Source organism: Zhongshania marina (genome assembly GCF_002915595.1).
Classification (GTDB): Bacteria; Pseudomonadota; Gammaproteobacteria; order Pseudomonadales; family Spongiibacteraceae; genus Spongiibacter; species Spongiibacter marinus_B.
This window is the reverse complement of sequence record NZ_PQGG01000044.1, coordinates 66,639-124,309: the sequence shown is the minus strand read 5'-3', so window position 1 is coordinate 124,309 and position 57,671 is coordinate 66,639. Positions and strand designations below refer to the sequence as shown.

Sequence of the window (57,671 nt, the reverse complement as noted above, 5' to 3'; positions counted from 1 at the left end):
GAGTTTTTAGAGGGCGAGCTCTCCGACCTGCGCAAAATTATTCTGCCAGGATTGGGCGCTATTGGTGGTATGGTCGTACCGGCACTGATATACGTGCTTTTAAACCCGAATGATCCTGTGGCTATGCAGGGCTGGGCAATTCCAACCGCAACAGATATCGCCTTTGCTCTTGGTGTTTTGAGTTTGTTGGGTTCGCGGGTGCCGCTAAGTCTAAAGGTATTTTTAACCTCACTGGCAATTTTTGACGATATTGGCGCGATTCTGATCATCGCGTTTTTTTACACCAGCAAAATTTCTCTGACCGCCTTGCTGATAGCAGCCGCTTGTATTGTGGTGTTGTGGTGTTTGAATCGTCGCGGCATCGATGAAAAAAGTCCCTATATGATTGTAGGCTTGGTGATGTGGATCGCACTGGTTAAGTCCGGTGTGCACGCTACCTTGGCGGGGGTAATTCTTGCACTGTTTATTCCTATGCGGGCAAAAGATCCTTCGCAAAGTTCACCGGCTAAATCGCTAGAGCACGATCTACATAGTGCGGTGGCCTTCTTCATTCTACCGATTTTTGCCTTTTGCAATTCTGGTATTAGCTTCAGTGGGCTTGGTTTGGATAGCGTTATGCACGGCGTGCCCTTGGGTATTACGCTGGGTTTGTTTGTGGGTAAGCAGCTTGGTGTATTTGCGTTTTGTTGGTTGGGGGTGAAATTAAACTTAACGCGTTTACCTGATGATATGTCTTGGGCCTCTTTGTATGGCACTGCATTGTTGTGCGGCATTGGTTTTACCATGAGCTTATTTGTAGGGTCTTTGGCCTTCGAAGAAACGGGGGTGAACCGAATGTTTGACGAGCGCTTAGGAATTATATTGGGCTCTTTATTGTCGGGTGGTTTGGGCTATGCGGTGTTGCGTTTAAGCTTGCCGGCCAAGGAGTCAGTTAGCCGTTAATGAGTGAGAAATTAGCAAACGACGTTAAAACATCACATACAAAAGTTGCGCTAATTAGCATGGCGGTGCTGTTCGTTATGCTGGCAATTAGTGTAGTTGTTGCCTTGCTGTCTTCTCGAGGTATGCCAACGCAGCTTGGGCTCACCGTGCCGATGTGGGCGTTGATTATTGCCCTTGCAAGCCAGTGGTTTGGTTTTGTGCACGCCTATTTTTATCAGACAGAGCGTTACTACGATTTAGTTGGCGCCATAGCGAATATCACTGTCATCTCGTTTACATTGAGTTTTGCAGAGCACCGAGATCTCCGTGCTCTGCTCTTAGCCGTGCTAATTATTTTGTGGGCGCTGCGGCTTGGTAGTTTTCTATTTGTACGTATATTGAATGACGGCGGTGACGGTCGTTTCGATGATATTAAAACGAATTTCTTTCGTTTTTTATTAACATGGACATTGCAGGGTGTTTGGGTATTTTTTATTCAGCTCTGTGCCATCTTGGCGATTAGTGTTCAAAACACTCAGCCCTTGGATGGATTTGCTATTGCGGGCGGTATTCTCTGGCTGCTTGGTATGACTATTGAAACCGTAGCGGATTGGCAAAAGCGCAGGTTTAGATCGCAGCCCCAAAATAAAGACCAATTTATTAACACAGGTTTGTGGGCCAGATCGCGACATCCTAATTATTTTGGCGAGATTGTGCTTTGGCTTGGTGTTGCGGTAGTGGCGTGGCCGGTCTTAAACGCTTGGATGTATCTCGGTTTATTGTCACCTTGTTTTGTTATTTTTTTGTTAAGCCGTGTGAGCGGAGTTCCGCTACTAGAGGCTCGGGCGGATCGGCGCTGGGAGGGTAATGCTGATTATCTTCATTATAAAAATACGACGCCGGTATTGATTCCTAAGCTGCGTTGATGATTTGCCGAATTTAAATTGGAATAAATATTAGGACGGATTAGTAGTTATGATTGAACCCATTTTAGTGGGGCTCGCCTTTGTTGCGGGATTGGCTTTTCGGCGTGCGGGTATGCCGCCGTTGCTGGGGTATTTGTCGGCGGGGTTTTTAGCGGGCGGTTTGCAGATTGGCGATGCTGAGGTGATCCACACTCTGTCTGAAGTCGGTATTATCCTGCTGCTATTTACCATCGGACTAAAATTGAATATCAGGGAATTGTTGGCGCCACAAATTTGGGCAACGGCGTCTTTACACACTGCTATTGTGGTGCCCTTAACAGCGGGGATGTTATTGGGCTTGGTGTGGCTCATGCCTAGCGTGGAGGCGATAGACACATCGGTGGCTTGGATGCTGGCCTTCGCACTGTCGTTTTCTAGCACGGTATTTGCTGTCAAAATTTTTGATGAGCGAGGTGAGGGCGCTGCCCTGCATGCAAAAATTGCGATCGGTATATTGGTGGTGCAGGATATTTTTGCCGTTACGTACTTGGTGTTTTCTGCCGAGCAGGCACCGTCGCCTTGGGCATTTGCTTTACTCGCTCTACCTCTACTCAGGCCGCTGTTAGTGTTTCTGTTAAAGCAAGCTGGTCACGGTGAACTGCTAATTTTATTTGGTATTGCAGTGGCCCTTGGTAGTGCTGAACTATTTGAAATGGTGCATTTGGAAGGGGGCTTGGGCGCGCTATTATTTGGTGTGCTGCTGTCAAATATTTCTAAAAGCGTTGAACTGTATAAAGGCCTTATTAATTTTAAAGATATTTTTCTAACCGCGTTTTTTCTCAGTATTGGCTACGCCGGCTTACCCAGCGGTGAAATGCTCTTGGTAGCTCTTGCTATCGGCGGCCTAATTTTATTGCGGCCCTTAATTTATTTTACCCTTTTGGTGATGTTCCGCCTGCGGGCTCGAACCTCGCTGTTAGTAGGTTTGTCACTATTTAATTACAGCGAATTCGGACTAATAGTGGCGGCGATGGCGGTTAAAGGTGGGCAGCTTCCTGCGGCGTGGTTAACAACCTTGGCGGTGGCGATGGCCTTGTCTCTGTTTATTGCGGTGCCATTTAATACGCATGTGCATTCTTTATATGCGCGTTTGGCCACACGTTTGCAAAAAATGGAGCGCAGTGAGTTGCTGTTGCAGGAGCGACCCGTGGATTTAGGTGATGCCGAGATTCTTATTTTTGGTATGGGCCGTATTGGCAGTGGCGCCTACGATTATTTGAGTCAGCATTATCCCAATAAAATTATTGGTGTAGAGGAAAGTGCAGACAAGGCCTTAAAACTGAGATTGGCCGGCAGACTGTGTGTGCCTGGGGATGCCAGTGACCGAGATTTTTTAGAGCGCGCAGACTTGCATAGGCGTAAAACGGTGCTGGTTAGCTTAACCAACCATGCTGAGAATGTGGATGTTGTTAAACTGCTTCAACAGCTTAATTACCAAGGACGGATCGCCGTGGTATCGCGATTCCCTGATCAACATGAAGAGCTGACCCGCATGGGCTGTATTACCTTTAATCTTTACGCAGAAGCCGGTCATGGTTTTGCGGAGCGGGTAATGGAAGAGTTGGTCTAAGTAAATTTCCCTATTGTTAAATCCAAAAAGCGAGTCTTCTCGTACGCTGAGTGGATAGCACTGTCTAAATAAATGAGTTAGTGCAGTAGCTAGTCAAAGTCAGTTAAGCGGTGCTGCCGTTTAACTTTTCAGTGCATAGGATTTGTTGCTGCCTCACTTAAAGGTACTTAGCGTATGGAAATTTTAGATAATAATTCACAAAACCGCTTTGGCTATACTTCATTTCATCGCACGGCTCTGGCTGGAGCCGTGCTGATAGCTGCTATGGGCCTAGCCGCTTGTGACGGAGACGATGGACGAGATGGTGCTTCAGGTGCAGCGGGGGCTCCCGGCACTAATGGTAGTAATGGTTTAGACGGGCAAAACGGCACCCCAGCTTTTGCGCCGGCGACGATTTTAGTGGCCAGCAATGGTGGGGGTGATAGCAATGTAAGGGTACGAAATGAGTCATTGGGGTTATTAAATACCTATAGTAGTGGTGCTAATGAAGGCTTGCTGGTCGATCAGGCGGGGCATTTGGTGCAGGCACAAGATGCGGTGATGCCGGCTAGTATTGTGACTGCGTGTAACGCGGTCAGTAGAAATAGTGGTGATGCAAGTCGAGCGCTTAGTGGCGCCAGCACTGGTTTAGTGACTCCCAAGGGCATTGCTAAAATAGATAGCGCGGGTTTGGTGGTTGTGGCTAATGTTGGTGGCAATAATCTATTGATATTTGGCGCGGCTGCAGCTGGTGATCAAGCTCCTTTGGCCACGGTTAGTTTGGGTGCAAACGCTTGGGATATTGTTTATGACGATACTAAAGACCGTTTGTTTGTCGCCCAAACGAATGGTTCTGTTGCGGTGTTTGACGACTTTTCAACCGATCTTGGCGCGATGGCGCCGCGGATATTCACTTCATCAACTGCTGGTGCCACCACCAATCTTCACGGCATAGACTATGACCCAGCAGGTGATCGCTTAGTTGTTAGCGATGTGGGCTCAGCTGCCGATGCAACTGATGGCCGTCTGTATGTATTTGCAAATGCCAGTACTGCCACTGGTAGTGTCACCCCGAGCGTGACTATTTTTGGTCCTAATACTCGTTTGGGTAATCCTGTTGATCTTGAGTTAGTTGGCAGCGATGTTCGTATTGCCGAAAAATCTAATGATGCGATTTTGGTTTATCGGAATATTTTTGAAAGTGCTGGCGGAGATTTACCCGCTGATGTGGCCTTTGCAACAACTAAGCCGGAATCTATCGCGGTTCTGCTAAATTCTGAACCTGTTTCGGGTGCAACAGATATTACAGACTCAACGACGGCTTATAGCTTACTTACCACCAGTAATCCCGGTGCTGGCCCAGCAGGTCTGCTTTTTAAGACCTCTCGTAACGTAGGTACTCCGGTGCAAACCTTTAATGCCGCCAGCGCAGCTACTGGTTTAACAGGTATTGAAAATGTAGTGTTAGACCGCAATGGCGATGCTTATATTGCTTATAACGCCGGCGCAACCCCGGGAATTGCTGTAGTAAGTGCCTTGAATGGTCGTAGTGGGGGTGGTTTTGACGTGTCCCGTGATCGCACCATCTCTGGCGCCAACACCACATTGGTGACTCCTAAGGGCGTTGAAATTGCTGACGACCTCGGTCTAATTTTAGTGTCTGACACCGGTGTAAGTGGAGTGCTTATTTTTAGCAGCTGCGCGGCAGGTGATGTGGCGCCGTTGGCAACGCTGCCGGGTACCGGTACGCCGTGGGATAGTGACTATGACCCACTAAACGATACTTTGTATGTGGCTCAAACCAACGGCAGTGTCGACGCTTACGATAACTTCTCCGTTGATCTTGGTAGCAATGGCGTATCAAGGACGATTACGCTCATCCCAGCTGCGACCAATTTACACGCTGTTCGCTACGACCAGCGTTCAGACACGCTTATTTTGAGCGATGTGGGTTTGGCTGCTGATGCCGCCGATGGCGCGCTATTGGCGCTGGAGTTTGCCTCTACAGCCAGCGGAGATACGGCGGTAACGAAGCGCGTTGCCGGACCGCTGACGGGTCTGGGCAATCCTGTTGATATCGCGTTTGATGGCGCTGATTTGTATGTGGCAGAAAAAGCCAATGCTGGTGGTGCGATTCAAGTCTGGCGTAACTTTCTGACAGACACCAGTCTCACTGGCAGTGTTGCCCCTAGTAGCTCCGTGGCGACGGTGAACCCAGAGTCGATAGTGTTGATGCGTAAGTTCTAGTATCAATTTAATAGTAGTATAAAGCTCAAGCCCGCAGTCTTTTTGACTGCGGGCTTTCTTTATTCTGCAGTATTTGCTTATTTAAACGGCGCTAGATAAATATTCTGATCTGAGGGTTTGCCCCTTTCGATGTTTCTGGCAAATGTCCATAATATTGGCGAGAAGCTGGAACGCTTGTCCGGCAAGTTGAATTCTGCGGGAGCACTATGGAAAACAATAACCCTTGGTTACGTGCAGAGATTGCGCAATGGCTGCGGGAGGGCATTATCACCGATCAACAGGCACAAACGCTGTATGCCCGCTATCCGGCGTTTGTTGCGTATAAGCCAAAGGGTGATGGTGCGTGGGGGAAGGTGGTTTTTGCCCTGCTAGGTGTTGGTGTATTTGGGCTGGGGGTTATTCTGCTGTTCGCCTATAACTGGGAGGGAATGCACCGCTATATGAAATTGGCGGCAATTGGGCTTGGTATTCTTGGCGCGCACGGCGCGGCTTTATTGATGGCCAAGAATGAGAAATCCAATCCGCGAATGATAGAAAGTTTCCACCTGCTTGGCACAATGTTATTCGGTGCTGGGATTTGGTTGATTGCACAAATTTATCATTTTGATGCGCATTACCCCGATGGTTTTTTTCTGTGGTGTCTTGCCGCACTGAGTTTGGCTTGGGCCCTACCATCGATTGCGCATGCAGTATTGGCGACGATTTTATTGCTGTTGTGGAGCGGTTTAGAGACCTTTGAGTTTGGTCGTCATTTGCCGCTCGCGACCTGGATCTTATTATTAGGCTTATTGCCGCTGGCCTGGATGCAGCGCGCCTCATCTCTATTGGCTGTCTTGTTGCTAGCGTTGCCGCTGTCGTATGCCTTCACGGTAGTCGGTCTTGGTGATAGATATTTGTTTGCACTTGGCCTGCTGTTATTAGGGAGCTACTTCGCGCTTGCGCGCATTGTTTCTGTCAGTGCTTACCCAGAAAGTAGTGGCGTATTTTCACTCTGCGGCAGCCTGTTGTGGCTGCCCTTGATTTACGTGGGTACGTTTACGGGACTTCCTTCCCTTTCTGGTATGTCTGAATTACCGGGATTTGGGCTCCTATATATTCTGCTGCCCTCACTGTTAGTTTTAGTTGCATGGTTTGTTGCACTTGTTCGTAAGGGTAGCCGTCCAGCGAGTTTGGAGCAGTGGCTAGAAAGTGGCTTGGTGTTGTTTGTGTTATTGCTCGCGGTGCTGCCCAGCTTGTCGGGAGCTGATCTCAGCGGCTGGAGTCGAGTGGTGTTTAACCTCGCATTTTTAGCACATGCCTTATTTTATGTGTACCGAGGTACTGAGCATTTAAGGTCAAAATTATTGTCACTTGGCTGTGTGATGCTCGTGCTATTGGCGGTGGCGCGCTTTACAGATTTATTCGAAAGTTTACTGGCGAGGTCGGCTATTTTCCTATTACTGGGCTTATTGCTCTTTGTGATTGGTGTGCGGTATTCCAAACAAAATACTCGTCGTAAATTGGAGAAGCCCCGTGCGTAAACTATTTATTGTACTGTTGGTGCTGGGTCAAATTGTGATTTTGGCGTTTATGGCTGGCGAGCGTGAATGGATTCGGGTCAGCGGCGAGCGAGTGTATTTACGTACAGCGCCGATTGATCCCCGTGACCCATTTCGCGGAGATTTCGTACGTTTAAGTTATTCCCTAAACAGCGTTGATGTTAGTCGGTTTCGTTCATCCACGCCTGCGAGTTCATTAAAGCGCGACGCTAAGGTGTATGCCGTATTAGCGCCGAGCGCGATGGGTGTGTATCAGCTAGATTATCTCACCGATCGCAAGCCTAGCTCGGGTGTATTTTTACTGGGTCGAGTGAATCGTGATGTCAGCGGTGGTCAAATACAGTTGCGCTACGGTATCGAACAGTATTTTGTTCAGCAGGGGCGCGGTGTAGAAATAGAAGATAAGCGCGGCGCTGGTAATGCCTTGCAAATTCCGATGGAAGTGGAGCTTGCGGTAGGTAGCCGTGGCCAAGCGGTACTAGTGGCTTACCGTTGGAGCCGCATTGGTATTCGTTTAGAGCAGAATACCGAGCTAGCGACAGAGGAGCGCGGCGAGGGTGCGCCGCCAAGAAGTCCTTTACTCATCGTCACGCTTAAAAATGTTTCTGATGCGCCTTTGCAGATCGTTGATAACGAATTGCATTGCGGCTTCTCTTTGCAGGCAGAGGGAGATACTGGGCGCCGTTACACAATGGCGGATACACGCTGCAGTACTTATAAATTGCAGGCGAGCGATGTGCTTACCTTGGCGCCGAATGAGGAGTATCGCGTGGAGCTAGATACGGCTTTGCCGCGTTGGTATGTCTTACAAGACGGGGTCACGGGCTCTGCGTCACTTGCTGCTGCGGCGCCCAATGAGCGCTTTCGTATGATTTATCGGCCGCCGCTGCCAGCGGCCGATACTGAAGGCGTTGCGGCTATGTTGTGGCAGGGGGAATTGGCATCACCGGCCTTTAATGTGCGTGGGCGAATCGATTAATTTTGCGGTGGCGGTCCTTCATTAAACGCCTTAATTCCCGTTGCTAGCACTTCCCATTTGGCCTTGGAGCCAACGTAGAGGTGGTAGCCAATTTCTATATCAGGGTCGCCGTTGATGCATCCCAAGGTTACCCCGTGCGGTGCGCCCTTGTGGGTGCCGCACAGGGTTGATCCGCATTTACTGCAAAACTGAAAACCAAAATCCGGCATCGATTGATAGCTGCTCAGCAAATCCGCACCTTTTAGCCATGTAAACTCTGCCGGATCTACCAGTGCATATGCAGAGGCTGCCGAGCTAAACGCTTTGCGGCAGCGGGAGCAGTGGCAGGATCTGGCGTCTTTTAATTTACCGTCTATTTGGTATTTGATACTTCCACAAAAACATTCGCCGGTGATGGCCATATTGATTTTCCGTTTTGGCTTTTATCGGGGTTGAACGCAGATAAGCAGCTTTAAACTATACAATATATTTAATTGCTGCCCCAGAGCGGTGCTGCGGGTATCGGCTTAATAGTGGGGGTTGGCAGGGGGTAACTCGGCTTCACTCTGTTTGCGAAAAAGCGACAGGGTGAAGCCGTATTGAAAGGGTGGGAAATTACGCCATTTCCATTGTCAGCATTTGCAGGCGTTTGCGTTGCATTTTTAGCGCGTATTCCAGTTCTTTTAAGCGGGTGCGCAAGGTGGCGTGTTCCCACGCTTCGTGCAGGTTCTGTTGTAAGGTTTCTTTTTTGCCTGCCAAGTTTAGCTGCAGCGCGTCTTTTTGCGCGGCGAGGTGTTCACGCTTGGCTTCCATCCAGCGTTGGCTGACGGCGTTCCAGTCATTTAGGTGATCACAGAACTGTTGGTATTCCTGCTCTAAAAAGGCGGTGAACTGATTTGCGTCGCCGCCCTTGCGATTGCGCAAAGCCTCCTCCGCCTTTTTGAACTGCATGGTCATGACTGCACGTTGAATTTTGAAGTCAGGAATTTTGCGGAGATCCCAGGTTAAACCCATCCACGAAGCAGACTTGATTAGCCATTTGGTTGGGTCGTAGTGCCACCAGCGAATACCGTTGCGGTAGTCATTTTGAAAAATATGATGGTAGTTGTGATAGCCCTCGCCGTAGGTCAGCAGTGCCAAAAAGTCATTGTCGCGAGCGGTGTTTTCGTCGGTATAAGGACGGCGACCCCAGTAGTGAGCTAAAGAATTGATAAAGAAGGTAGTGTGGTGACTGACCACTAAGCGCAGCACGCCAGCAAGTAGAATATTTTCTAGCATATGGCCGGTGATAAAACCGAGGGCAACTGCCGGTGCGATATTCATAAATAGCACCAAGGGCAAATAGTAGCGGTGTTGCCACATCACGATTTTGTCACGCTGTAAGTCTTTGGCGTTGGAGAAGTCTTCGCTGCTGGCAGGGTAGTCGCGCAGCATCCAGCCGATATGGGAATACCACAGACCTTTTTTAGCAGAATAAGGGTCGTGATCGACGTGATCGACGTGGCGGTGGTGGCGGCGATGGCCAGATGCCCAAATAAGAATACTGTTTTGGGTTGCCGCGGCGCCGAATAAGGCAAAGAGAACCTTTAATAGCGGGTGTGCCTTGTAGCTATTGTGGGCCCAGAGGCGGTGATAGCCGGCGGTGATTGACATGCCGTTCGCGCCGAGAATCAGCGCAAAGCCCAACCAAGCGCTCCATGTAAATCCGTGACTAATGCCGTACCAAGGTACGCCGATTAGGGCGATGAGTAAGGTGCTAGAAAACAGTATGGTTTGCATCCATAGCAGTGGTGGCTTGGCGTCGGCAGCGATGTTTCCAGGCTGTGTCTGCTCGGGCATGAGTCTGGCCTCGGGTGTCTAATAATTACAGTAGTATGCATTTTATAGAAAGCCTCCCGGCAAGAACAGTTACCACTTCATGACAATGTGAGGTTCTAGCGCTGGCGGATGCTTAATTATGTTGATTTCGAACTTATCGCAGAATCTTGCTGTGTGGTATGCGCACTTTCCCTAAGGCGGGCAGTACGTAAACGAGGTTTCTGTTTAGGCCCCCTGTGGTATGGTTATCCCGCCTTGGCGCGGCGGTTTTGCTAATGCTCAGAAGGCTGCGCATGCGACGTGCATGGGCTGATAAACAATTAGAACAATGACTCAGAAACGGAATGCGATGACGTTTACTCAAGCGATGGTTAACCCCAGGGCGCGGCAACTGCCAAGCGCATACAAACTCGTCTTATTTAGATCTTTACTGCTAGCCTTGGCTACGGGTGGTGCAGTTAATGCCAATATTGCAGATGCCGCCGAACAGAGCCGTTTAGAGGAGGTGTTGGTCAGTGCGCGCAAGAAAACTGAGTCGCTGCAGGATACCCCCATATCTCTAACCGTGTTTAATGAGGAGCGTTTGACGGTTGAGGGTATTAGCGGTCTAAAAGATATTGCCAGTAAAGTGCCGGGACTGACCATTGAGCCGTTTCCGATAAATGGTGGAAGTTTGCGGATTTATATTCGCGGCATCGGAATTGGTGACATTCAGGTGACGCAGGACACGCCGGTGACGCTGTATTTAGACGGGGTCTATATCGCCAGGTCTAGCGGCACGTCGATGGATGTTGCTGAGCTAGCGCGGATAGAAATTTTACGTGGGCCGCAGGGCACACTCTATGGTCGCAATACAACCGGTGGGGCGATTAATCTGATTACCCGTCGCCCCAATCCCGATGCTGTGGAATTTACTCAGGTACTGTCGGCGGGGAATCGCGCCTTGCTGCGTTCAAAGACCAGCGTGAATTTACCCATCGCGGATAGTTTGGCGGTGAAGTTTGCCTATTTAAGCGAAAATCGCGATGGCTTTGTGGAAAATACCGGCCCCGGTGGCGATTTTGGGGATCGCGACATTAAGGGCATGCGTTTTGATTTGGGCTGGGATATTAGCGAGCAGATGCGTTTGGATTACAGCTATGATCGCTCGGAGTTGGAATTTTACAATTATATGTTTCAGGCCGTGACGCCCCCTGACCCCGACGGTAATAAGGGCCAGTCAAATGCCATAAAAAACAGCGCGCAGGCCCGCAGCCGTTTTGCTAGCACTATGCTGAGTTCGATGGCGACTAGCTCGCCCTTAGAGGCATCAAATAGCGATGTTGAGGGGCACGCTATTATCTTTGATGCTGCGACTGAGCTGGGTGATTTTAAATACATTGGCTCTTATCGCGAATTAAAAGATGCTGCTTATACAGACTTGGGTGGCGGTCTCGGCGCCTCGGATTATCGACTAGATACCAACCGCTATGACGGCCTGGCAGCGGATTTTGCCAACGGCGGGCCAACGCCCTTGGTGCGACCTGAAATTAGGCAGCATCAAAGTTCCCACGAGTTGCAGTTTAGCAGTGCGTTTGATGACCTCGGCATTGAGTATATTGTTGGTGCTTACTATTTTGAAGAATCCGCAGTCGAAGATAATAGCCCATTTCATTTGCAGCTAAGGGCACCGGTTGATGGATTCGAAGGGGCGCATATCGTCAATTTGCTTAGTCAAAAATATCAGGTAGAGAATCAAGCCTTGGCGGTGTTTGGGCAGCTGACATGGACGCCGGATATTCTCAATAAAGCCTTACATATAAGCCTCGGTGCTCGGCATTCTCGGGACCATCGCTACGCCTTAAAAAACCAGCGCGACGAGGTGTTTATAGAGTACTCGCCGCTGGGTGCTTTGCCCTTGGTTCTGCCTTTGGCAGAGGCAGTTCAAAACCCCGTTTTGGGCCCCATTCTCAGCCCAGTTTTGGCGCAGGCGGGCCTGCCTGGGGATCGCCGTTTTGATAATGTTACTGGTGAGCGTCGTTTTAAGGACGATTCATATAGCGTGCTGGTGGAGTACGAATTGTCAGAGGCGATTAATGTCTACGGCAAACTCGTCGAGGCGTATAAAAGTGGTGGCTTCAATACCCGCGATCCTCAGTTGGACGGCAGCCAAGGTGCGGCGTCTGATGGCATTGATTACGGGGTCGGCTTTGCCGATGGCTTTGGCGAGGAGAAAGCGCTTAGCGCTGAGTTGGGTATAAAAAGCGAATGGCTAAATGGTCGTCTGCGGGTGAATGCCGATGTCTATCGCACCGAATTTGATGATATGCAGATGAACTTTTTGCTCAATGGCACCGTCGCAGATACTAAGGTATTGAATGCGGGCAAGGCTAGCATGACGGGGTTTGAGTTAGATGCCACAGCCCTATTAGGCGAAGACCTGATTATCGCATTCGAATATGCCTACTTAGATGCTGAGATTACCGAAGTCATCGATAGCTTTGGCAATAACGTTACGCAGCGTTATGCCTTTTCGGCGGCGCCGGTGAATAGCTTTACCGCTTCAGCGGATTGGATGGCATGGCGTGGTGAAAACGCGGTACTAAATTTCAACCTCAATACCAGCTATATGGACACTCGCTTGGGCGGCGGCGATGTTCAAAACGCCTATACCATTTTGCGCGACTATCAGCTGTGGAATGCGCGTTTGAGCTTGGATGAGATTGCGATAGCCAAGGGTACTTTGAGTGTGTCCGTGTGGGGCAAAAACCTATTGGACGAAGAGTATGAAACCTACGCCATCGATAATTTGCCCCATGCTGACCGCGCGGTGTTATGGGGTGATCCATTGAGCTACGGCTTGGATCTTACTTATCGTTATTAATCTTGCAGTGATTTTAGCGAGAATGGTGAAGACGGAGTAATACATGGCCTTAAGGGTTGGCATAATTGGCGCGGGGAGCATTGGCTGCTATGTTGGCGCCGCGCTGATGATGGGCGGCGCCGAGGTGAGCTTTCTCGGTCGCGAGCGTATGGCTGCGGAGTTGGCCGAGCACGGCTTGCGGATTAGTGACTTCCGTGGATTAAATCATCATATCCCCGCCACCCAGCTGCGGTTTTACACGGACATAGCGGCAATGGCAGATCGCGATTGCGTGATAGTGACGGTGAAATCTGGTGACACTGAAGCGATTGCCGTAGATTTAGCCTCGGCCTTGGATGCACGAGCTACGATTATTAGTTTGCAAAATGGGGTTGGCAACACGGCGGTGCTTAAACGTGCGATGCCTTCAAACACGGTATTGCCGGGTATGATTGCATTTAATGTCCTGCAGAGCGGCAAAGGCTGTTTTCATGCCGGAACCGATGGCGAGGTGATAATTCAAGATGCGCCAATTACCGAAGAACTAGCCGGCTATTTTAGGGCAAGTGCGACGCCCTTTGCGGCAAATGCCGATATGCGTTCGGTGCAGTGGTCTAAATTATTGTTGAATTTAAACAACCCAATTAACGCTCTGTCGGGAATCGGACTAAAAGATGAGTTGTCGCAACGCGCTTATCGTTGCTGCTTGGCTGCGCTGCAGCGCGAGGCCTTGGCAGCGATTAAGGCAGCCAATATTCCCCTGCAAAAATTGACGGCGGTGCCTGCTGAATGGTTGCCGGCGGTCTTAGGTTTGCCTGATTTTGTATTTAAACGGCTTGCGCAGCCTATGCTGGCCATTGATCCTCTGGCGCGGTCGTCGATGTGGGAGGATTTGGAGCGCGGGCGCAAAACCGAAGTGGAATGGCTAAATGGTGAAGTGATACGCCTCGCCGCCGAACATGGCCTTGCTGCGCCGGTGAACGAGCAGGTTCGCGCCTTAGTTCAGCTTGCTGAGGAGGGTGGCCGCAGAGATTATCGTGGGGATGAGTTATTAGCGATTATCCGCACTTAGTTTTAAGTTCTGCGCCATGTTAGCTACCCGGCGTTTTCCCCCGGGATAGCTCACTACCATGCGGCCGCCCATTAGGCGGTAGTTAAATTGCATGGCCCATTCTTCGTTTTTATCGTATGTATACACTTTTCCGTCCACCGCTTTCCAGCGCCGTTCAGCGCCATTCCGACAGGGATCTTTGGGGTCTTGCGACTTGCGAGTGTCTACACTATAGCTTGCCTCACAGAGTGTGCCGTCATCTCTAAAGCTAATTGTCCACTGCTCGCCTAGATAGGGTTGGTTTAGTTTGCCGTCGGGCTCAGCGGTGGTAAACCAGGTACCTAAAATGGCCGTGTCTATTGGGGCTAGCTGGGAATTTGCAGTGAAGGTGAGCTGTTCTTTTACCTTGCCCTTATCGTCATTCAAGGTCAGCCGCAGGCGGGAGTCGTCGATCCGTCGTATTTCAAAGCTGCGTTCGCCGCCGAAATCGCTACTCCTAATTAGGGGTTTATAACTTCCTTTTATTTGTGTGTTGTCGACGCCGCCCATCAGCAGGTAGCGGTTGCGTGTATCACCCATTTGCAATTTTGCGGTGACCATAGACTGGAAGGTTTTGTTGGCCTCGAGCTGCAGTACCCAGGTACTGCCGTCAACATCGGCAAAGTATCTGTCTTGAAAACCATTTAGCTCAGCTTGCAGGGGGCTAGCGCAAAATAATGCCAAATAGAGCGGGACGCCAAGCTCTTTGGCGTATAGGCGAGCTATGCGCAGGATTTTGATCATTATTATCTTCCCCTTGTTTATTGTTTGAATGGGGTTGCTAACTTTCAAGGTCACATCATAGTGCATTTGTTACAGGATATCGAAATTCATCGATTGCAGTTGGCTTTTGAGTGGACAGGTGTATCAAAAACAACGCTGTCGGTGTCGCCTCTACATTGGCTGCTCTATTTTTTTCTAGTGTGGCCACATAAGGTGCGCAAAATGCACCTTTTGTAACCTTGTGTTTTTATTGGTATTTTTATGGTGCATTTTTGCACGAAAAAAGAACTTTGCTCAATTTTCAGTGTGATCATTTATGGGGCATCTTGTATTCATTTCTCGCTTTTCCGATTTTTTAATATTTTAACTAATTGATTTTTATATAATTAAAATTATATTCCCGTTGGTTTTTAATATTGGTTCTATATTTGCTATAGCTGGGTGATGACGCCTAATTTTCAAATGTACTTGCAGAGTTGTGCAAGAAAAAGGCGCTTAATCCTGAAATTCATAGAGGTGTATATTGAAGAAAAAGAATTTTTCGCGAGCTGTGCTAATTCTCGGTGCAGCTTGTGCGACTCAATCGTCTGTTGCCGCTGAATCAATTAGCGAGGCTTTTACTAAGGGCGAGGCGCATTTAAATTTACGTCTGCGCTATGAGTCGGTAACAGAGGATCAAAGTTCTGGCGAAAATACCGGTAGCGCCTTGACGCTGAAGAGTCGTCTGAATTTTAAAACAGAGGCATATCATGGTCTGACTGCTTTTGTAGAAATGGACGACGTGAGCAATTTTGCGGGGAGTTCAAACGATGGCGTAAATGGTGAGATTTCTGAGCCATTAATTGCAGATCCGGTTGGTACAGAGTTGAATCAGGCCTTTCTTGCGTATAAAAACTGGAATACCGAGTTTAAATACGGTCGGCAGCGAATCACCTTGGATAATTTACGTTTCGTTGGTCATGTTGCGTGGCGTCAAAATGAGCAGACATACGATGCTCTGTCGGTGGCGAATTCTAGTGTCGATAAACTTAAGGTGAGTTATACGCATATATCGAATGTGAACCGTATTTTTGGTGAGGACAGTACGGTTGGCGATATGGAAATGGATACCCATTTAATTAATGCGAATTATAGCTTTGCAGCCGGTAGTCTATCTGGCTATGCCTATTTGTTGGAAAGTGATGACAATTTTGCCGGCTTTAAGCGTGTGGATACCGATACCTACGGTGTGCGCTGGCAAGGTAAGGCTGGCATTGTCGCGTATAACCTTGAGTATGCCACCCAGAAAAGTAATGGTGACAACCCTGCGGATTATACCGCTGACTATATGTTAGCGGAGGCAAATATTGATATTGCCCCCCTCGTGCTTGGCTTAGGTTACGAAGTCCTAAGTGCTGATGACGATGGTTTTTTTATTACGCCATTGGCGACATTGTTTAAATTCCAAGGTTGGACAGATAATTTTGTAAACAGGGGTTTAGGTAATATAAGCGAAGGTGTTAAAGACGCTTATTTAACGGTATCAGGTGCTGCTTATGGTATGAACTGGCAGCTGGCCTACCACGACTTTAGTTCCGATCAGGATAACGTCGCTGGCGGCAGTGATTTGGGTTCGGAACTGGGAGCTGTTGTGGGCAAAGCTTGGGGGCCTTATTCCGCTGAGTTGCGCTATGCCAGCTACAGTGCGGGTGATTCATCGCCATTTAATGGCGGTGGCTTGACGCTGATTGATACCCAAAAAGTGTGGCTAACATTTAATGTCAACTTTTAATTATCGATAATACATTAGCACTATCGCCATAGCATAGAGCTGGCGCGATAGCGGTGATACCATGCCACACAGAATTTTCTGCGTGGCGTTTTTGTATATGCACCTACATATTTTAGGTATTTGCGGTACGTTTATGGGCGGTTTGGCTATTCTCGCAAGAGAATTAGGGCACACCGTTACGGGCTCGGATGCCAATGTGTATCCGCCAATGAGTACACAGCTAGAAGCTCAGGGTATTACCTTGATGGAAGGCTATGACCCCGCCCATTTGTCACCCGAGCCTGATCTGGTGATTATTGGCAATGCCATGTCGCGGGGCAATCCGGCGGTTGAGCATGTATTGAATCGTGGTATTCCCTACACCTCTGGCCCTCAGTGGCTTAGCGATCATGTATTGCAAAGTCGCTGGGTATTGGCCTGTGCGGGCACCCACGGGAAAACCACCACCAGTAGTATGTTGGCCTGGGTATTGGAAGATTGCGGTTTTCAGCCGGGCTTTTTGATTGGTGGCGTGCCGGGGGATTTTGGTTTATCAGCGCGCTTGGGCGGGTCAGATTTTTTCGTTATTGAAGCCGATGAATACGACAGCGCCTTTTTTGATAAGCGATCTAAGTTTGTTCATTACCGTCCCTATACCGCTATTCTGAATAACTTAGAATTTGATCACGCCGATATATTTGACGATTTGGCTGCTATTCAACGCCAGTTTCATCATTTGGTGCGGACTGTGCCGGCTATTGGCCGCATTGTGATACCGGCGGCGGAGCCGGCATTAGATGCTGTGCTCGACATGGGATGCTGGAGCGAGGTTGAGCGGGTGAGTCCGCACCGTAATCAAGTCGCGCAATGGCAGGCAGAAATACAAAGCGATGATTTCTCTACATTTGATGTGCTTTATTGTGGTGTAGTGCAGGGCAGAGTGACTTGGGCGCATACCGGTGAGCACAATGTAAATAATGCCTTGGCGGCGCTAGCTGCAGCTCATCATATTGGCGTGCAGCCTAAAGATGGTATTGCTGCGCTGTGTGAATTTAAAGGTGTAAAACGTCGTATGGAGCTGCTGGCTATCGTTGGTGGTATTGCGGTATACGATGATTTTGCTCACCACCCGACGGCAATAGCGACGACCTTGGAAGGTCTGCGTGGTCGCGTAGACGAGGGGCGAATTGTGGCATTGATTGAACCGCGTTCGAATACTATGCGTATGGGTGTGTATAAAGACCGTCTCGCGCCTGCCACAGCCAGTGCCGATGAGGTGATTTGGTATCAACCTCCAGGTTTGGATTGGTCTTTGGATTCTGTTATTGCAAATAGCCCTACGCCGGCGCGATTAAGTACTGATCTGGATCGCAGCGTAAGTGAATTGGCGGCTTCGCTGAAAGCGGGCGATCACCTAGTCATTATGAGTAACGGCGGATTTGGTGGTGTGCATCAGCGTGTGTTGAAGGCCTTGCGAAGCCGTTGGGAGGCAGCCGAATGAAGTCGGTAACGCTGGCGATGACCGGCGCATCTGGTGCTCAGTACGGTTTGCGCCTGCTGGAATGTTTGCTTGCGGCGGGTTGTCAGGTGCATTTTATGATCTCGAAGGCGGCATTATTGGTCGTTGCCACCGAGACCGATCAGCCCTTGCCAGCGCGGCCAAATGCATTGTTAGCCCACTTGTGCGAACGATTTTCTTGTACGCCAGAGCAGCTTAAAGTACACGGGCCAGAGGATTGGATGGCCGCTGTTGCCTCCGGTAGTGGTGCGCCATCGTCAATGGTAGTGTGTCCCGCGAGTACCGGCACACTGTCTGCAATCGCCTGTGGCGCCAGCAATAATTTAATTGAACGGGCGGCGGATGTTGCGCTCAAAGAGCGTCGCCAACTGATACTGGTACCACGGGAAATGCCGCTATCGGCAATTCATTTGCAACATATGCTCAGTTTGACGCAGATGGGCGCGACTATTATGCCGGCGTCGCCGGGGTTCTACCGGCAGCCGCAAAGCGTGGCTGATCTGGTGGATTTTGTGGTAGCGCGGATTTTAGATCATTTGGGTATTGAGCAATCTTTGCTGCCACGTTGGGGTGAGTAAGTAATATTGCCGCTGGTCATACGGATGGCGAGCAATTTAAAAATACGTACCGGATGCACACAATCCGGCGAGAAACCGCTTATTGAGGGATTAGCATGGCTGCGGCGCTGTTTTCATTATATCAACGCATAATTTTAAAAAATGCATTCTGGGTCATGGTGTTGCTGCTGGCTGGGGTGGGCTGGTTGTCGACCTATATTCCTGTCATGAAGCTAGATGCGTCTGCGGATGCGCTGGTGCTCGAGGGCGATACCTCGCTGGAATATTATCGGGAGATCAGTAAGCGCTACGGGTCGGAAGATTTTTTACTCGTTACCTATCAGCCCGATGGCGATCTTTTTGCTCCGGAGCAATTGCAGACCTTGGATGAGTTGCGAGGGCGTTTGGCCTTGCTGCCAAATGTGTCGTCTGTTAATTCCATACTCGATATTCCACTACTACAAAGCCCCCGAGTTTCACTGAGCCAAGTCACTGGTGGCGAAATTCCCACTCTGCGCAGCCCAGATATTGATATTGAGCAAGTAAAAGCAGAGTTGGCGAATAGTCCGATTTATAAATCTTTGCTTACCAGTGTAGACGGTACTACCACGGCGATTCAGGTTAATTTAAAGCGCGATGAACATTATTTTAAATTGCTGAATGAGCGCGACGCACTGCGCGCTAGAGCGGCGTCGGGGGACTTAAGCGCGGCGGAGAATAGCGAGCTGGCCGAACTAGAAAAGACCTTTGCAGATTATACCGGTGAAATGCACGAGCAGCAGGCAGAACTGGTCGCGTTAGCGCGGGATATTGTGACGGATTATCGTGGCGACGCGACGGTCTTCCTCGGTGGTGTGCCGATGATCGCCGTGGACATGATCGATTTTGTGAAAAGCGATTTGCGGGTGTTTGGTACGGGGATTTTAATTTTTATTGTCGTGCTATTGGTTGCCATTTTCCGCAGCTGGCGTTGGACTCTATTACCTTTGTCTACCTGTGTGCTCACCGTGACATTTATGCTGGGATTACTGAGCTTTCTAGATTGGCATTTGACGGTAATCTCTGCGAATTTTGTGGCGCTGCTATTAATTATTACCCTATCGATCACCATACATTTGGTGGTGCGTTTTAGGGAATACGCGGCGGCGCAACCTAATGCAGATCAATTTACGCTTGTGTCTGAAACGGTTGGCGTTATGTTGCGTCCCTGTATTTACACAGCATTAACCACTTTGGTCGCATTTGCGTCCTTGGTGGTAAGTGGTATTCGTCCGGTGATTGATTTCGGCTGGATGATGACGATTGGCGTATTAGCTGCCTTGGCCATGACGTTTATCGTATTACCTTGCGTGCTTATGTTATTAAAGCCTCGGGCTGAAAAAGGCGGCAACGACGAGTCGGCGACGTTCACCCGATATTTCGCTGTGGCTACCGAACACTACGGCAAAACGATTTTAGTGGTTTCTGCGGGCTTGCTAACGCTGAGTGTGTGGGGCATTACGCAGCTTAAAGTGGAAAACCGCTTCATTGATTATTTCCATGACACCACTGAAATTTATCAGGGCATGGAAACGATAGACGCGGAATTGGGTGGCACTATCCCGCTGGATATTATTTTAGACCTGCCAAAGACCAAGCCAGCGGCGGCTAAAGCTGTGGCAGCGGAAGACGATTTCAGCAGCGATTTTGCCGATGATTTTAGTGATGATTTCGGCGACGACTTTGGGGATGATTTTGGCGGTGATGACTTTGGTGGTGGCGCTAGCGCATCGCAAAGTGAGTGGTTCACCGTGGCCGGCATGAAGCGCGTTCAATCTGTGCACGACTACGTTGATAGTCTGCCTGAGACCGGCAAGGTGTTATCGCTGGCGACGTTCTACGATGTGATGCAAATCGTTATGGGTAATGTCGATGACCTGCAATTGGCATTGGCGCAGCGCTCATTGCCAGAGTCGATCACCTCAATACTGGTTGATCCTTATCTATCAACGGATGTCGATCAAGTGCGTATCAGCGTGCGGGTGAAGGAAACCAGTCGCACTTTGCATCGTCAGCAATTATTGACAGATGTGCGCGCTCACTTAATAGACGAGCTGGGCTTTGAGCCGGAACAGGTTCATTTAACCGGTATGTTGGTGTTGTACAACAATATGTTGCAAAGCCTATTTACCTCGCAAATTATGACCTTAAGCGCAGTATTTGTGGCGATTTTGGCCATGTTTATGGTGCTGTTCCGCTCGCTAAGTTTGGCCTTTATTGCACTGACCCCCAATTTATTGGCGGCTGGAGCGGTATTGGGTGGTATGGGCTTGGTGGGAATTCCGCTCGATATGATGACCATTACTATCGCAGCGATCACCGTGGGCATAGGTGTTGACGACACCATTCACTACGTTCACCGCTTTAAAGAGGAGTTTGCCAAAGACCAGAATTATTTGGCGGCAATGTACCGCAGTCACGCGAGTATCGGTAAGGCGATGTATTACACCTCGATCATTATCGTCTTCGGTTTCTCCATTTTGGCCTTGTCTAATTTCACGCCGAGTATTTATTTCGGCCTATTGACGGGGCTCGCGATGCTAGCGGCCTTGCTGGGTGCGATGCTGCTACTTCCTAAACTTATTTTGCTGATTAAGCCACTGGGGCCAGAGGCGGGAGCGAAGGCTTGATGTCTGCTCCCGCCACCGAGCTAGCGCTATTTCCTTTGCGTACGGTCTTATTTCCTGGTGGCCGAATGGGCCTACGGATATTTGAACGTCGCTATTTAGATATGGTGCGCGACACGCTTAGGGAGCAAGCTAGTTTTGGTATTGTGTGGATGCCTGAGGGCGGCAAGGAAGTGATGTCGCCGGGAGAGCGGCCCGCAAGTCTAGCGCTGATTGGCACTGAGGCGCGTATTGCAGATTGGAATCAGCAGCCCGATGGCCTTCTTGGTATTGTTGTTGAGGGCGGGCGTCGCTTTAAAATTAATCATGCTCGGCAAGCCGATAGCGGTTTGTATATGGGAGATGTGGATTGGCTGGCTGAGCCATCTGATCAGCCCCTGCCGCCCCGCAGTGAGGAATTGCACGATTTGCTGCGCCAGCTTGGTGAGCACCCCCATGTCCAGCGTTTAGGTATGACGGTGGATGTTGAAGAGGCGGGCGCTTTAGCAAACCGTCTTGCCCAGCTATTACCTCTGCCAGAAGAGCAGGCCTATCAATTATTGAGTATTGATGAGCCCTTGCAGCGTTTAAATACCCTCCATAATGTTCTCGACGGTCTCGCCAGCTAATTGTCGATAGTGAGACCATTTCCAATCCGTTATACTAGCCGTCATTTTTTATCCTCAGCAGAATCATTTCGCCGAGGATTTTCGTTTTACGAAACGAGTTCAGTGCATAAACCTGCATATTTATAGCGCAGGGTGCGGAGAAAATTGCGTCAATGGATATTAAACAATACATGACTGAGCTGGGCCGTCAGGCTCGGCAGGCGTCACGGGCAGTTGCCGCTGCAGATAGCGGTATGAAAAATCGCGCCTTGCTAGCGATGGCTGCGGCAGTAGATACGCGTCGGCAAGAGATATTGGCTGCCAATGCCAAGGATCTCGCCGCAGGGGAAGCTAACGGTCTAGAGCCGGCCTTAATGGATCGCTTGGCGCTCAATGACAAAGGTATAGATGGCATTATCGAAGGTTTGACGCAGGTTGCTGCGCTAGCGGACCCTGTTGGTGCAATTAGCGACATGAACTATCGGCCTAGCGGTATCCAAGTGGGTAAAATGCGGGTGCCATTAGGGGTGATCGGCATTATTTATGAGTCCCGTCCAAATGTGACCTTAGAGGCGGCGAGTCTGTGCTTGAAGTCAGGCAATGCCGCTATTTTACGCGGCGGTTCCGAGGCGATTCACTCAAATCAAGCTTTGGCGCTTTGCATTCGCGAAGGTTTGGCGGCGGCGGGCCTGCCTGAAACCGCTGTTCAAGTACTAGAAACCACTGACCGCGCGGCGGTAGGTGAGTTAATTACCATGCCTGAGTTTGTCGATGTGGTAGTGCCACGCGGTGGCAAAGGTCTGATTGAGCGTATTGCGCGGGATGCCACCGTTACGGTGATTAAGCACCTAGACGGTATTTGCCATGTTTATATAGATGACGCGGCGGATGCAGATAAAGCATTTGATATTGCATTAAACGCAAAGACCCACCGTTACGGCACCTGCAATACGATGGAAACCCTGCTTATTGCCGAGAGTCGTGTCGAGGAGCTACTGCCTAGAATTGCTGATGCAATGATAGCGAAAGGGGTGGAGTTGCGGGGTTGCCCGCGCACCCGTCAGGTTTTAATGGGTGCCGCTGATGCAACAGATGAAGATTGGGCAACGGAGTATTTGGCGCCAATATTGTCTATTCGTGTGGTGGCGGGTCTCGAAGAGGCTATGGACCATATTGCCCAATACAGCTCGGGCCACACCGAATCTATCGTTACCGAGAATTACACTACCGGTCGCCGCTTCTTGCGTGAGGTGGATTCAAGCTCAGTAATGATTAATGCGTCCACACGCTTTGCCGATGGCTTTGAATATGGGCTGGGTGCTGAAATTGGCATCTCTACCGACAAAATTCACGCTCGCGGGCCAGTGGGCTTAGAAGGCCTGACCTCACAGAAATATATTGTGTTAGGTGATGGCCATATTCGTGGCTAAATGACGGATTTTTTGCAGCAAAAGTCGGTGAATTCGGTCGCTATTTTTGGTGGCACCTTTGACCCTGTTCACAATGGTCATTTGCGTTCTGCTATTGAAATTAAAGAAGCACTTGGCGTTGGTGAGCTGCGTTTGATGCCAAGTCATCGACCACCTCTGCGCGGCGCGCCGGGGGCAGAAAGCCGCCAGCGTTTGGCAATGGTGGCGGCGGCTGTAAATGGTCAATCGGGTTTGCGGGTGGATGATCGCGAGTTACGCCGCGATGGGCCTTCGTACACGGCAGATACCCTGCGGGATTTGCGAGCGGAGCTAGGGGCAGCAGTGTCCTTAACCGTGGTAATGGGCAGCGATGCTTTTAATCAGTTACACCGCTGGCAAGATTGGCAGTCGCTGTTTAGTTTGGCCAATGTACTGTTGTTGCACCGAGCGGATTATCCCCTTGCGGCGGATGCGACGGTAACAGCGTTTGTTGAGGCGCGACGGGTCGCTGATGCAAGTGAGTTAACGGCGGTGAGCGCCGGTGGTTTTTATGAGTTAGGTCTGATTCAACTGCCGATTTCGGCAACCGATATTAGACAGCGGCTGGCCTCTGGCAAGTCGATTAGTTACCTTGTTCCCGACGTTGTCGCGGACTATATCGCTGAACACGGTTTGTATACACAGTGTAAGACATAGGAATTCCTGTTTGATGGATGCTGAGCAAGTAAAAAAGGTAGTTGTTGACGCGCTTGAAGATGTAAAAGCGCGCGATATTGTGACTTTAGATGTGCGTGAAATGAGCGGTGTAACCGACTTTATGGTGGTGTGCAGTGGCACCTCTAATCGTCATGTTAAATCTTTGGCAGACAATGTTTGGGTTGAAGTAAAAAAACGCGGCATCGTGCCGCTGGGTATGGAAGGCGAAAATACTGGCGATTGGGTGCTGGTAGATTTGGGTGACGTTGTTGTGCATGTGATGTTGCCTGAGGCGCGTTTGTTTTACGATCTAGAGCGTTTATGGCAAGTCCCTGTGTCGGGAAGCGATGAGAGTTAGTCTAATTTGCATCGGCACCAAAATGCCGGCGTGGGTTGAGGAAGGCGTTGCGGAGTATCGTAAGCGTCTTCCTGCGGAAATTAATTTTGAGATTAAAGAACTGCCCCTGCCCAAGCGGGGTAAAAACACCGATATACGCCGTGCGATTGCCCAGGAGGGCGAGGCCATGACGGCGGCGATTCCGGCTGGCGACAAAGTGATTGCACTTGATGTCTTAGGAAAGTCGGTGAGTACAGAAGCGTTATCAGAGGCTTTGCGTAGCTGGCAGATGGATGGCGACAACGTCAGTATTTTGGTTGGCGGCCCCGATGGTCTAAGTGCCTCGTGCTTGGCCTTAGCCAAGCAAAAGTGGTCGCTGTCGGCAATGACCTTGCCACATCCGCTAGTGCGGGTAATCTTTGCCGAGCAGCTATACCGAGCTTGGACTATTCTTAACAATCACCCCTATCATCGCTAATGGCTGAGTGAAATGAGACGACGCCAGCAGCTTAAAAATACGTTTTACGAACGCCGCGTTTATCGCCATCGAGTCACTATTTCAATCTTGGTTGTGATGGTGATGACCATGATCTTGGTGGGGCGTTATTCTCAGCTACAAATTTCAGACTACGATATATATAAAACCCAGTCTGATCGAAATCGTATTCAGCTTTTACCGATCGCCCCTAAGCGCGGCCTAATTTTTGATCGCAATGGCCTTCTACTTGCTGAGAATATTCCCAGCTACACCCTAACTGTAGTGAAGGAACGGGTGAAGTCGCTGGATGACACTCTGGCGATCATTAACGAAATTATCCCACTTAGCGAAGACGATATAGAGCAGTTCCGCAAGCGTTTAAGTCGTCGCCGGCCCTATGAGGCGGTGCCATTAAAATTCCGCGTTAGCGACGAAGATATCGCCAAATTAGCAGTAAATCGCCATCGTGTACCTGGGGTGGAGATTGATGCTCAGCTGGTGCGGCATTACCCGCAGGGGGAATTGTTTGCCCATATGCTAGGTTATGTGGGGCGGATTAGTGAGCGTGAAGTGGATGTTATTGATCCGGTTAATTACAGCGGCACCCACTATATTGGCAAAATCGGTTTAGAAAAATACTACGAAGAATTGCTGCACGGTACCGTTGGCTATCAAAACGTAGAGAGTAATGCCCACGGCCGTATTTTACGGGTGCTGGAACGCCACGACCCGCTACCTGGTGGCGATATTACCCTGAATGTAGACGCCTACGTTCAGCAGGTAGCTTACGAGGCCTTAACAAACCAGCGCGGTGCAATTGTTGCGATGGACCCTAACACTGGCGGCATTATTGCGATGGTGAGTGCGCCAGGCTATGACACGAACTTGTTCGTAAATGGTATCAGCTCTGTAGATTACAACGCCCTGCAAAATAATCCTGACCTGCCTTTGTACAATCGCGCCCTGCAGGGACAGTACCCACCGGCTTCGACCATAAAGCCGATGTGGGGATTGGCCGGCTTACACTATGGTGTGGTGACGCCTGCGACCCGCATTGCTGACCCCGGTTGGTTTAGTTTGCCGGACGACAGTCGCCGCTACCGCGATTGGAAACGTGGCGGACACGGCGCCACCGTTAATTTAGAACAGGCCGTAGTGCAATCCTGTGATGTGTATTTTTACGAATTAGCCTATAAATTGGGTATCGATCGCTTGCATAGCTTTGGTACGCGCTTCGGCTTGGGTGATGTTACCGGTATTGATAATACCAATGAGCGCGCGGGTTTAATGCCGTCGCGAGAGTGGAAAGAGCAAAGCCGAGGTGGGCATTGGTATCCCGGCGAAACGATCAATGTCGGAATCGGCCAAGGGTTTATGCTGGCAACACCTCTGCAATTAGCGGTGGCAACCTCGGTTGTTGCGTCTCGGGGAGAGTTGCGAGCCCCGCGCTTGTTGGCGTCTGTAGGTGAAGAGGCTGTGGTAGCGCCGCTTTTGGGTAAGATGGAAGATATCTCGAAGGCGCACTGGGACGCGATTACTCGTTCGATGGAAGAAGTAGTGAATGGCGCCCACGGCACTGGTCGCGGTTTGAAAGCAGGTTTGACCTACCGCATGGCAGGAAAGAGTGGTACCGCGCAGGTTGTTGGTATTGCTGCGGGTGAAAAGTATGACTCCAATGCAATACATGCTCGCAATAGAGATCACGCTTTATTTATCGCCTTCGCACCGGCTGAAGATCCAAAAATTGCCGTGGCCGTGGTGATTGAAAATGGTGAGCACGGCGGCAGCGTGGCTGGGCCGGCTGCTCGCAAGGTAATGGACGCATATTTGCTAGGTAAGCCTAAACAACCTGACCCCCTTCCAGCGGAAACTGCTGGTCCGGTGGTGACTGTTTCCGCCGGAGCTGAAGCGAATGAGTAATACTGACTTTTTAAGGCAAATGCCCGGCGATAGCCGGAGTATGAGTAATCCGCGCAGTATCAGCCAGCGTTTACATATTGATATTCCCTTGCTGGTGCTCTTGCTGATTTTAGCTGGGGTTGGCTTGGCGGTGTTGTACAGTGCCAGCGATGGCAGCATGGCAACGGTGCTTAGGCAGGGGCGCTTTTTATCCGTCGCGTTTGTAGTGATGATAATCGTTGCTCAGTTTCATCCTGAGCAATTGCAGCGCTGGGCGCCATTTGCCTACATTGGCGTACTGCTGTTGCTACTGGCGGTTGATTTTGTCGGTGTGGGAGCAAAGGGGGCTCAGCGCTGGCTTGGTATAGGCGGATTTCGTTTCCAGCCATCAGAGTTGGCAAAATTAGTATTGCCGATGGCGGTGGCGTGGTATTTATCAACTCACCCCTTGCCGCCGAGTATTCGTCATACCTTAATTAGCCTGTTGTTAATATTTTTGCCCACAGTGCTGATTGTGATGCAGCCGGATCTGGGGACGTCGATATTGATCGCAACCTCGGGTATTTTCGTACTCTTTCTAGCGGGCATCAGCTGGACGTTTATTGCCTCTTGCTTTGGGCTTGTTGGGCTTATGGCCTATCCGATGTGGGAATATGTACTCCACGACTACCAGCGCCAGCGCATTTTGACCTTGCTGAACCCTGAGCTTGATAAATTAGGTGCTGGTTGGAATATTATCCAATCAAAAACGGCGATTGGTTCCGGCGGTTTTGAGGGCAAGGGCTGGCTTCAGGGTACCCAGTCACATTTGGACTTTTTGCCTGAAAGTCATACGGATTTCATTATCGCCGTATTGGCAGAAGAATTCGGCCTGAGGGGGGTATTGCTGTTATTGTTGCTCTATGGCTTGATCATTAGCCGAGGCCTTTGGATTGCATCGCAGGCAAAACATTGCTTCGGCCGGCTATTGGGCGGGAGTATTATTCTAACTTTCTTTGTCTATGTATTCGTAAACATGGGCATGGTGTCAGGTTTACTGCCGGTGGTGGGTGTTCCCCTCCCTCTGGTAAGCCAAGGCGGTACCTCATTGGTAACATTGTTGGTGGGGTTTGGAGTTTTGATGGGTATTTGCGCAGATGAGCGTTTAGTACATCAATAATGATAGGACACGACGTGAAAATACAAAATAAGCAAAGATATACAGTGAAAAAATTACTGGGTGGTGCGCTTGCCGCACTGCTACTTTCAGCTACTGCACAGGCGGATTACAGTAATAATCCAGGCGCAGAGGGCTTCATCAAAACGATGGTTGAAAAGCATAATTTTGACCGCGATTGGGTCATGGCGATTTTGAAACAAGCAGAACCCAAGCAATCTATTTTAGATGCGATGTCCCGTCCCGCCGAATCTGTCATGACTTGGGGGCGCTACCGAAATATATTCATTCAAGACTCTCGCGTCTCCCAAGGTGTTGAGTTTTGGAAAGCCCATCGCGAAGAGTTGGCGCGGGCTGAAAAAGAGACTGGTGTTCCCGCCTCGATGATCGTTGGCATTATCGGCGTTGAAACGCGTTTTGGCCGCAATATGGGTAGCTACCGTGTGGTAGATGCCTTGGCAACCTTGGGTTTTGATTTTCCGCGCCGCAGCAAATTTTTTCTTGGCCAGTTAGAAGAATATATGTTGATGGTGCGCGAACAGGATATTGAGCCGTTTAGCTTGAAAGGCTCGTATGCTGGAGCAATGGGTTATGGTCAATTTATTCCCAGCAGTTACCGCGCCTATGCGGTTGATTTTGACGGTGACGGCAAAATCGATATTGTAAATAATACAGTCGATGCCATTGGCAGCGTTGCAAATTACTTTAAACGTCACGGCTGGCGCAGTGGTGAGCCTGTTGTTGCAAGCGTGGTACTAAAGGAAGGTGCCGACCACAGTTTATTTAACGCTGGTCTTAAGCCTGTTAAAACAGTTGCCCAGCTTAAGCAGGCAGGGATAGCGAGTGACCAAAAGCTCGCGCCGGAGCAAAAGGCCACCGCTATGAAGTTGGACGGTGAAAAAGGCGATGAATACTGGATTGGCCTGCAGAACTTTTATGTTATTACCCGTTACAACCACAGTGCAATGTATGCCATGGCGGCGTATCAGCTTAGTCAGTTAATTGCGGCGGAAATGCGTGAGGCTACTGAATCTTGATATATCGTGTTCTCGCGATAGCGGCCTTACTTGTGGTAGCGGCCTGTGCGCCGTTGCCACAAATAGAAGATGATAGCTCTCCTGCGGCTAGTGATACTAAGCCTCCTGTGAAGACGCAGGGGAAATCTCGATATAAATTTGAGCAAGATGGGGCGCCGCTCGCAAAATTGGACCCAAACACCATTGTTGATGCTCAACCTCGGCACGAGCTGATATTGGCTGCTGGGAATATGAATCCCTATGTGGTTCGCGGCAAAGAGTATCAACTCATTGACCAGTACCGCGGCTATAAAGAAAGGGGTATTGCCTCGTGGTACGGCACCAAGTTTCACGGTCACGCAACCTCAAATGGCGAAATTTATAGCCTCTATGAAATGACTGCGGCGCATACAAGGCTGCCAATTCCAATTTATGTCAAAGTCACCAATTTAGATAATGGTCGGACGGCCGTTGTGCGAGTGAATGATCGTGGGCCATTTCATTCAGACCGCATCATTGATCTTTCTTACGCTGCGGCGGTGAAGCTTGGCTATGCCGATAAGGGAACCGCGCGGGTGGAAATTGAGGTCATTGACACGGATAATGTCAATGTAGCAGCAGAGGCGAGTAATGCGCGGTATTATTTGCAGGTAGCGGCCTTTAGTAAGTTGTCTTCCGCAGCGGCTTTGCGGCAGCAGTTAAGTGCAGACTTGGGCTACCCTGTGATGGTTGCCTCCAGCGGAAATGATGAGTCTGCGATGCACAGAGTTAGAGTGGGGCCGTTTATAGATTACTCCTCCGTTCAGGCTGCAAAAAAAGTATTACAAAAACAATGGTCCGGTGATTCCCACTTGGTGGTAGAAGCCGGTGATTCCAGAAGTTAATGAGAGCAGATAAGGGTCTTATGTTTAAGCAAATGTTTGCAGCCGTTGCGGCAACAGTGGTTATGTCGTCAGCAAGTTTGGCGCAGCCGGATCTGGTGCCAGCGGCTCCGAGTGTCGCCGCATCCGCTTATTTTTTGATGGATGCCAATAGCGGCAAGGTATTAATCGAACACAATGCTGATGAGCGTTTACCGCCGGCCAGCTTGACCAAGTTAATGACTAGCTATGTGCTGTCCTATGAGCTTGAGCGCGGCCAAGTCAGCAATGATGACCTCGTAACGATTAGTAAAAATGCATGGGCCCAGAACCCAATTTTTAACGGTTCATCATTAATGTGGATCGAAGTCGGCAAGCAGGTGCCGCTAGGTGAGTTACATAAGGGTGTGGTGATCTCATCTGGTAATGACTCCAGTGTCGCTGTTGCCGAGCATATTGCCGGTAGCGAGGACGCCTTTGCCAGCATGATGAATCAGCATGCGGCAATGTTAGGCATGACAAATAGCCACTTTGTTAATTCGCACGGTTTGCCAGATCCCGATCACTACACCTCGGCGCGGGATTTAGCGATTTTATCCAAGGCTATTATCGCCTACAAAAATGAGTATGCGCTTTATAGCGAGCGCGACTTTATTTTCAATAACATCCGCCAAAGCAATCGCAATGGTTTGCTGTGGAGTGATCCTACCGTAGATGGTTTAAAAACCGGTCATACCACAACCGCAGGTTATTGTTTGGTTACATCAGCAAAGCGCGAAGGTATGCGTTTAATTGCGGTAGTCATGGGAACCAGTAGCACTCAGGCTCGTGAGCGCGAGACTCAAAAATTGCTGTCTTACGGCTTCCGCTATTTTGAAACCCATCAGTTGTATTCAGGTGGTACTGAGCTTATTCGCGCTAAAGTTTGGAAGGGCGCTAGCGAAGAGGTGAGCTTAGGCGTGCAAAAAGACGTGTTTATCACCATTCCAAGGGGTAAAAGCGACACTCTAGATGCTCAATTAAATGTAGATGAGGTGCTAATTGCACCAATCGCTGCTGATCAGGAGCATGGCGAACTAGTGGTGAATATGGAGGGCGCTGAAAAATTGCGTGTACCACTGGTCGCGCTAGAAGCCGTTGAAGAAGGCGGTATTCTCAAGCGCCTTTGGGATAGCGTAGTACTGTTCTTTGTGAATTTGATCTCCTGATAGCCTGTTTGTGCGCGGGAAAATCCCGCGCGAGTACCTTATGAATAGATTTACTAAGACTGAATCCACCGAGGCTGAAACCGGCAAGCCTCAGCTGGAATTTCCCTGTGAATACCCCATTAAAGTAATTGGTGTTGCTGATCAAAATCTTCGCCAATGCGTCATTGATATTATGCGCGCCAACGCGGGCGATATTGACGAGTCGCAGATCACTGAGCGAGCGAGTAGTGAAGGGCGCTTTGTTTCCGTGACGGTTGTCATTACCGCGACGGGCAAGCCTCAGCTAGATACCATATTTGCCCAGTTGAAAGCGACTGGCATTGTTAAAATGGTGCTTTAATGACTAGACCTGATACGCTTTGGTTGCGTAAATTGGGGCGTCAGAGCTACGAGCCGGTGTGGCGCGCCATGCAGCACTATACTGATACCCGTGATGCTGACAGCCCTGATGAGCTTTGGTTTTTAGAGCATGATGCTGTATTTACGCAAGGGCAGGCAGGCAAAGCCGAACATATTTTAATGCCGGGTGATATCCCCGTCGTACAAGTTGACCGCGGCGGCCAAGTGACGTATCACGGCCCAGGACAGCTGGTTGGCTATGTTCTGGTGGATTTGCGGCGCTTGGGTGTGGGAATACGCGACCTAGTCACTGCGATTGAAAATAGCATTGTGGCGGTATTGGCAGGCTTAGATATACCCGCTCACCCGCGTGCTGATGCCCCTGGGGTCTATGTCGAGAGTGGTGCTAAAATAGCCCAGCTTGGCTTGCGGGTGCGTCGTGGCAGTACTTTCCACGGCCTGAGCTTGAATATTGATATGGATTTAAGCGTGTTTCAGCGTATTAATCCCTGTGGTTATCAGGGCATGGCGGTGACGGATATTCGTCGTGAGAATAACGCCGCGCTGTCATCGCAAAATGAGCTTACCAGTTTATTGAGTGCCGAATTGGCTAACTCGCTAGGCTATTTACATTGTCGGGAGGTGAGCGAACACTGTTTACCCGATACATCGGGGGTATTATGAAGTCAGAGCAGGAAGGCGCAGTGGGAATCATCCCAAAAGCCGCCGCAAAAAAAGTTGTTCAAGGCGAGAAGTTGCGTGGTGCCGAAAAGGTTGCCCGCATTCCGATAAAAGTTATTCCCACCGTTGAGTTGCCAAGCAAGCCATCTTGGATACGAGTCAAAATGTCTACCGGTCCAGAAGTGAGCCGGATCAAGAGTATTTTACGTAAACACAAATTGGCGTCGGTATGCGAAGAAGCGGCCTGTCCTAATTTGGGAGAGTGTTTCAGCGGTGGCACGGCAACCTTTATGATTATGGGTGAAATTTGTACCCGTCGCTGCCCTTTCTGCGATGTCGCCCATGGCCGTCCCAATGCGCTGGATGAAAACGAACCGCGTGAATTGGCAGAAGCCATAGCCGAAATGAAATTAAAATACGTGGTCGTGACCTCGGTGGATCGTGACGATTTGCGCGATGGCGGTGCCCAACATTTCGCAAATTGTATTCGTGAAACGCGTGCACTAAGCCCAGACATCCGCATTGAAGTTCTTGTGCCAGATTTTCGGGGCCGCATGGATGTCGCCCTAGATATTCTAGAAAAAGACGCCCCAGATGTGTTTAATCACAATCTTGAATCGGTGCCGAGCCTGTATAAGAAAATACGGCCTGGTTCTGATTATCAGTGGTCCTTAGATTTACTTAAAAAATACAAGCAGCGTCGCCCAGACGTGCTGACTAAATCGGGTTTGATGTTGGGCTTGGGCGAAACCGCGGAAGAGTTAATTCAAGTAATGAAGGATATGCGGGCCCACGACATTGATATGATTACCCTAGGGCAATATTTGCAACCCAGTCGCGATCATTTGGCGGTGGAACGTTTTGTTACACCAGAAGAGTTTGACGAGTTTGGCCGCATTGCGACCGAACTGGGATTTAAAAGCGTCGCCAGCGGTCCTTTGGTTCGCTCTTCCTACCATGCAGATAAACAAGTTGATTTAAGCCTGCTTAAATCAATGTAGTGCGAGCTTTAGTAGATTTATGTGGCGCTTGTTGTTCGACAGATGAAGGCAGGCGCCAAACGCCCCACTCCAAATAGTAGTTTATTTCAATTAATTCGACGCTTATTTAAACCCTTATTTATTGATGGTTTGCTTAGCGCTGGTGAAGCATATGTCTGAAAAGTCCCAAATTCCCCTCGTGATTATCACTGGTGCATCGCAGGGTATTGGTGCGGCTATCGCACAATGTTTTGCAAATGCAGAATTTCCTGTGCGTTTGGCATTGCTAGCCAGAAACAAAGCTGCACTCGAGCAGGTGGCTTTAAATTGCACTGGGGCGGATGATCTAGCTTGCTATGCTGTTGACGTAAGTGACGAGCAGCAAGTATTGGATTTTGCGCAAAACTTGCAGCGTGATATGGGTGATGCCAGTGTATTAATAAACAATGCGGGATGTTGGCATGGCGCGACGGTAGCAGATATGTCAGCGGCGGATTTCGATCGCATTATCGCGGTAAATTTGCGCAGTACTTTTCTTATGAGTCGTATGGTGTTGCCGGCAATGTTACAGCGTCAGTACGGCGATATTTTTAATATGTCTTCTACAGCGGGTTTTGAGGGTTACGCTGGGGTGTCAGCATATTGCGCCGCGAAACATGCCGTTAGTGGATTTACAAAAGCTTTGCGGGAAGAAGTGCGGGGTAAAGGTATTCGCGTGTCCTGTGTGTCTCCTGGGCCTACGTACTCCCCATCTTGGCATTCGTCAGGTATAGCAAAAGAGCAGTTTATGCCGGCTGAAGATGTTGCCCGTGCTTTTTTAGAAATCTATCGCATGGATCGCAATGTTGTTGTTGAGGATATTGTTTTGCGGCCGCAAGCAGGGCATATCAGCAGTTAGTTTTGCAGTGCTTTGTGTTTCATTGCGCTTGCCGTGTCAGATCCTAAATAGCTTTCGATTAGAAAATGCACCGCGTATAACAAGGGTGTCATCAAAACGGCCATCAAAAACTTGTAGATATAATTGACGACGCCTATCGCGAGCACGAGTTGTAAGCTCCAATCTGCGCCGATGTAAAAGGCGATAAATAAGACTACAAAGCTATCTATGAATTGGCTGACGAGGGTGGAGCCAGTTGCGCGCAGCCAGATCATACCTTCGCCGGTGATTTTTTTGACCCGCTGAAAAACAGAAATGTCGATAATTTGGCCGACTAAAAACGCAACTAATGACCCCAAAATAATCCATAGACCCTGGCCAAAAACCAATCTAAAGGCGGCGTCGTAGTCGCCAACTTGGCTGCGAAGCAAGGCCTGCTCGTCTGGCGTAAGATCGGGACTGATATGCGATTGCGGCCAGAAGTCTGCGGGAGCGAGGTGTATGCCAACAAAGACCATCGCAAAGGCATATACAATGAGGCCTGCGGTTAAGTATGAAAGCAGGCGAACGCCGCGTTTGCCGTAGTATTCATTGATTAAGTCGGTCAAAACAAAAACAAAGGGCCAGAGTAGAACCCCCGTTGTTAAATTAAATGATAGCTCGCTAATGCCAAAGAGGCTGAAGTTAAGGGGGGCAATATCTACGCTGCGTTCAAGGGAAAATATTTTTACGCCAATCAGCTCGGCAAGAATGGCATTGGCAACAAAGAAGCCGCCCAGCATGATAAAAAGTCGAGTAGCTTTGTTCTCGAGCACATTATGTTGCACTGGCATCCTCAATATTTTATCTGCTGAATGTAATCTTAGTATTGCTGGTGGCTCTATTGAGCTGGCTGCGGTTTATACAAAGCGCATCGATAAATCGATGGCTTGCGCATGTTTGGTTAAGGCGCCTATCGAAATAAAGTCCACACCGGTTTCTGCGATGGCCGCCAAGGTCTGCGTACTGACATTGCCGGAGGCTTCCAATTTTGCTCGGCCAGCGGTGCGGGCGACACCTTCGCGCATATCTTCAAGGCTGAAATTGTCGAGCATAATAATATCGGCATTGCCCTCTAATGCGATATCGAGCTCTGTTAAGTTTTCAACCTCTACCTCAACGGGCTTGAGTGGCGCGATGTCCCGTGCCGCGAGAATGGCAGCGGCGATGCCTCCACATGCGGCGATATGATTTTCTTTGATGAGAAATGCATCATACAAACCAATGCGATGATTATGGCAGCCACCACAGGTGACGGCGTATTTTTGAGCGGTTCGCAGCCCTGGTATTGTTTTACGGGTGTCGAGCAGACGCACATCGGTATGAGCGACTAAGTCTGAATAGTGTTTGCAGATCGTTGCGGTACCTGACAACAGTTGCAAAAAATTGAGCGCGGTGCGTTCACCAGTAAGTAGTGCACGGGCGGGGCCAGACAATTCAAACAGCACACTATTGGCGGTTACGTAGTCGCCATCGGCAATATGCCACGTAACTGTGATTGAGTTATCAATTTGTTGAAAAACTTCGTTGACCCAGTTTACCCCGCAAATAACGGCATTTTCCCGGGTAATGATCCGTGCAGTAGCGGTGTGTTCTGCTGGAATTAGTTGGGCGGTTATATCGCCGCTACCAATGTCTTCAGCGAGTGCGAAACGCACGGTTTCTGTGATGTCACGCTGCAGGGCGTCAGAAAATTGCATGGTGGTTTTCCAAGCGAATGAAATGAAAATGACAGTAGCCAGTCATTCTACCAGCACATGTAGAAATGTGCGCCTTTTGTATGGTTTTAGCGTAGTGTGTAAGTAGTTATAGCAATGGCTTCGGAAAGACTTTTTAAAGTATAACTATATGATGCTTGGCGTTTGCTGTCACTTGCGCTAAGTTATGCGGGCCAAGTTAATAAGTAAGCCTTTTGTCTTTGAAATACTTGAGAAAAACTACAGGTAGTTATGACTGATAAACCCACCAAGGTAGTGGATTTAAGCACGCGGCGAGAGCCGGATGCGTCTGCTGAGCCATTGCCTAATGCCTTGCTTGCGCTTCGCGATAAAGCCAGTGGGTTTTTACAGGGGCGAATGGCAGTATTCCTCGACGAGGCTGACGATGCCTTGTTCGAATTGGCCGATGAGGCGAGCAATGCTCGCGAGCAGCACCTGTATTTCGATGCTATGCGCGAGATTCGCGTTAATCGCGAGAGTATTGAAAAGCGCTTTACCGAAACGTTTATCAATACTTTTGCTGCGGCGCCTAAGTTGGCAAGTTCCTCCTTGGAGCGCGGGCAGGCCAAGCTTAAATTGCTGGAGTCTGAAGCCCTTGAAGAGCTGGTTGCTCTTGAAGGTATGGCAAATAAGGCGGAGCGGCGTTTCCTTCATGAAGTGTGGATTTTGTGTACCGCTTGGCAGCACCTTGTTAGCGGTCCTGTGGTGGCAGCCAAAGAATTACCGATGGGGCCGGCGAAAATTACCGCAGCCTTGGGTGTTGCGTGCCAGTCTTTAAATATCGACATTAAAGCTAAATTAATTCTCTATAAGCTTTTCGATACTGTGGTTATCGCTGAATATGCCGATCTGTATCAGCTTCTCCTTCCCGTGCTCGATGCTCAGGGCTTACCGCTACAAAAGCTTGAGACAAAATCGACTAAATCTTATTCCAAAGCCGCAAGCTCCGCTGAGCTGTCTTCGCCCAATTCGCCCAAAGAGCAGCAGCAAGAGTTAGATCACCGGCAATCTACCGAATTAGTTAGCCATCTGTTTGATGCTCTAGATAGTTTGCTTAGCAATACGACTCAGGATGGCGGTGCACCCAAAACAGCACTGTCTAAGCCATCGTTTATGGTGGCCCTGCAGGAAATGCAGAACGAGCAATTCGCCCAATTTAACGTGAAAGTTACGATGGGCGTAGACGGTGCTAGCACTGACTTCAATGCGATGGCGCAGAAGCTAGTGGCTCGCTTGCAGCAGGTGAATTTGGTTGCCAACACCGACGTGTCGGCGCTTTCCTATCAGCGTGATCAAGACACCATTAACTTTGTCGGCGCCTTGTTCCAATTTATTTTAGATGGCGATGGCTTGGCCGAGTCTTTAAAAGGCCTGATTGCACGATTACAGATTCCTGTCTTGAAAATGGCGATGCTCGACAAGGGCTTTTTTGGTCACGACGAACATCCCGCCCGTAAATTATTGAGCGCCTTGGTGAGTGCTGGTATTGGTTGGTCACCGGTAGCAGGTGTAGACCGAGACCCGCTGTACAAAAAGACCGAAGAAGTGGTCATGCGTATCCTGCGTGATTTCGGTGTAGACACCCAAGTATTTATTGATGCCTACGAAGATTTCTCAGAATTTAATGAGAAGGCTAAGCGCAGAGCAGAGCTGGTCGCGCGAAGAACAGTAGATGCCGAAGACGGTAAGGCCGCAGCAGAAAATGCGCGGATGTATATTGCCGCTATTTTAGAAAGCAAATTGGGCGGCGTTGATTGCCCGCCAGTTGTCACCAAAATCTTGCAGCTGGGTTGGAGTAAGGTGCTGTTTTTAAGTTATATCCAGCACGGAAAAGACAGTGAGCGTTTTGCCGAAGACGCCGGTTTGATCGAGCGTTTACTTTGGAGTGTGCTTCCCTCGGATGAACCCGGGCATAGAAACGAGTTGATTGCGGCATTACCGCTACTGGTGGAAACGCTGCGTTTAGGTTTTGCACGGGTCTCTTTAAATGCCTTTGAAACTGATCGCTGGTTTGAGCAGCTTGAGCGCTTGCACTTGGCAAAACTTAGCCGTAAAGAGGTGGTACGAGTACCTGTAGCTGAGCCTCTGCGTGAGCCTGAGCAGGGGGCTTCGTCTGCTGAGACCTTCAGCGATACCAAGGTGGAGCCTAGTCCCACTAACGTGCCAACTACCGCTAGAATTGAAGTTGATGAAGCAGCGGGTTTAGGGCGTGAAGAAGTAGATTTAAGCGCCAAGGATTCTGAGCTTGCCAGCCTGGATGCATCCTTGGCTGAAAGCCTGGGCGACGATGGCGCTTGGTCTGAGCCAGAGGTACATTCTGTGCCGTTGGCTACACCGCGCAGTGATGATTCTCGACCTGAAATTGAAAACAGTGCGATTCAAACTTTGCGGGTGGGCAATTGGGTTGATTTTCGTCAGGAAGACGGGCGTATGCTGCGTTGCCGTCTCGCTGCGGTGATTAACGGCATTGGCAAATATATTTTTGTTAATCGCTCGGGTATTAAGGTTGCTGAACTTAATCGAGACGAGTTGCAGCTCGCATTAGCAGGGCAAAAAGTGGTTTTGATTGACGATGATCGCTTGTTTGATCGAGCCCTAGAATCAGTCATTAGCAATCTGCGTGACATGAAAGACAAGCCGCTGTAAGACTCGCCACAAAATTCCTCAATAGTTAAAAAGCGCAAACCACCTGTGGTCTAGGTGGTTTGCCTGCCCTCCTTAGCACGGCCCTCCAGCATTTACCCACGCCTGTACTGCCTCAACAAAAGCCGGCTGGCTCAGTGGCGGTGTGGTGCGGTTGCCGCCGGGCGTCCAAGCCCACAGGACTAAATCGTCTTCGCTCATATGTTTTAAAAGGTCAGCAAGGCTGCGATCGCCATTCTTGCTCTTATCTTTGAGTACCTGACAAAGTTGGCTGGCGCTTAAACCCTCCCAGCCCATGCTCAGCGGTGCTAGCCCCCAGTGGGGTGCGCCTGGTACCGCGCCATCGGCCACATTGTTGTCTTGGTGGCAGGCTGAGCACTGCAGTGTTGGTGCGCCGTGATTGTCTGCCCCTCTAACCACTAATTGGTCGTGACGGCGGCGCTCATCGCCTTGGCGTGGGAAATCGGTAATGGTGTGGCAGTTCATACAGCGCGGATGGCTTAGCACTTCATACAGTGGCTGGAATAGCGGCGATTGAGCGAGCGCACTGTGACCGAGCAGGGTAGAGGTTCCCAACAATGTCAGTGTGAATATCAGGCGAGCTGTGCGTGTCATTGAATTGGTCATGATTAAGTCCCTGATTAGGCAATTTTGAAATTGCTGCGGGTCAGCGGCAGTTCGCGGATACGCTCGCCAATGGCGCCGAATATGGCGTTGGCGAGGGCGGGTCCTACACAGGGAACCCCGAGTTCACCGACACCACCTACGGGCTCGCCGCTGTTTACGATGACGGTTTCGATAGTCGGGGTTTGGTGCATACGAAGTACCGGGTAATCGTCAAAGTTACTTTGTTGCACAACGCCATCTTCGAGCAGGATTTCTCCGAATAGAATGCTGGAGAGTGCGAAGACAACGGCGGACTCTACCTGCGCGATGACGAGGTCTGGGTTCACCGCTGTGCCGCAATCCACTGCGCTGACGACACGATGTACGGTTAGCTCGCGATTGGCCGACACCGACACTTCTACCACTTGGGCGACAAAGCTATTCCAGTGGCCCATCACAGCAATGCCTTGGCTTCTGCCGCTGACTGGAAAACCCCAGTTGGCTGCGTCTGCTACGGCGTCTAATACCGCTCTGTGGCGGGGTTTTTCTGAGAGCAGGTCGCGCCGGAAGCTGTAGGGATTCTTGTTTACCTTGAGGGCGAGTTCATCGATAAAGGTTTCCTGCGCGAAAACGTCAGAGAACTTGTTTACTGAGCGCATCCACAACGCCGGCATATTGAGGTTGACCGTGAGGTGCGCGTCCATCAATACATTGTCGATTTTATAGGGCATGCCGGTTTCAAAGTCCGTCAGCTCTTTTAGTGGGGGCAGGGTAAAGTCCGCCAGACTATCCAAAAGATTTTCGGCGTACAGCAGTGCCGTAACATCTTGGGTGACCGAGCGATGGGTCCACGCGGAAATATTATTCGCGCTATCGATTGATGCCGAGACCCTGACGGCGGCGGCGGGGCGATAATAGCCGCCCTTCATATCGTCTTCTCTTGTCCAAACAACTTTGACGGGTTGGCGTAATTGTTTAGCAACGCCGCAGGCATCGCGGACATAATCCGCTAAGGGGTTGCCTCTGCGGCCAAAGCCGCCGCCAGCGGGCATTGCGTGGAAGGTGATTTGGTTTGGCAGCAGCCCGAGTATCAGCCCCGCAAAAATTTTATCGAGGGTTGCCGACTGGGTGCCCGTCCAAATCTCGGCGCTACTGCCGTCGTAATCGACCACGACATTTAATGGCTCCATAGCGGCGTGGGCCATAAAGGGAAAATAGTAGTCTGCACTAACGGTTTCGCTGGCCAGTGTTTGTGCGAGCAATACCAAGCCGTCGCTTCTAATGGGAACGCCGGGAAGGTTTAGCCTAAAGTTGTAAGCATCGCGCTGGGTGTCGGAATCGGTGCGCCCAGCCAGTAACTCATTCCATTGAATTTGTAGGGCTTTGCGGCCTTTGTCGGCGGCCCAAAAATCATCGGCGACAACGGCAACGCCACCCAAAATAGTGTAAACACCGCGTACCCCAGGAACGGCAAGTGCGGCATTGTCGTCAACATTCAGCGCTTGGCCGTTAAATCGTGGTGGTCGCGCAATAACGGCGGTAAGCATGCCGGGAATGTCGACGTCGATACCGTATTGGAAGCTGCCATCGGTTTTGGCAGCGGCATCTAGTCTTTGTGGCGAGGAGCCAATGATTCGATAGTCTGCGGGGTTCTTTAAACTCGGATTGCTAGGGACGCGCTCTTGGGCTGCTTCGCTAGAGAGTTCGCCATAGCTGGCGCGGCGTCCGCCGATGTCGTCTATAACATAGCTGGACTCGGTGCGCAGGGATGATGGGTCTACTCCCCAGCGCTTTGCGGCGGCACTGACCAACATTTGCCGAACCGCGGCGCCAACACTGCGCTGTCCCTCAAAATAACCGCGAATGGCGGAGCTAGCGACGGTGAATTGGAGTAGGTTCTGAAAATAGGGGTTGTTGAAATTCGCGGCAACGGGTGACAGTTCTCCGCTAACTTGGCTCCAGTCGGCGTCTAGCTCCTCCGCGACAATCATCGGAATTGCGGTGAGTGCACCTTGACCAATTTCCGCCGCACCAACAAGAATGGTGATCTTGTTGTCAGTGCTGATGCGCATAAATTCGCCGACCTGAAATGCTTCGGCGGGACTTGTTGGCTCGCCACCGTTATTTGGTGGTGTGCCGGTATTGTTGTTAGATGAGCTTGAGCCACCACCGCAGGCGACCAGTAAGCCGCCGCCGGCCATGACGCTGACGCGAATGAAGTTACGGCGAGATAGCATTGTTAACTTTGACATAGCGGCGGCCCTTATAGCTGTTCAGTGGCAATTTTGTGAATGGCCTTGCGTATTCGGGGGTAGGTGCCACAGCGGCAAATATTGCCAGAAAGCGCCTTATCGATGTCTTGGTCACTTGGCGAGGAGTTATCTTTTAATAATGCTGTTGCCGCCATTATCTGGCCTGATTGGCAGTAGCCGCACTGGGGTACATTTAGCTCCTGCCATGTGGCCTGGACTAAGCCACCGATGTGTTCGTTGCCGATATCTTCAATGGTGCGAACCTGTTTGTCGCCAACAGCGCTGATGGGCATAACGCAGGAACGGGTGGGTTGGCCATCTATATGTACCGTGCAAGCTCCGCACAAGGCTTGCCCGCAGCCGTATTTCGATCCGGTAAGTTTGAGGTTTTCACGCAAAACCCATAGCAGCGGTTTGTCCTCGCTGACATCGACGGTGTGAGCAATACCGTTTACGCGGATGGTGAACATAGTTTCTCCTGTGCTCTGATGTGAGCAGCTTCTTATTTGCTTCGGTGCTGTGTGAGCCTGGTTCAGGTTTACACGGGCTTATTTTGTATTTTAACTCAGGGCTTGTTCACGAAAAGCGCGCTGCTAGGCTCTGAAAACGGACTATTTATAGAGTTTAGTGGATATACGCGCAGTTCGAAGGCTTAGCCTTGCTTATAATGCTCGCAAAATAGCAGTTGATGTAATACGTGTAAACACTGCTTATGGATCATCTATCGGAGATAGGCGCAGTCCTAGTAGGGCATGCGCAGGGGCGGCTCTTGAATAAGGGAGAGTTGTTCGCGCAATTGCAAAATATGCTCGCCCCAGTAACGCTCGGTATTAAACCAGGGAAAGGCCTTGGGAAAGGCGGGGTCTTGCCAGCGCCTAGCGAGCCACGCTGCGTGGTGCATAATACGCAGGCTGCGCAGGGCTTCGATGAGTCCTAGTTCGCGGGGGTCGAAATCATAAAATTCTTGGTAGCCTTCAATTAGCTCCATTATCGCGCGCTGCTGATTGTCGTGTTCGCCGGACAAAAACATCCACAAATCTTGAATCGCTGGTGCCATGCGGCTGTCGTCAAAGTCTACTAGCCAGGTTTCGTCATTCCGAGACAGTATATTGCCGACGTGACCGTCACCGTGGCAGCGGATGTAAGTTGGGGCAATTTCGTCGAAGCGTTGTTTAACCAGTCGCAGGAGGTCTTCGCTGAGGCTCGCGTAAGACTCTCTTAGGCTGCTTGGAATTACCTCCGCTAATATGTCTCGGCGGCTGTCGTCGCCAAAGCTGACAACATCTAATTTGGGTCGAAACTGGTAGGCAGCGCTAGCGCCGACAAGGTGCAGGCGGCCAAAAAGGCGGCCGAGTTGAAAGAGGTTGTCCATGTCGTCTAATGCCGGTGCATGACCGCCACGCCGGGGGTAGATTGAAAATCGGTAGCCTTCAAAATGGAAAAGGCTGTCTCCCGCGTCGTTCTGCCAAGGGGGAATAACCGGAATATCGGTGTCAGCTAGCTGTTGAGTAAAGCGGTGTTCTTCTAGTATTTGCTCATCGCTCCAGCGTTCTGGGCGATAGAATTTCACCACCACGGGCTCTTGGTCTTCTAATCCAAATTGATAAACCCGATTTTCGTAGCTGTTTAGGGCAAATACCCTTAGGTCGCTCACATAGCCTAGGCTTTCTACCGCATCAATGACGCGATCTGGATTGAGGTTGGCGAAGTCAGTTTGTTCAGTTGTTGTCATTGTGCCAGCCCGTATTCGTTAATAAGGGCGACCGTTTTAATCTGAGCAAAAACCTGTTGGCCTTCGCGAAGTTGCAGTCGGTCGCAGGATTTGTGAGTAATGCGCGCCAATAAAAACTGCTCATTTAAGCGCAGGCGAATAGTAAGCTGAGCGTTTGTTGACCTCGCTGAGTGGCTTTCAATGGTGTCGATAGTGCAGGGCAAAATATTCATGATGCTGCTGTGCTGTGGCGCATCTAGGCTAATGCTCACGTCCCGCGCAGCCACGAATAAGCGCAAAGCCTGCCCCGGCTCGGCGCTAAGGTAGTTGACGGTGAGTTGATGGTCGGCGTCCACATCTAGGGTGCTGAGTCCGTAATCTAAATCATGGTCGCATAGCTGCGCGCTAAGCACTGCGCCGGCACCCTGCTGATGACTTAGGGGCAGGTCGAGGCGGGTGCTTAGGCTAATCAGGTCGCCTTCCGCAATTAGCTGACCTTTTTCTATCAATATAACGTGATCGGCTAGCCGGCTGATTTCGTGAAAGCTGTGGCTGACATATAAAACGGGAATGTCGAGGTGCTTGGGTAGGCCTTGTAATACATCGAGCATGTGTTCACGGGCACTGTCGTGGAGTCCAGAAAGCGGTTCGTCCATGAGCAATAATTGCGGGTGCCGAAGCAGCGCGCGGGCGATGGCGACGCGTTTGCGTTCGCCGCCAGAAAGTTTGTCCACACGGCGGTTTAGCAATGGCGTGATTTGCAGCCAGTCACACACTTCCTCGTTGGACGGCCCTTCTTTTTTGAATTGGCGTTTACGAGCGTAGTCGAGGTTTCCCATCACGCTAAGGTGTGGAAATAGCTGGGCATCTTGGAAAACGAGACCAATGCCGCGCTGCTCAGTTTTAAGTATGCTGCGTTCAGTTTGCCAGTCTTGTCCTGCAAACTGCACCATGCCACTTGGCGCGGTATCGAGACCGGCTATACAGCGGAGCAAGCTGGTTTTACCACTGCCGCTGGGGCCGCAAATAGCGGTGATACCGGTGGAGGGTATAGCGGTGTCAATATCGAGGCAGAATTCACCGCGTTGTAAATGCAAAGATAGCAGGAGGCTCATTTGCTGGCCTCGCCATTGTTCGACGGTGCAGTAAGCCCGCGGTAGCCGTTGAAGAGATAGACGAGGCTGAGTACCAGCAAAGAAAACAGGATAAGGCCGCCAGCCAACCAGTGAGCGGTGTCGTATTGCAGAGATTCCACGCGCTCATAAAGGGCGATAGAAATCACCTGGGTTTGCCCCGGAATATTGCCGCCAATCATTAAGACCACGCCAAATTCACCGACGGTGTGGGCAAAGCCGAGTGTGCTGGCAACTAAAAAATTACTGCGACACAGCGGCAAAATAACGCTAAAAAAACGGTCGATAGGGCCGGAGCCAAGGCTGGCGGCGGTTTCCAAAAAAGGTTTGGGTAGTTGCTGAAAACCGCTTTGTAGGGGTTGCACCACAAAGGGCAGCGAGTAAATGACCGAGGCGATGACGAGGGCGCTAAAACTAAAGGCTAAGGTATCGCCTGTTAGGTATTGCCAGAGTTGCGCAATTGCTGAATTTGGCGCAAAGGCGATCAGCAGGTAGAAGCCAAGCACGGTTGGGGGCAGCACCAATGGCAGAGCAATGGTCGCCTCTAAGATGGGTTTGAAGCGAATACGGGTATTGGCTAGCCACCACGCTAGGGGCGTGCCGATTGCTAATAGTATAAGGGTGCTTAGGCCCGCTAGCTTGAGGGTTAAGACTATTGCGAGCCAGTCATTTTGACTCACGTTATGACTCGCTGCGTTGAGGAGGTGTGAATGTGAAACATAAATAACTCCTCCTATAATTTGGTGTTAGGGGGTGCGTGCTAGGCACCAAATATCAACACGGGCAGCGCCGTTGCGCGCCAGTATAGCGGCCATAGTATTGGCTGTCGCGGTTGTTGTTACAACATCGTCGATCACGGCGAGGTGCTTATTTTTAACATCTGCGCTTGGTAAAAAAGCAAAGGCATGATGCAGATTTTTACGGCGTGCAGCGGCGTTCAAGCCCTGTTGGGAGTGCGTGGCGCGGGGGTGTTTGACTGCATGGTATACGGGAATGTTGAGGGCATTTCCTAGGTCATTTGCAAGTACTATCGACTGATTGAAGCCGCGTTGTAGGCGCCGTCGCCAGTGTATTGGTACAGGTATTAGTGCATCGGGGAGTGGGCCTAGCTGATCCGCGCAGCGACCTAGCCAGAGTTTGCTTAATACGGCGCCGTAATGGAGCTTCTTTTGGTGCTTAAAGCCGGCAATTAGGCGGTCTACAGGAAAGTCGTAACGCAATGCGGCGATGCACTGATGGAAGTCGGGTGCCTTGCGTAAACACCGTCCGCAGCGATTTTGCCTGGACTTTGCTGGTAGTGGTAGAGCGCAGCAGTTGCAGCAAGTAGTGAGCCAAGGAAGCTCGGATTCACAGGGGCTGCAGAGGTCTATGTCCCGTCTGCTGGGGCTTTGGCACAAGATGCAGCGGCCCTGTATCAGCCGATAACTGAGGTTTTTTATTCTCGAGATGTGAAATCTGTTAACCATGAGCATCCTTGCTGGTTGACAGCTTGCGATAAGCCTTTATCATTGTCACATTGAAATGACACAAACTTTACGCCGGACTTTATCATGACTAACGCCGCTTTAACGACAATTCGTAACGATTGGACTAGTGCAGAGGTGCAGGCTTTATTTGCACAGCCGTTTAACGATTTGTTGTTTCAGGCGCAAACAGTGCACCGCGCAAATTTTGATCCAAATGCGGTTCAAGTCAGCACGCTGTTGTCGATAAAAACCGGTGCCTGCCCAGAAGATTGCAAGTATTGCCCGCAAAGCAACCGCTATGACACGGGGCTGGAAAAAGAAAAACTGATGGAGGTCCAGAAAGTACTAGCCGAGGCGCGTGCTGCCAAGGCCTCTGGTACAACTCGTTTTTGCATGGGCGCCGCCTGGCGCTCACCAAAAAAGAAAGACATGCCCTACGTGACGGCGATGGTTCGTGGCGTGAAGGAAATGGGCTTAGAAACCTGCATGACCTTGGGTATGTTAACCGGCGAGCAGGCCGCTGAGCTTGCTGAGGCCGGCTTAGATTATTACAACCACAATCTAGATACCTCGCCGGAATATTATGGTGAGATCATTACCACCCGTACTTATCAAGATCGCTTGGGTACTCTGTCAAATGTTCGTGATGCCGGTATTAAAGTGTGTAGCGGCGGTATTGTTGGTATGGGGGAGTCGATCAAAGATCGCGCCGGCTTGTTGATGCAGCTTGCCAATTTACCTGTGCAGCCTGAGAGCGTGCCGATCAATATGTTGGTGAAAGTTGAAGGTACGCCGATGGCTGATGTCGCCGACTTGGATCCCTTTGATTTTATTCGCACGATTGCGGTTGCGCGGATCATGATGCCGAAGTCTCACGTCCGTTTATCTGCAGGCCGTGAATCTATGAATGAAGAAATGCACGCACTGGCCTATTTCGCGGGTGCTAATTCCATTTTCTATGGTGAAAAGCTGCTTACTACGCCAAACCCCAAAGCGAATAAAGATTTGGAATTGTTTGGGCGCCTAGGAATAAAGCCTGAAGAGCGTCATGTAGAGCACGATGACGACGCGCAAAGCGAGGCTTTATTGGGTGCCGTAGAGCAAGCTCAAAACGATCGCTTTTTCTATGACGCTACAGCCTAACCCGCTGTCGAGATAATTATGTTGACCGAGGCCCTGCAGCGAAGGCTGGCAGAGCGCCATGAGCAATCCCGCTATCGTAGCCGTCGTGTGTTGGACTCGGCGCAGGGCGCGAGGATTGTTGTCGATGGGCGCGAATTTTTGCAGTTCTGCAGCAACGACTATCTTGGCTTAGCCAATCACCCCAAGCTTGTTTCCGCCATGCAAAATGCTGCCGCAACATACGGTGTTGGCGGCGGGGCGTCACATTTGGTTTGCGGGCATTCAAGCCTGCATCATCAATTAGAAGAGCGCCTTGCAGACATTACAGGGCGAGATCGCGCTCTATTATTTTCTACTGGCTATATGGCCAATCTTGGAGCCGTTACCGCATTGATGGGTAAGGGTGATCATATTCTTGAAGATCGTCTAAACCACGCCTCATTGCTCGACGCTGGTCTGTTGAGTGGAGCCAGATTCCAGCGCTTTCAACACAATGATTTAGATGACCTTGAGCGCCGCCTCAAAAAGCTGCCGCTCGAGGGTTTGAGGTTGATCGTGGTAGATGCGGTTTTTAGCATGGACGGCGATATTGCACCGCTGCCGGAGTTAGCCGCTTTGGCAAAGCGCTACAATGCCTATTTAATGGCAGACGACGCTCATGGCTTTGGTGTTTTGGGCAAGGCTGGCGCGGGCAGCAGTGAATTATTCGGTTTGGATCAAGATCAGTTGCCGGTATTGATGGGCACCTTAGGTAAGGGGATTGGTAGCTTCGGCGCCTTTGTGGCGGGCAGTGAAGTGCTGATTGAGAGCTTGATTCAATTTGCTCGTCCTTATATTTACACCACCGCTATGCCGCCGGCCGTGGCTGCTGCAAGTTTGGCAAGTTTAGACATTTTACAGAGCGAGTCATGGCGTCGCGAACATTTGCAGCGCTTGATTAAGCACTTTCGCGACGGCGCAGCGGGGCTCGCTTTGCCAATGATGGATTCAGAAACCGCCATTCAGCCATTGCTTGTGGGTGAGGAATTCCAAGCAATAGCGATTAGTAAGGGCTTGGAGGCCGAGGGAGTTTTGGTGTCTGCTATTCGCCCACCTACCGTCGCCGCTGGTCAATCTCGGCTTAGAATTACCCTGTCGGCGGCTCATTCTGAAGCCGATATCGACCGCTTGCTTGACGCCTTAAATAAAGTGGTTCCCGCGGCTTTGCGTGTGGCGCCCCGAGTATCATGACGGCAGTTTACCGTGAGCGCCTTGCCTCATATGCCAGTGGCGCTGCTGAGTTGGTGCTACTTCACGGCTGGGCGAGTGATTCCGAAATTTGGCGAAGCTCGGTGCCGGCATTACGCCGTCACTTTCACGTCACTTTAGTAGACCTGCCAGGTTTTGGCCGCAGCGCTGCCTGCGAGTTTCACCGCGATCCGGCTCTGGTAATTAAGCAGCTTTTGCCGATACTCCCTGAATCTGCGATTTATTGTGGCTGGTCATTGGGGGGCATGTTGGCCACCTTGATTGCGGCAAACCACCCAGAGCGAGTGCGCGCTTTAGTGACCGTGGCCAGCAATGCAATCTTTGTAGCAGATGAGGCATGGTCGGCGGCAATGCCAGCAGCAGATTTTTTCACCTTTCAGGCTGCGCTTGAAAAAAGCACGGCCAAAGGTTTACGTCGTTTTAACTTGTTGCAACTACATGGCGATGAGCGTGCGGATTCGGTGCAAGCGCTGTTGCGCAATCAAAAATTACCATTGAATGATTCTGCGCTTGCTGAAGGTCTGCATTGCCTACAAAGTATGGATAATCGTTCAGTGCTATCTAATTTAAAGTGCCCAGTAATGCATGTTTTTGGCGCCGAGGATGCTCTTGTGCCGAGTGCTACTGCCGCAATGTTTGCAGCACAATATCCCGATCATGAATACAGTATTATGGCGGGCTGCGGTCATTTACCCTTTTTGTCCTCACCCGACGAGTTTGTTTCGCTAGTGCTTGCGTTTGCTCGCTTAAAAGAAATGCTCAGGGAGGACAAGCTTCATCATCTTGATAAAGCAGATATTGGTCGCTCTTTTAGCCGAGCAGCGGCGAGCTATGATGGCGCGGCAATGCTTCAGCGCCGCATAGCAGATCGCTTGATAAGCCTGTTGTCACAGACAAAAAATGCGCCATTAATGGATTTGGGGTGTGGGACGGGCTATAGCCTACCTGCTTTGCGAGAATACCTTGGTGAGGGCGAATTGCTTGCAGCGGACCTCGCGCCCGGTATGCTTATTTATGCAAAAGAACATCATCTAGATACAGTTGATGGCTGGCTGTGCGGCGATGCAGAGGATCTGCCTTTGGCAGATAATAGTATTGGACTAATCTTTTCTAGCCTTGCCCTGCAATGGTGTGAAAACCTGCCGGCGGTATACGCGGAAATTGAGCGCGTATTAAAGCCGGGTGGCTCGGCCGTTATTGCGACCCTTGGGCCGGACACATTGTATGAGTTGCGTGAGTCGTGGCGGCAGGTGGATGCCTACGCCCACGTGAATGAGTTTTCAGAGCGAGCTGAAATCCAGTTGGCTATTCAGAAGGCAGGTCTCCGTGTCGAAGAGTGGCAGGAGCACATCGAGTTAATGGAATACGAACAGCTGTCTGGCTTGACGCGAGAGCTAAAGAATATTGGGGCGCATAATGTTAATAGTGGCCGTCCAAATGGATTGACTAGTCGCGCGCGCATCAAAGCCTTAGCCAGCGTCTATGAGAAATTTAGAGGGCAGAATGGTCTATTGCCAGCGACTTATCAGGTTTGGTATTTGCGGTGTGTGAAACGGTGATCGGGTGCTTAATTTTGGGGCGCTCGGGAGGTTTGGGCATCTATTTGGTGCGAATTGAGTGAGGTGTTTTCCGGTTTTTGCTTATTGTTGGGGTGATTGACCTTACTTTTTATTATAGTTCGTAGCGCAGATCGATTTTGCGGCCTGGCGCGTCTTTTGCTTGGTTTAAAATAACTAATGGCTTCATAAATGTGCCATTAATTGCAGGTATTATTACAGCTACTCAAGGTGGTGATAGTCTGTTTGAAAGAGTATTCAACTAATATTGTATAAGTTTGGGTGGGAATTAGTCCCATATATACCTGATAAAAGGTTTAGTGGGCTTGTTTACGATTGAATGTTGGGCGTAGGTCTTTTATGCTTCCACTTGCAGGTGTGGGTGGCTCTTGCTGCTGAAGTTGGCGATAATCTGTCTATGAAATGGAATTGGAGTTTAATATGAATATGTTTAATAGTAAGTTGCTTGTGGCAGGTTTATTGTCAGCAAGTGTTATGGTTGGCTGTGGCAGTGATAGCTCAGCAGACAAGGATTCACCTACAGTAACAAATGGCAGCCTGACTGCTGCGCTGGGTGCGCTATCAGGAGCAACATGCGACATTACTAATGCTGCGGGTAGCACTTTAGAAACTGTGACGACAGGTGCCGACGGTAGCGTTTCAATCACTATTGAAACAGTAGGTAGCGATTTCCCGTTAATAGTATCTTGTACAGACGGTACCTACTTTGACGAAGCTAACCCAGATGATCCGGCGAAAACCAATGAGAGCGTTATTAAGTCTATAGTGCCTGATTTGGCTACCTTTAATAATGTCGGTGGTAACGTTGCGGTTACAACGCTGACGGATTTGGCCGTTGAATTGTATAATAGTCTTCCTGCTGGTGATAAAACGGTTGAAACAGCACTTGCATCTCTTGACGAGATTGTGCGTGTTCTTGCGCCAGAATTGGGTACAGGTGGTGGCGGCGTAAATCTCTTGGCTGCGCCTACTCCTGTTACCGCGGGCGATACAGTTGTACCTAATACGCCAGCCGGTGTTTATGCTTCATACCTCGCTGGTTTAGCTCAGGTAGCGAAAGATAAAGGTATCTCTCCTGCAGAATTAGGTGCTCTTTTGGCTGAAGATGTTGCTAACGGTGATCCGATTGATGCTGATACTGTAAGTGATTTAGGTAGTAGCGCGGCATCGTTTGCTGCTGACAAAGGTTTCACTGTGACAGGCACTACTGGTGACGGTGGCGCAGCGGTTAAGCCTACTCCTACCGGTACTGGTGGTACGGCTACTGGCGGCTGAAATTAATTTTTTCAGTAGTATAATTTGAAAAGGGCGGCTAAGCAGTCGCCCTTTTTTTATGCGTATATAATAGACTCATATACTTATGCCTAAAGCCGACATAATAAAGAGAGGTGTTCATTGAAAAAGGATATTTTTGCTTCGATCTTAGTGTTTGCGCTTCCTGCGGTGGTACAGGCGCAGGGAGGTATGAACATGCAGGGTATGAGCGGCTTACTCAATGTGCCGGACGCATCTGTATTGGAGTACGGTAGCGCAACTGTTGCTTGGGATGCTCAAATTGACGGGCGTTTTTCAAGAAACCGTCTTTTAAATGACCGCGGTAATGATATTAATATCGGTGCAGGTATATTCCCGCATGTCGAGATTGCTGGGCGAAATGTAACCGGTCGAACGACAACAGGTGGCTCAGATTTATCCTTTAATGTGAAATTGCAATTGCCTTGGGAGCTGCTGCATGGTTTGTCGTTTGCCATAGGTGAGCAGGATTTTGGTGGTTCAGTCAATGAATACGATACAAAGTACGCAGTAACTACGTGGCAGTATGGCAAATTCCGTTCGACATTGGGTTTCGGGCAGTATGATGGTCGTGCAGGGCAGACCTTGCGTTTAGATGGTGTTTTTGGCGGTATTGAGTACGTAGCTACCGATTGGTTGAGTGTTCTTATTGAAGATGACGGCCACTCGCAAAACTCGGGAATTAGACTGTCGACGCCGAGTAATTTGCTGCCCCAGGGCTGGAAGGCATCGATGATGTGGATGCTTTCAGGTGAAGAGGGTGCCGACGGCCGGGATGATTGGTACGGGTTTAATTTAAAGGTCCCGCTTGGCCAAAAATATCAGCGTGTATTGCCTTCGAAGCAACCGCGTGTGGCATATAAAGAGCGGGGTGCAGATGTTGTAGTAGAGCAGTACGGCTTGGATGCTGAGCTCGATAAAAATCCATTACTGTACCCGCCAGATACGAATATTAACGATCCGAAAGTACGTGCTCGAATAGAGAGTGAGGCGCAGTTAAAGCGCGAGCTCGTTGCGGTGAGTTTAGAAAAGATACGTATACAGCGTTACGGCAAAGAATGGGTTATTGCCTTTGAGAATATGAGTTATAGCAACGCTATTGATGGTTTGGCAGTTGCGATTGGTGTTGCCGCTTCTATATTGCCTGAAGGCGATCGGTTTTATTTGCAGCTGGAAAAATACGGCATCCCTGTGTTTGGCCTCGGAGGTGAGGTGAGTGCTTGGGACGCCTATATGAATGGCGGCGGTGGATTACCTGAGTCGGTGATGATCGCGGCTCCGACAAATAAATTGCGTCGTCGCAGTGGCGATGGTGTTATTAAATCTACTTTCAGAGATGTAAAAGAGTATCTGGCATTTCGCCCGACGGTAATGTTAAAACCAATTGTTTCATCGACCTTGGGAACGGAGTACGGCGTTTTTGATTATTCGCTAGCGGCTCGGGCTGATGTTGTTGTTCCGTTGTGGCAGGGGGCAGCATTTAATATTACAAAAGATTGGTCGATGTATGAGACTGAAGATTTTACCCGAGATGGTATTTACGGTGGTGTGTTTAGAGCGCAGCGTGTGCCAGAAGGTGTCAAAGATCGAGTGATTAGCCAGACTTTCCGCTTGGGTCAAGGTTTTACAACGATGATTTCGTACGGCCGATTTTTTTCGGTTAATGACGGGGTCTCGTTGGAAAGTCGTTGGGAGCCTGGAGACGGGCGAAATCGTTTTCGGGTGATTTTGACAGATTTTGAAGACAAATTTGATCCTCGTATAACTCGTAACGCGCGTTTAGCGTCGTGGCGATATTTTTTCCAAAGTACTAATAGTGAAGTGAATATAACAGGCGGTGAGTTTTACAATGAAGACTCTGGCTATAAAATTGACTTCACCCAGCATATTGGTGATACACGCTTACACCTTATTTATAAAAAGTCAGAGGATGATGCCTTTGCGGGTATTGGATTTACGATACCGCTTACTCCGCGCAAAGACTTTGGTCGAGTTGCTGGTGTTCAGTTAACGGGCTCCCCGAGCTGGCGCTATGATGTGAATACAATTCTGGGTGAGCAGGGCAACCGCCTAGTTTTTGGCCCGAATATCATCCCAACTGAATATTTCAATCTTCGCAATGGCTATTTTAATGGTGATCGCTTAAGTCCTGCTTACATCCGCGCTAACCAGGAGCGCTTGCGTGAGGCATGGCAAACGTTTGGTGTCGCTGCTAAGTAGCAAAACATTGGTATTACAGGTTTAGTGGGTCCCTTTTATGTTAAGTAGCCGACATTTCTTTGTTGCAGGTACGGATACAGATGTTGGCAAGACCTTGGTTGCCTGCGGCATACTTAAAGCTGCAGAAGCGCGGGGCTTACGAACACTTGCAATAAAGCCCGTTGCAGCTGGTGCTGAAAACACAGCCGAGGGTTTGCGGAATCAAGACGCCGTTATGCTTATGGCGGCAATGACGGAAACACTACCGTATAGTCAGGTCAATCCTGTGCCACTGGAGCCACCAATAGCGCCTCATATCGCCGCTGAGCAGGTAGGTAAAAGAGTAACTGTATCTCAGCTTGCGGGGCTATGTCGTGGTGCCATGATGCAGGCGGCTGATTTAGTACTCATTGAAGGAGCCGGCGGCTGGCGGGTCCCCTTAAATCGACATGAATTACTGTCTGGTTTGGCGGTTGAACTGCAAGCGCCGGTAATTCTTGTTGTGGGTATGAAGCTTGGGTGTATTAATCATGCATTGTTAACTGCTGATGCAATCCGAGCGGATGGTTTGCGTATCGCAGCTTGGGTGGCCAATCAAATTGACCCGCAAATGTCATGTTTTGATGAAAATCTTAGCGCGCTAAAGGCAATGTTAGGTGCGCCCTGTCTCGGTGTCGTGCCTCATTTCTCCGACGTTGATTTAACGCTGGAGGCGGTTGGCGCCCACTTGGATATTACTAATTTGTGATGGGTGTCGGAATTGCAGCTGAAAATTCGTTCCTATTTCGCGTTTAATGATATAACTACTAGCATTAGTTGTGCTTTTTATGACCCCTTCGTCAATCTGTATGGATGAGCAGTGAGCTTTATTAGATTTAAAGCTGGATTTGGTGGCAATATTCGGTAATTTTGTTGTTTTATGTTAACAGTAGGTTAAATTTCCGTAATAATCTGGTCTTATGGTTACGCGGCATGCGGGTTAAAAGTGCAAATGCTGATCTAATAGCTACATAATAAATACTTATAAGCTAGGAAATTGCGACAATAACGGGGTTAGGGATGCACAAAAAAAGTGGTTTTGCGTTGTTTGGTCTTCTTTGCGTTAGTGTTTTAGCTCCTCTTCAAAGTGTCGCCGACGAGGTATATCCGCATATATATATTCTTGGCACGATGACCAACACGGATTCCGAGCGTAACGTCGAGTCGACAAATAATGGCTGGCAGCTGGGCTTCGGTTATCCGATAAACGAGCGTTTATTTGTCGAGGGAGTGTATTTCGATAATACCCTAGAGACCGGCGACAATAATGGTAGTGATTTTTATCAGTCAGGTGGCGGGCTAGACCTTCATTACGGATTCGGCAATAGAGAGCAATTTACTCCGTTCGTACTAGCGGGTATAGGCGTTGCTGAAAATGATGTTGTCCCAGATGTGCTTGATGAAGACTCTTTTTATTGGAACCTAGGGCTAGGTTTTGTTGGTCGTATTTTTGATCTGCAATGGTTGCGGTATCGTGGTGAAGCACGTTATGTACAGGACGATTATTTAGACGGCCGTAGTGATATCCGTTTTGGTTTAGGTCTAGAAATTGCTTTGGGTACAGTTCAAGAGAAAAAAGAAGTTGTTGTAGAAAAGGTGGTATACAAGCAGGTTCAAGTTCAACCAAAGGATTCTGATGGTGATCGCGTAGTTGATCAGTATGATGAGTGTCCGAATACGCTGCCCGGTGCACGGGTGGATGGTCGTGGTTGTGTTATCGAGCAGCAAGTAATCAATATAGCGAATATTACTTTTGAGACAGGTTCTGCAACACTAACTCCGGTTGGTAAGAACACGTTGATGTCGGCTGTATCGTTTTTAGAAAGTCAAAATAACGTAAATATTGAAATTGCGGGGCATACCGACAGCGTTGGTTCAAATACCTATAATCTAAAATTGTCGCAGCAGCGTGCGGCGTCTGTTAAGCAGTTTTTAGTGGAAAATGGCATCGCGTCTAATCGCTTAGTTGCGAGAGGTTATGGCGAGGCATCACCGCTAGCTAGCAATGATACGCCTACTGGGCGGGCAACAAATCGACGGGTTGAGTTTCGTTTAACTACTCGGTAATTAATAATATCGTTTGAAGGAGCACCACATGCATTTGCAGAAGTTAGTTGTGGCATTGCTAATAGTGACGGCCACGTCATTTCAGTTGACCGCGTGTAAGTCAGCCAATGACGGAAAATCTGGAGGTGAAAATACAAGCACTTTCCAAGATAGCGATGGTGATGGTATCGCAGATACTGTTGATAACTGTATTGACATATCGAATGTTGATCAGCGAAATACGGATGGTGATTCGCAAGGCAATGCCTGCGATAGCGATGACGATAACGATAACGTTATGGATGCTGGAGATAATTGTCCGTTAACTGCAAATTTTAACCAAAGTGATCGTGACGACGATAATACTGGTGACGTTTGCGACGATAGTGACAATGACTCTATTTTTGATGACGTTGATAATTGCCCGGTAGTGTCGAACACCGATCAGCGTGACACCGATCTTGATGGGGCTGGTGATGCATGTGATATTGATGATGATAATGACGGTAAAATAGATAGCGTAGATAATTGCTCGCTAGTGTCTAATCCGGGTCAAGAAGATGCTGATGAGAATGACGTGGGCGATGTTTGTGAAGATGATATCGATGGTGATGGCGTACTCAATAATGTAGATAACTGTCCGACCGTGCCAAATTCAGACCAGATTGACGCCAATACCAATGGCATTGGAGATGTTTGTGAGGGGAGTGATACCGATGGTATTCCAGATGCATCAGATAACTGCCCAACTATATCAAACCCAAGTCAAACAGACACTGATGAAGACGGTGTGGGTGATGCCTGCGATACGGATGACGATAACGACAATGTATTAGATGGTGCCGATAACTGTCCATTAGTTAGTAATCAGAACCAACTAGATACAGATGATGATGGTACTGGTGATGCTTGTGAGACAGATGCAGACAACGATGGCGTATTGGATAACGATGATAATTGTCCGTTTATCGTTAACCCTAACCAAGCCGATTTCAATAATAATGGTGTGGGTGATGTCTGCGGTGACGCAGATGCGGATGGCGTAATAGATGCATTCGATAATTGTCCTTTGGCGTCCAATATTGGTCAAGCTGACCACGATGAAGATGGTTTCGGCGATGTTTGTGATACGGATAGGGATGGCGATAGTATTGAAAACGACGCGGATAATTGCCCCGACGTTTCCAATGGAAATCAGCTAGACGCTGATGGTGATGGTTTCGGCGATGCATGTCAGGATGATTTAGATGGCGATTTGATTGCTGATGTAAATGATAACTGCCCGAATACACCTAACCCAGCTCAAGAGGATTTAGATGGAGACAATGTTGGCGATGTTTGCGATGACTCTGATAGCGACGGAGTTGTAGATCCGGTTGATAATTGTCCAGCGGTATCAAATTCCAATCAAATTGATACAGATGGTGATGGAGAGGGTGATGCGTGTGATGTTGACGACGACGGCGACGGTATAGTTGACGGTGTTGACAATTGCCCAATGGTAGCGAACTTCGACCAAAAGGATACTGGCGATAACGGTGTGGGCGATGCGTGTGAGGCTGATAATGATGCTGATAATGTATTAGACGATGTGGATAACTGTCCGAGTGTTGCAAATACTGATCAAGCTGATTTAGATGATGATAATAAGGGTGACGCTTGTGATGATGATATAGATGGTGATGGTATCAGTAATGAGGATGACGTATGTCCTTTGCCAGGTGGTGCAGAGGCATGTACTCCAGATGCCATTGCAAATGCATTTGAATGTACAGCAGGTGCTCCAGCGGGCTCTATAGTTTCTGCTCAGGAAACGGGTTTAGTTTGTACTATTACTGATTTGACCGCGCCTTTGTTGGACGGGTGTTCTGTCATTTCGCCTGATAATGCTGTAGATCTGGATTTTGCTTCGTTCGCTATTGTTAATTATGACGTGGGTATACTTGATGCAATATTGCTTGGGGATGGCGGTCTCGGTGTTACTGGTTCGCAAAGTTTACAAGTTGATATGCCTGAAGTAATTCCTGCTGGTCAGGTTGCAGGCTTCATTATCAGCATTCCGAATAGTACTGTTGACCTTAGCATTGCACGTCGAATCAGTGTTAAAACTTACTTAAACGATACGCAAAATGGTGGTGCTGGTATCGATCAAAATACTGGGATTGCATTGCTTGGTCAGGGCGTGTTCAACAGTAACGATGCTTTGTTCCCTGCATTTGATCCAGCAGACCCTGCGTCGTTTTTCGATCCTGGTGCGTTTAGCTTCCCTGATCCAACGCAGTCGAATGATGAGGCGAAATATCTAATTGGTTTTATCGCACCAAATGACTATGACCGAATTGACTTAGTGATTGATGCGCAGCTTATAACCGTTGATTTAACTGAAGCGGTTAAAGTGTATGAAACCTGTACTGCGGCATATCCGAAGGGAGTAGACCCTACGGTCCCAGTAGACCCTGAAGACCCAGTAGATCCAACGGCGCAGCTTCAGGATTTATTTGGAGCAATTGCCGACCCTGCCGCGATTGCCGATGTGATGTCTCAGTTAGCTGACAATACGCCAGAGGAGCTGCAAGCTTTGGTAGATGCCCTTCAAAGTGGTGATCCAGAGGAATTGCAAGCAGTGTTTGATATGCTGGCAGCGAGTGCTCCCGAGCAAGTTCAAGACTTTATTGCCGTGCTAGCGTCGTTGGCAGAGGGCGGGGAGGGCACGCCAAGTCCAGAGGAGTTCATTGCGCTGCTCACAGATTTGGCTGGCGGTGGTGAAGGTGCCCCTGGTCCAGAAGAGTTGCTTGCCATTTTGGGTGACTTAGCCGGTGGCGGTGAAGGCACGCCAAGCCCCGAGGAGTTTATTGCACTGCTCACAGATCTGGCTGGCGGTGGTGAAGGTACCCCTGGTCCAGAAGAGTTGCT

The 57,671-nt window shown here is 49.6% G+C and carries 47 protein-coding genes and 1 pseudogene (1 of these 48 only partly in view); 35 read left to right on the top strand and 13 right to left on the bottom strand.

All coding sequences use genetic code 11. From position 1 onward, the window contains the following. The 6 genes from nhaA to C0068_RS19035 all read left to right on the top strand — a co-directional run. Positions 1 to 942: the 3' portion of a Na+/H+ antiporter NhaA gene (gene nhaA / locus C0068_RS19060; RefSeq protein WP_103686110.1), read on the top strand. The gene continues 255 nt to the left of window position 1, outside the view; only the last 942 of its 1,197 coding nucleotides appear in the window; the start codon falls outside the window, past its left edge; its stop codon occupies positions 940 to 942. Next, positions 942 to 1,847 carry a DUF1295 domain-containing protein gene (locus C0068_RS19055; RefSeq protein ID WP_103686054.1) on the top strand — a complete coding sequence of 302 codons (906 nt, stop codon included), beginning with the start codon at positions 942 to 944 and terminating at the stop codon, positions 1,845 to 1,847. The genes nhaA and C0068_RS19055 overlap by 1 nt, the downstream gene beginning before the upstream one ends. A gap of 49 nt (positions 1,848 to 1,896) precedes the next feature. Beyond that, a complete protein-coding gene (locus C0068_RS19050) occupies positions 1,897 to 3,456 on the top strand; it encodes a cation:proton antiporter family protein (protein WP_103686053.1) in 1,560 nt (519 codons plus the stop codon). Positions 3,457 to 3,630: 174 nt separating this feature from the next. After that, complete coding sequence (locus C0068_RS19045; protein ID WP_103686052.1) at positions 3,631 to 5,682, top strand: hypothetical protein; 2,052 nt, start codon at positions 3,631 to 3,633, stop codon at positions 5,680 to 5,682. Positions 5,683 to 5,888: 206 nt separating this feature from the next. After that, entirely contained in the window at positions 5,889 to 7,202 is a 1,314-nt protein-coding gene (locus C0068_RS19040; protein ID WP_103686051.1) for a DUF2157 domain-containing protein, read from the top strand. Next, a complete protein-coding gene (locus C0068_RS19035) occupies positions 7,195 to 8,199 on the top strand; it encodes a GDYXXLXY domain-containing protein (protein WP_103686050.1) in 1,005 nt (334 codons plus the stop codon). Before C0068_RS19040 ends, C0068_RS19035 begins: the two co-directional genes overlap by 8 nt. Here the strand turns inward: C0068_RS19035 and C0068_RS19030 are convergent. Next, positions 8,196 to 8,600, bottom strand: a complete 405-nt coding sequence (locus tag C0068_RS19030) for a GFA family protein (RefSeq protein WP_103686049.1) — start codon at positions 8,598 to 8,600, stop codon at positions 8,196 to 8,198. The genes C0068_RS19035 and C0068_RS19030 overlap by 4 nt on opposite strands. Before the next feature lie 193 nt (positions 8,601 to 8,793). Continuing rightward, the gene (locus C0068_RS19025) at positions 8,794 to 10,017 is read right to left on the bottom strand and encodes an acyl-CoA desaturase (protein ID WP_103686048.1); all 1,224 of its coding nucleotides are present in this window, start codon (positions 10,015 to 10,017) and stop codon (positions 8,794 to 8,796) included. Between the two features lie 328 nt (positions 10,018 to 10,345). Between C0068_RS19025 and C0068_RS19020 the strand changes: the two genes are divergently transcribed. Then, positions 10,346 to 12,859, top strand: coding sequence for a TonB-dependent receptor (locus tag C0068_RS19020; RefSeq protein WP_103686047.1), 2,514 nt, complete (start codon positions 10,346 to 10,348; stop codon positions 12,857 to 12,859). Positions 12,860 to 12,902: 43 nt separating this feature from the next. After that, a complete protein-coding gene (locus tag C0068_RS19015; protein WP_103686046.1) occupies positions 12,903 to 13,910 on the top strand; it encodes a 2-dehydropantoate 2-reductase in 1,008 nt (335 codons plus the stop codon). On the opposite strand, the gene C0068_RS19010 is transcribed toward C0068_RS19015, so the two are convergent. Continuing rightward, the gene (locus C0068_RS19010; RefSeq protein WP_103686045.1) at positions 13,890 to 14,672 is read right to left on the bottom strand and encodes a hypothetical protein; all 783 of its coding nucleotides are present in this window, start codon (positions 14,670 to 14,672) and stop codon (positions 13,890 to 13,892) included. The genes C0068_RS19015 and C0068_RS19010 overlap by 21 nt on opposite strands. 502 nt (positions 14,673 to 15,174) lie before the next feature. On the opposite strand from C0068_RS19010, the gene C0068_RS19005 reads away from it, so the two are divergent. The 18 genes from C0068_RS19005 (at position 15,175) to C0068_RS18920 (ending at position 33,687) form a co-directional block, all read left to right on the top strand. Then, complete coding sequence (locus tag C0068_RS19005; RefSeq protein WP_158250031.1) at positions 15,175 to 16,422, top strand: alginate export family protein; 1,248 nt, start codon at positions 15,175 to 15,177, stop codon at positions 16,420 to 16,422. Positions 16,423 to 16,519: 97 nt separating this feature from the next. Continuing rightward, positions 16,520 to 17,902 (top strand): UDP-N-acetylmuramate:L-alanyl-gamma-D-glutamyl-meso-diaminopimelate ligase, encoded by a 1,383-nt coding sequence (gene mpl, locus C0068_RS19000; RefSeq protein WP_103686043.1) that lies wholly within the window; start codon positions 16,520 to 16,522, stop codon positions 17,900 to 17,902. Continuing rightward, entirely contained in the window at positions 17,899 to 18,498 is a 600-nt protein-coding gene (locus C0068_RS18995; RefSeq protein WP_199176242.1) for a flavin prenyltransferase UbiX, read from the top strand. The genes mpl and C0068_RS18995 overlap by 4 nt, the downstream gene beginning before the upstream one ends. A 95-nt stretch (positions 18,499 to 18,593) precedes the next feature. After that, entirely contained in the window at positions 18,594 to 21,146 is a 2,553-nt protein-coding gene (locus C0068_RS18990) for an efflux RND transporter permease subunit (RefSeq protein ID WP_103686041.1), read from the top strand. After that, positions 21,146 to 21,751: an LON peptidase substrate-binding domain-containing protein gene (locus tag C0068_RS18985; RefSeq protein WP_103686040.1), complete on the top strand. Its 606-nt coding sequence runs from the start codon at positions 21,146 to 21,148 to the stop codon at positions 21,749 to 21,751. Before C0068_RS18990 ends, C0068_RS18985 begins: the two co-directional genes overlap by 1 nt. Positions 21,752 to 21,903: 152 nt before the next feature. Continuing rightward, positions 21,904 to 23,160 (top strand): glutamate-5-semialdehyde dehydrogenase, encoded by a 1,257-nt coding sequence (locus tag C0068_RS18980; protein WP_103686039.1) that lies wholly within the window; start codon positions 21,904 to 21,906, stop codon positions 23,158 to 23,160. Then, positions 23,161 to 23,835 carry a nicotinate-nucleotide adenylyltransferase gene (gene nadD / locus C0068_RS18975; RefSeq protein ID WP_103686038.1) on the top strand — a complete coding sequence of 225 codons (675 nt, stop codon included), beginning with the start codon at positions 23,161 to 23,163 and terminating at the stop codon, positions 23,833 to 23,835. It begins immediately after the preceding gene. 13 nt (positions 23,836 to 23,848) lie between these two features. Continuing rightward, entirely contained in the window at positions 23,849 to 24,193 is a 345-nt protein-coding gene (gene rsfS, locus C0068_RS18970) for a ribosome silencing factor (protein WP_103686037.1), read from the top strand. Beyond that, positions 24,183 to 24,650, top strand: a complete 468-nt coding sequence (gene rlmH, locus C0068_RS18965; protein WP_103686036.1) for a 23S rRNA (pseudouridine(1915)-N(3))-methyltransferase RlmH — start codon at positions 24,183 to 24,185, stop codon at positions 24,648 to 24,650. Before rsfS ends, rlmH begins: the two co-directional genes overlap by 11 nt. 12 nt (positions 24,651 to 24,662) lie before the next feature. Beyond that, positions 24,663 to 26,570 (top strand): penicillin-binding protein 2, encoded by a 1,908-nt coding sequence (gene mrdA / locus C0068_RS18960; protein WP_103686035.1) that lies wholly within the window; start codon positions 24,663 to 24,665, stop codon positions 26,568 to 26,570. After that, the gene (gene rodA, locus C0068_RS18955; protein WP_103686034.1) at positions 26,563 to 27,708 is read left to right on the top strand and encodes a rod shape-determining protein RodA; all 1,146 of its coding nucleotides are present in this window, start codon (positions 26,563 to 26,565) and stop codon (positions 27,706 to 27,708) included. Before mrdA ends, rodA begins: the two co-directional genes overlap by 8 nt. 44 nt (positions 27,709 to 27,752) lie before the next feature. Next, complete coding sequence (gene mltB, locus C0068_RS18950) at positions 27,753 to 28,742, top strand: lytic murein transglycosylase B (RefSeq protein ID WP_233208874.1); 990 nt, start codon at positions 27,753 to 27,755, stop codon at positions 28,740 to 28,742. Further along, positions 28,739 to 29,605, top strand: coding sequence for a septal ring lytic transglycosylase RlpA family protein (locus tag C0068_RS19820; protein WP_103686032.1), 867 nt, complete (start codon positions 28,739 to 28,741; stop codon positions 29,603 to 29,605). Before mltB ends, C0068_RS19820 begins: the two co-directional genes overlap by 4 nt. A 20-nt stretch (positions 29,606 to 29,625) precedes the next feature. Further along, positions 29,626 to 30,789, top strand: a complete 1,164-nt coding sequence (locus C0068_RS18940; RefSeq protein WP_103686109.1) for a D-alanyl-D-alanine carboxypeptidase family protein — start codon at positions 29,626 to 29,628, stop codon at positions 30,787 to 30,789. Positions 30,790 to 30,829: 40 nt separating this feature from the next. Further along, positions 30,830 to 31,129: an HP0495 family protein gene (locus C0068_RS18935; RefSeq protein ID WP_103686031.1), complete on the top strand. Its 300-nt coding sequence runs from the start codon at positions 30,830 to 30,832 to the stop codon at positions 31,127 to 31,129. Then, entirely contained in the window at positions 31,129 to 31,812 is a 684-nt protein-coding gene (gene lipB, locus C0068_RS18930; protein ID WP_103686030.1) for a lipoyl(octanoyl) transferase LipB, read from the top strand. The genes C0068_RS18935 and lipB overlap by 1 nt, the downstream gene beginning before the upstream one ends. Further along, a complete protein-coding gene (lipA, locus tag C0068_RS18925) occupies positions 31,809 to 32,810 on the top strand; it encodes a lipoyl synthase (RefSeq protein WP_103686029.1) in 1,002 nt (333 codons plus the stop codon). The genes lipB and lipA overlap by 4 nt, the downstream gene beginning before the upstream one ends. 151 nt (positions 32,811 to 32,961) lie before the next feature. Beyond that, positions 32,962 to 33,687 carry an SDR family oxidoreductase gene (locus C0068_RS18920; protein WP_103686028.1) on the top strand — a complete coding sequence of 242 codons (726 nt, stop codon included), beginning with the start codon at positions 32,962 to 32,964 and terminating at the stop codon, positions 33,685 to 33,687. Here C0068_RS18920 and C0068_RS18915 read toward each other — a convergent pair. Next, complete coding sequence (locus C0068_RS18915) at positions 33,684 to 34,493, bottom strand: queuosine precursor transporter (protein WP_103686108.1); 810 nt, start codon at positions 34,491 to 34,493, stop codon at positions 33,684 to 33,686. The two genes, C0068_RS18920 and C0068_RS18915, sit on opposite strands and share 4 nt — an antisense overlap. Before the next feature lie 72 nt (positions 34,494 to 34,565). Beyond that, on the bottom strand, positions 34,566 to 35,405 hold the full coding sequence (gene nadC / locus C0068_RS18910) for a carboxylating nicotinate-nucleotide diphosphorylase (RefSeq protein ID WP_103686027.1): 840 nt from the start codon (positions 35,403 to 35,405) through the stop codon (positions 34,566 to 34,568). A gap of 249 nt (positions 35,406 to 35,654) precedes the next feature. Here nadC and C0068_RS18905 point away from each other — a divergent pair, with 249 nt between their 5' ends. Next, complete coding sequence (locus C0068_RS18905) at positions 35,655 to 38,069, top strand: DUF1631 domain-containing protein (protein ID WP_103686026.1); 2,415 nt, start codon at positions 35,655 to 35,657, stop codon at positions 38,067 to 38,069. A gap of 72 nt (positions 38,070 to 38,141) precedes the next feature. Here the strand turns inward: C0068_RS18905 and C0068_RS18900 are convergent, their stop codons facing one another. The 8 genes and pseudogenes from C0068_RS18900 to C0068_RS19905 form a co-directional block, all read right to left on the bottom strand. Then, positions 38,142 to 38,693: a hypothetical protein gene (locus tag C0068_RS18900; RefSeq protein ID WP_103686025.1), complete on the bottom strand. Its 552-nt coding sequence runs from the start codon at positions 38,691 to 38,693 to the stop codon at positions 38,142 to 38,144. 14 nt (positions 38,694 to 38,707) lie between these two features. After that, the gene (locus C0068_RS18895; RefSeq protein ID WP_103686024.1) at positions 38,708 to 40,924 is read right to left on the bottom strand and encodes a xanthine dehydrogenase family protein molybdopterin-binding subunit; all 2,217 of its coding nucleotides are present in this window, start codon (positions 40,922 to 40,924) and stop codon (positions 38,708 to 38,710) included. Positions 40,925 to 40,935: 11 nt separating this feature from the next. After that, positions 40,936 to 41,394, bottom strand: a complete 459-nt coding sequence (locus tag C0068_RS18890; RefSeq protein ID WP_103686023.1) for a (2Fe-2S)-binding protein — start codon at positions 41,392 to 41,394, stop codon at positions 40,936 to 40,938. A gap of 272 nt (positions 41,395 to 41,666) precedes the next feature. Next, the gene (locus C0068_RS18885; protein WP_103686022.1) at positions 41,667 to 42,656 is read right to left on the bottom strand and encodes a serine/threonine protein kinase; all 990 of its coding nucleotides are present in this window, start codon (positions 42,654 to 42,656) and stop codon (positions 41,667 to 41,669) included. Then, on the bottom strand, positions 42,653 to 43,750 hold the full coding sequence (gene modC, locus C0068_RS18880; protein ID WP_103686021.1) for a molybdenum ABC transporter ATP-binding protein: 1,098 nt from the start codon (positions 43,748 to 43,750) through the stop codon (positions 42,653 to 42,655). The genes C0068_RS18885 and modC overlap by 4 nt, the downstream gene beginning before the upstream one ends. Then, positions 43,747 to 44,448, bottom strand: a complete 702-nt coding sequence (gene modB / locus C0068_RS18875) for a molybdate ABC transporter permease subunit (protein ID WP_103686020.1) — start codon at positions 44,446 to 44,448, stop codon at positions 43,747 to 43,749. Before modB ends, modC begins: the two co-directional genes overlap by 4 nt. 66 nt (positions 44,449 to 44,514) lie before the next feature. Next, positions 44,515 to 44,988 carry a ComF family protein gene (locus tag C0068_RS18870; protein ID WP_103686019.1) on the bottom strand — a complete coding sequence of 158 codons (474 nt, stop codon included), beginning with the start codon at positions 44,986 to 44,988 and terminating at the stop codon, positions 44,515 to 44,517. Between the two features lie 48 nt (positions 44,989 to 45,036). Beyond that, a pseudogene (locus C0068_RS19905) lies at positions 45,037 to 45,234 on the bottom strand (double zinc ribbon domain-containing protein); the annotation flags it as partial. A gap of 84 nt (positions 45,235 to 45,318) precedes the next feature. On the opposite strand from C0068_RS19905, the gene bioB reads away from it, so the two are divergent. The 8 genes from bioB to C0068_RS18830 all read left to right on the top strand — a co-directional run. Continuing rightward, entirely contained in the window at positions 45,319 to 46,377 is a 1,059-nt protein-coding gene (bioB, locus tag C0068_RS18865) for a biotin synthase BioB (protein ID WP_103686018.1), read from the top strand. Positions 46,378 to 46,395: 18 nt separating this feature from the next. Further along, entirely contained in the window at positions 46,396 to 47,586 is a 1,191-nt protein-coding gene (bioF, locus tag C0068_RS18860; protein WP_103686017.1) for an 8-amino-7-oxononanoate synthase, read from the top strand. Then, a complete protein-coding gene (gene bioC, locus C0068_RS18855; protein WP_103686016.1) occupies positions 47,583 to 49,163 on the top strand; it encodes a malonyl-ACP O-methyltransferase BioC in 1,581 nt (526 codons plus the stop codon). The genes bioF and bioC overlap by 4 nt, the downstream gene beginning before the upstream one ends. 438 nt (positions 49,164 to 49,601) lie before the next feature. After that, positions 49,602 to 50,456, top strand: a complete 855-nt coding sequence (locus C0068_RS18850) for a hypothetical protein (protein ID WP_103686015.1) — start codon at positions 49,602 to 49,604, stop codon at positions 50,454 to 50,456. Positions 50,457 to 50,576: 120 nt separating this feature from the next. Continuing rightward, entirely contained in the window at positions 50,577 to 52,694 is a 2,118-nt protein-coding gene (locus tag C0068_RS18845) for a YjbH domain-containing protein (protein WP_103686014.1), read from the top strand. Between the two features lie 37 nt (positions 52,695 to 52,731). Continuing rightward, a complete protein-coding gene (gene bioD, locus C0068_RS18840) occupies positions 52,732 to 53,421 on the top strand; it encodes a dethiobiotin synthase (RefSeq protein WP_103686013.1) in 690 nt (229 codons plus the stop codon). A 311-nt stretch (positions 53,422 to 53,732) separates the two neighbouring features. Then, positions 53,733 to 54,779 (top strand): OmpA family protein, encoded by a 1,047-nt coding sequence (locus C0068_RS18835; protein ID WP_103686012.1) that lies wholly within the window; start codon positions 53,733 to 53,735, stop codon positions 54,777 to 54,779. A 28-nt stretch (positions 54,780 to 54,807) separates the two neighbouring features. Further along, positions 54,808 to 57,671, top strand: a 2,864-nt coding sequence (locus tag C0068_RS18830; protein ID WP_199176241.1) for a thrombospondin type 3 repeat-containing protein, incomplete at its 3' end; no start/stop codon positions are given.

What these genes read in the sequence shown, in the direction of transcription:
- C0068_RS19055 (WP_103686054.1), top strand. Translation starts at nt 942, where the DNA reads ATGAGTGAGAAATTAGCAAACGACGTTAAAACATCACATACAAAAGTT.
- C0068_RS19050 (WP_103686053.1), top strand. Translation starts at nt 1,897, where the DNA reads ATGATTGAACCCATTTTAGTGGGGCTCGCCTTTGTTGCGGGATTGGCT.
- C0068_RS19045 (WP_103686052.1), top strand. Translation starts at nt 3,631, where the DNA reads ATGGAAATTTTAGATAATAATTCACAAAACCGCTTTGGCTATACTTCA.
- C0068_RS19040 (WP_103686051.1), top strand. Translation starts at nt 5,889, where the DNA reads ATGGAAAACAATAACCCTTGGTTACGTGCAGAGATTGCGCAATGGCTG.
- C0068_RS19030 (WP_103686049.1), bottom strand. Translation starts at nt 8,600, where the DNA reads ATGGCCATCACCGGCGAATGTTTTTGTGGAAGTATCAAATACCAAATA.
- C0068_RS19025 (WP_103686048.1), bottom strand. Translation starts at nt 10,017, where the DNA reads ATGCCCGAGCAGACACAGCCTGGAAACATCGCTGCCGACGCCAAGCCA.
- C0068_RS19020 (WP_103686047.1), top strand. Translation starts at nt 10,346, where the DNA reads ATGACGTTTACTCAAGCGATGGTTAACCCCAGGGCGCGGCAACTGCCA.
- C0068_RS19015 (WP_103686046.1), top strand. Translation starts at nt 12,903, where the DNA reads ATGGCCTTAAGGGTTGGCATAATTGGCGCGGGGAGCATTGGCTGCTAT.
- C0068_RS19010 (WP_103686045.1), bottom strand. Translation starts at nt 14,672, where the DNA reads ATGATCAAAATCCTGCGCATAGCTCGCCTATACGCCAAAGAGCTTGGC.
- mpl (WP_103686043.1), top strand. Translation starts at nt 16,520, where the DNA reads ATGCACCTACATATTTTAGGTATTTGCGGTACGTTTATGGGCGGTTTG.
- C0068_RS18995 (WP_199176242.1), top strand. Translation starts at nt 17,899, where the DNA reads ATGAAGTCGGTAACGCTGGCGATGACCGGCGCATCTGGTGCTCAGTAC.
- C0068_RS18990 (WP_103686041.1), top strand. Translation starts at nt 18,594, where the DNA reads ATGGCTGCGGCGCTGTTTTCATTATATCAACGCATAATTTTAAAAAAT.
- C0068_RS18985 (WP_103686040.1), top strand. Translation starts at nt 21,146, where the DNA reads ATGTCTGCTCCCGCCACCGAGCTAGCGCTATTTCCTTTGCGTACGGTC.
- C0068_RS18980 (WP_103686039.1), top strand. Translation starts at nt 21,904, where the DNA reads ATGGATATTAAACAATACATGACTGAGCTGGGCCGTCAGGCTCGGCAG.
- nadD (WP_103686038.1), top strand. Translation starts at nt 23,161, where the DNA reads ATGACGGATTTTTTGCAGCAAAAGTCGGTGAATTCGGTCGCTATTTTT.
- rsfS (WP_103686037.1), top strand. Translation starts at nt 23,849, where the DNA reads ATGGATGCTGAGCAAGTAAAAAAGGTAGTTGTTGACGCGCTTGAAGAT.
- rlmH (WP_103686036.1), top strand. Translation starts at nt 24,183, where the DNA reads ATGAGAGTTAGTCTAATTTGCATCGGCACCAAAATGCCGGCGTGGGTT.
- mrdA (WP_103686035.1), top strand. Translation starts at nt 24,663, where the DNA reads ATGAGACGACGCCAGCAGCTTAAAAATACGTTTTACGAACGCCGCGTT.
- rodA (WP_103686034.1), top strand. Translation starts at nt 26,563, where the DNA reads ATGAGTAATACTGACTTTTTAAGGCAAATGCCCGGCGATAGCCGGAGT.
- C0068_RS18940 (WP_103686109.1), top strand. Translation starts at nt 29,626, where the DNA reads ATGTTTAAGCAAATGTTTGCAGCCGTTGCGGCAACAGTGGTTATGTCG.
- C0068_RS18935 (WP_103686031.1), top strand. Translation starts at nt 30,830, where the DNA reads ATGAATAGATTTACTAAGACTGAATCCACCGAGGCTGAAACCGGCAAG.
- lipB (WP_103686030.1), top strand. Translation starts at nt 31,129, where the DNA reads ATGACTAGACCTGATACGCTTTGGTTGCGTAAATTGGGGCGTCAGAGC.
- lipA (WP_103686029.1), top strand. Translation starts at nt 31,809, where the DNA reads ATGAAGTCAGAGCAGGAAGGCGCAGTGGGAATCATCCCAAAAGCCGCC.
- C0068_RS18920 (WP_103686028.1), top strand. Translation starts at nt 32,962, where the DNA reads ATGTCTGAAAAGTCCCAAATTCCCCTCGTGATTATCACTGGTGCATCG.
- nadC (WP_103686027.1), bottom strand. Translation starts at nt 35,405, where the DNA reads ATGCAATTTTCTGACGCCCTGCAGCGTGACATCACAGAAACCGTGCGT.
- C0068_RS18905 (WP_103686026.1), top strand. Translation starts at nt 35,655, where the DNA reads ATGACTGATAAACCCACCAAGGTAGTGGATTTAAGCACGCGGCGAGAG.
- C0068_RS18900 (WP_103686025.1), bottom strand. Translation starts at nt 38,693, where the DNA reads ATGACCAATTCAATGACACGCACAGCTCGCCTGATATTCACACTGACA.
- C0068_RS18895 (WP_103686024.1), bottom strand. Translation starts at nt 40,924, where the DNA reads ATGTCAAAGTTAACAATGCTATCTCGCCGTAACTTCATTCGCGTCAGC.
- C0068_RS18890 (WP_103686023.1), bottom strand. Translation starts at nt 41,394, where the DNA reads ATGTTCACCATCCGCGTAAACGGTATTGCTCACACCGTCGATGTCAGC.
- C0068_RS18885 (WP_103686022.1), bottom strand. Translation starts at nt 42,656, where the DNA reads ATGACAACAACTGAACAAACTGACTTCGCCAACCTCAATCCAGATCGC.
- modC (WP_103686021.1), bottom strand. Translation starts at nt 43,750, where the DNA reads ATGAGCCTCCTGCTATCTTTGCATTTACAACGCGGTGAATTCTGCCTC.
- bioB (WP_103686018.1), top strand. Translation starts at nt 45,319, where the DNA reads ATGACTAACGCCGCTTTAACGACAATTCGTAACGATTGGACTAGTGCA.
- bioF (WP_103686017.1), top strand. Translation starts at nt 46,396, where the DNA reads ATGTTGACCGAGGCCCTGCAGCGAAGGCTGGCAGAGCGCCATGAGCAA.
- bioC (WP_103686016.1), top strand. Translation starts at nt 47,583, where the DNA reads ATGACGGCAGTTTACCGTGAGCGCCTTGCCTCATATGCCAGTGGCGCT.
- C0068_RS18850 (WP_103686015.1), top strand. Translation starts at nt 49,602, where the DNA reads ATGAATATGTTTAATAGTAAGTTGCTTGTGGCAGGTTTATTGTCAGCA.
- bioD (WP_103686013.1), top strand. Translation starts at nt 52,732, where the DNA reads ATGTTAAGTAGCCGACATTTCTTTGTTGCAGGTACGGATACAGATGTT.
- C0068_RS18835 (WP_103686012.1), top strand. Translation starts at nt 53,733, where the DNA reads ATGCACAAAAAAAGTGGTTTTGCGTTGTTTGGTCTTCTTTGCGTTAGT.